This window comes from Candidatus Nitrosopumilus sp., assembly GCF_028278985.1.
Lineage (GTDB): Archaea > Thermoproteota > Nitrososphaeria > Nitrososphaerales > Nitrosopumilaceae > Nitrosopumilus.
The window spans coordinates 57,672-112,426 of record NZ_JANQTA010000001.1 but is presented as its reverse complement, the minus strand read 5'-3'; the positions used below and the strand labels follow the sequence as shown (position 1 = coordinate 112,426).

71 protein-coding genes, 4 tRNA genes and 1 pseudogene (2 of these 76 cut by a window edge) are annotated in these 54,755 nt (G+C 33.0%); 43 read left to right on the top strand and 33 right to left on the bottom strand.

Annotated elements, in window-relative coordinates; genetic code table 11:
- Positions 1-356, top strand: the end of a protein-coding gene (locus tag Q0941_RS00675; protein WP_299290347.1) for a B12-binding domain-containing protein. The gene continues 538 nt to the left of window position 1, outside the view; the window shows 356 of its 894 coding nt (coding positions 539-894); its start codon lies off the left edge, out of view; it ends in the stop codon at positions 354-356.
- A gap of 2 nt (positions 357-358) precedes the next feature.
- On the opposite strand, the gene Q0941_RS00670 is transcribed toward Q0941_RS00675, so the two are convergent.
- Positions 359-433, bottom strand: a tRNA-Ile gene (locus Q0941_RS00670).
- Positions 434-466: 33 nt separating this feature from the next.
- Positions 467-1,021 carry a thioredoxin family protein gene (locus tag Q0941_RS00665; RefSeq protein WP_299290345.1) on the bottom strand — a complete coding sequence of 185 codons (555 nt, stop codon included), beginning with the start codon at positions 1,019-1,021 and terminating at the stop codon, positions 467-469.
- Between the two features lie 80 nt (positions 1,022-1,101).
- Here Q0941_RS00665 and Q0941_RS00660 point away from each other — a divergent pair.
- From Q0941_RS00660 to Q0941_RS00640, 5 genes are all read left to right on the top strand, one after another.
- Positions 1,102-1,175: transfer RNA gene (locus Q0941_RS00660), tRNA-Ala, on the top strand.
- A 301-nt stretch (positions 1,176-1,476) separates the two neighbouring features.
- Positions 1,477-2,544, top strand: a complete 1,068-nt coding sequence (locus Q0941_RS00655; RefSeq protein WP_299290342.1) for a hypothetical protein — start codon at positions 1,477-1,479, stop codon at positions 2,542-2,544.
- A 33-nt stretch (positions 2,545-2,577) separates the two neighbouring features.
- A complete protein-coding gene (locus Q0941_RS00650) occupies positions 2,578-3,042 on the top strand; it encodes a phosphopantetheine adenylyltransferase (RefSeq protein ID WP_299290340.1) in 465 nt (154 codons plus the stop codon).
- Positions 3,043-3,106: 64 nt separating this feature from the next.
- Positions 3,107-3,436, top strand: coding sequence for a hypothetical protein (locus Q0941_RS00645; RefSeq protein ID WP_299290338.1), 330 nt, complete (start codon positions 3,107-3,109; stop codon positions 3,434-3,436).
- Positions 3,437-3,499: 63 nt separating this feature from the next.
- Positions 3,500-4,498 (top strand): CxxC-x17-CxxC domain-containing protein, encoded by a 999-nt coding sequence (locus Q0941_RS00640; RefSeq protein WP_299290336.1) that lies wholly within the window; start codon positions 3,500-3,502, stop codon positions 4,496-4,498.
- Positions 4,499-4,640: 142 nt separating this feature from the next.
- On the opposite strand, the gene Q0941_RS00635 is transcribed toward Q0941_RS00640, so the two are convergent.
- Both Q0941_RS00635 and Q0941_RS00630 read right to left on the bottom strand, forming a co-directional pair.
- Complete coding sequence (locus tag Q0941_RS00635) at positions 4,641-4,928, bottom strand: hypothetical protein (protein ID WP_299290334.1); 288 nt, start codon at positions 4,926-4,928, stop codon at positions 4,641-4,643.
- Positions 4,925-6,037 (bottom strand): tryptophan--tRNA ligase, encoded by a 1,113-nt coding sequence (locus Q0941_RS00630; protein ID WP_299290332.1) that lies wholly within the window; start codon positions 6,035-6,037, stop codon positions 4,925-4,927. The genes Q0941_RS00635 and Q0941_RS00630 overlap by 4 nt, the downstream gene beginning before the upstream one ends.
- Positions 6,038-6,088: 51 nt before the next feature.
- On the opposite strand from Q0941_RS00630, the gene Q0941_RS00625 reads away from it, so the two are divergent.
- Both Q0941_RS00625 and pheT read left to right on the top strand, forming a co-directional pair.
- Positions 6,089-7,477, top strand: coding sequence for a phenylalanine--tRNA ligase subunit alpha (locus tag Q0941_RS00625; RefSeq protein WP_299290330.1), 1,389 nt, complete (start codon positions 6,089-6,091; stop codon positions 7,475-7,477).
- Positions 7,468-9,111, top strand: coding sequence for a phenylalanine--tRNA ligase subunit beta (gene pheT / locus Q0941_RS00620; RefSeq protein WP_299290328.1), 1,644 nt, complete (start codon positions 7,468-7,470; stop codon positions 9,109-9,111). The genes Q0941_RS00625 and pheT overlap by 10 nt, the downstream gene beginning before the upstream one ends.
- Here the strand turns inward: pheT and Q0941_RS00615 are convergent.
- A complete protein-coding gene (locus Q0941_RS00615) occupies positions 9,082-9,342 on the bottom strand; it encodes a hypothetical protein (protein ID WP_299290326.1) in 261 nt (86 codons plus the stop codon). The two genes, pheT and Q0941_RS00615, sit on opposite strands and share 30 nt — an antisense overlap.
- A gap of 307 nt (positions 9,343-9,649) precedes the next feature.
- On the opposite strand from Q0941_RS00615, the gene Q0941_RS00610 reads away from it, so the two are divergent.
- From Q0941_RS00610 to Q0941_RS00600, 3 genes are read left to right on the top strand one after another with little or no spacing between them, the layout of a single operon-like run.
- Positions 9,650-10,069 carry an EVE domain-containing protein gene (locus Q0941_RS00610; RefSeq protein ID WP_299290324.1) on the top strand — a complete coding sequence of 140 codons (420 nt, stop codon included), beginning with the start codon at positions 9,650-9,652 and terminating at the stop codon, positions 10,067-10,069.
- Positions 10,070-10,112: 43 nt separating this feature from the next.
- On the top strand, positions 10,113-10,352 hold the full coding sequence (locus tag Q0941_RS00605; protein WP_014963852.1) for an Lrp/AsnC ligand binding domain-containing protein: 240 nt from the start codon (positions 10,113-10,115) through the stop codon (positions 10,350-10,352).
- Between the two features lie 18 nt (positions 10,353-10,370).
- Positions 10,371-10,943 carry a hypothetical protein gene (locus tag Q0941_RS00600; RefSeq protein WP_299290322.1) on the top strand — a complete coding sequence of 191 codons (573 nt, stop codon included), beginning with the start codon at positions 10,371-10,373 and terminating at the stop codon, positions 10,941-10,943.
- A 5-nt stretch (positions 10,944-10,948) separates the two neighbouring features.
- On the opposite strand, the gene Q0941_RS00595 is transcribed toward Q0941_RS00600, so the two are convergent.
- Positions 10,949-11,581 carry a hypothetical protein gene (locus Q0941_RS00595; protein ID WP_299290300.1) on the bottom strand — a complete coding sequence of 211 codons (633 nt, stop codon included), beginning with the start codon at positions 11,579-11,581 and terminating at the stop codon, positions 10,949-10,951.
- A gap of 154 nt (positions 11,582-11,735) precedes the next feature.
- On the opposite strand from Q0941_RS00595, the gene Q0941_RS00590 reads away from it, so the two are divergent.
- Positions 11,736-14,003, top strand: coding sequence for an aconitate hydratase (locus Q0941_RS00590; protein WP_299290297.1), 2,268 nt, complete (start codon positions 11,736-11,738; stop codon positions 14,001-14,003).
- A gap of 9 nt (positions 14,004-14,012) precedes the next feature.
- On the opposite strand, the gene Q0941_RS00585 is transcribed toward Q0941_RS00590, so the two are convergent.
- A tRNA-Trp gene (locus tag Q0941_RS00585) sits at positions 14,013-14,165 on the bottom strand.
- A gap of 90 nt (positions 14,166-14,255) precedes the next feature.
- Between Q0941_RS00585 and Q0941_RS00580 the strand changes: the two genes are divergently transcribed.
- The 6 genes and pseudogenes from Q0941_RS00580 (at position 14,256) to Q0941_RS00555 (ending at position 18,619) form a co-directional block, all read left to right on the top strand.
- A complete protein-coding gene (locus Q0941_RS00580) occupies positions 14,256-14,789 on the top strand; it encodes a hypothetical protein (protein ID WP_299290295.1) in 534 nt (177 codons plus the stop codon).
- Between the two features lie 30 nt (positions 14,790-14,819).
- Complete coding sequence (gene pdxS / locus Q0941_RS00575) at positions 14,820-15,788, top strand: pyridoxal 5'-phosphate synthase lyase subunit PdxS (RefSeq protein ID WP_299290293.1); 969 nt, start codon at positions 14,820-14,822, stop codon at positions 15,786-15,788.
- Positions 15,785-16,405 (top strand): pyridoxal 5'-phosphate synthase glutaminase subunit PdxT, encoded by a 621-nt coding sequence (pdxT, locus tag Q0941_RS00570; RefSeq protein WP_299290291.1) that lies wholly within the window; start codon positions 15,785-15,787, stop codon positions 16,403-16,405. Before pdxS ends, pdxT begins: the two co-directional genes overlap by 4 nt.
- Positions 16,406-16,458: 53 nt before the next feature.
- Positions 16,459-17,550: a hypothetical protein gene (locus tag Q0941_RS00565; protein ID WP_299290289.1), complete on the top strand. Its 1,092-nt coding sequence runs from the start codon at positions 16,459-16,461 to the stop codon at positions 17,548-17,550.
- A gap of 428 nt (positions 17,551-17,978) precedes the next feature.
- Positions 17,979-18,242, top strand: a pseudogene (locus Q0941_RS00560) (peptidase); the annotation flags it as partial.
- A gap of 83 nt (positions 18,243-18,325) precedes the next feature.
- Entirely contained in the window at positions 18,326-18,619 is a 294-nt protein-coding gene (locus Q0941_RS00555) for a hypothetical protein (RefSeq protein WP_299290287.1), read from the top strand.
- 48 nt (positions 18,620-18,667) lie between these two features.
- Here the strand turns inward: Q0941_RS00555 and Q0941_RS00550 are convergent, their stop codons facing one another.
- The 3 genes from Q0941_RS00550 to Q0941_RS00540 form a co-directional block, all read right to left on the bottom strand.
- Entirely contained in the window at positions 18,668-20,992 is a 2,325-nt protein-coding gene (locus tag Q0941_RS00550) for a valine--tRNA ligase (protein WP_299290285.1), read from the bottom strand.
- A gap of 1 nt (position 20,993) precedes the next feature.
- A complete protein-coding gene (locus Q0941_RS00545) occupies positions 20,994-21,818 on the bottom strand; it encodes a 6-carboxytetrahydropterin synthase (RefSeq protein WP_299290283.1) in 825 nt (274 codons plus the stop codon).
- A 61-nt stretch (positions 21,819-21,879) separates the two neighbouring features.
- The gene (locus tag Q0941_RS00540) at positions 21,880-22,158 is read right to left on the bottom strand and encodes a 4a-hydroxytetrahydrobiopterin dehydratase (RefSeq protein WP_299290282.1); all 279 of its coding nucleotides are present in this window, start codon (positions 22,156-22,158) and stop codon (positions 21,880-21,882) included.
- A 75-nt stretch (positions 22,159-22,233) separates the two neighbouring features.
- Here Q0941_RS00540 and Q0941_RS00535 point away from each other — a divergent pair, with 75 nt between their 5' ends.
- On the top strand, positions 22,234-22,989 hold the full coding sequence (locus Q0941_RS00535) for an asparagine synthase C-terminal domain-containing protein (protein ID WP_367277452.1): 756 nt from the start codon (positions 22,234-22,236) through the stop codon (positions 22,987-22,989).
- 146 nt (positions 22,990-23,135) lie between these two features.
- Positions 23,136-23,876, top strand: coding sequence for an SDR family oxidoreductase (locus tag Q0941_RS00530; protein ID WP_299290278.1), 741 nt, complete (start codon positions 23,136-23,138; stop codon positions 23,874-23,876).
- 2 nt (positions 23,877-23,878) lie between these two features.
- Here Q0941_RS00530 and purB read toward each other — a convergent pair whose 3' ends face one another.
- From purB to Q0941_RS00515, 3 genes are all read right to left on the bottom strand, one after another.
- Positions 23,879-25,240, bottom strand: a complete 1,362-nt coding sequence (gene purB / locus Q0941_RS00525) for an adenylosuccinate lyase (protein ID WP_299290276.1) — start codon at positions 25,238-25,240, stop codon at positions 23,879-23,881.
- An 81-nt stretch (positions 25,241-25,321) separates the two neighbouring features.
- Positions 25,322-25,519: a hypothetical protein gene (locus Q0941_RS00520; protein ID WP_299290274.1), complete on the bottom strand. Its 198-nt coding sequence runs from the start codon at positions 25,517-25,519 to the stop codon at positions 25,322-25,324.
- Between the two features lie 66 nt (positions 25,520-25,585).
- Positions 25,586-25,741, bottom strand: coding sequence for a hypothetical protein (locus Q0941_RS00515; RefSeq protein WP_299290272.1), 156 nt, complete (start codon positions 25,739-25,741; stop codon positions 25,586-25,588).
- 127 nt (positions 25,742-25,868) lie between these two features.
- On the opposite strand from Q0941_RS00515, the gene Q0941_RS00510 reads away from it, so the two are divergent.
- From Q0941_RS00510 to Q0941_RS00500, 3 genes are all read left to right on the top strand, one after another.
- On the top strand, positions 25,869-27,059 hold the full coding sequence (locus Q0941_RS00510) for an RtcB family protein (protein WP_299290270.1): 1,191 nt from the start codon (positions 25,869-25,871) through the stop codon (positions 27,057-27,059).
- Positions 27,060-27,147: 88 nt separating this feature from the next.
- The gene (locus Q0941_RS00505; RefSeq protein ID WP_299290268.1) at positions 27,148-27,558 is read left to right on the top strand and encodes a DNA-binding protein; all 411 of its coding nucleotides are present in this window, start codon (positions 27,148-27,150) and stop codon (positions 27,556-27,558) included.
- A complete protein-coding gene (locus Q0941_RS00500) occupies positions 27,555-27,863 on the top strand; it encodes a hypothetical protein (RefSeq protein ID WP_299290266.1) in 309 nt (102 codons plus the stop codon). Before Q0941_RS00505 ends, Q0941_RS00500 begins: the two co-directional genes overlap by 4 nt.
- On the opposite strand, the gene Q0941_RS00495 is transcribed toward Q0941_RS00500, so the two are convergent.
- The gene (locus tag Q0941_RS00495; RefSeq protein WP_299290264.1) at positions 27,860-28,360 is read right to left on the bottom strand and encodes a 30S ribosomal protein S11; all 501 of its coding nucleotides are present in this window, start codon (positions 28,358-28,360) and stop codon (positions 27,860-27,862) included. The two genes, Q0941_RS00500 and Q0941_RS00495, sit on opposite strands and share 4 nt — an antisense overlap.
- 115 nt (positions 28,361-28,475) lie before the next feature.
- On the opposite strand from Q0941_RS00495, the gene Q0941_RS00490 reads away from it, so the two are divergent.
- Positions 28,476-28,796 (top strand): hypothetical protein, encoded by a 321-nt coding sequence (locus Q0941_RS00490; RefSeq protein WP_299290262.1) that lies wholly within the window; start codon positions 28,476-28,478, stop codon positions 28,794-28,796.
- Here the strand turns inward: Q0941_RS00490 and thiL are convergent, their stop codons facing one another.
- Both thiL and Q0941_RS00480 read right to left on the bottom strand, forming a co-directional pair.
- Positions 28,797-29,741 (bottom strand): thiamine-phosphate kinase, encoded by a 945-nt coding sequence (thiL, locus tag Q0941_RS00485; RefSeq protein WP_299290260.1) that lies wholly within the window; start codon positions 29,739-29,741, stop codon positions 28,797-28,799.
- A complete protein-coding gene (locus Q0941_RS00480) occupies positions 29,725-31,023 on the bottom strand; it encodes a phosphomannomutase (RefSeq protein ID WP_299290258.1) in 1,299 nt (432 codons plus the stop codon). The genes thiL and Q0941_RS00480 overlap by 17 nt, the downstream gene beginning before the upstream one ends.
- A gap of 53 nt (positions 31,024-31,076) precedes the next feature.
- On the opposite strand from Q0941_RS00480, the gene Q0941_RS00475 reads away from it, so the two are divergent.
- Positions 31,077-31,150 (top strand) — tRNA-Thr (locus Q0941_RS00475).
- Positions 31,151-31,353: 203 nt separating this feature from the next.
- Here the strand turns inward: Q0941_RS00475 and Q0941_RS00470 are convergent.
- Positions 31,354-31,539, bottom strand: coding sequence for a hypothetical protein (locus Q0941_RS00470; protein WP_299290256.1), 186 nt, complete (start codon positions 31,537-31,539; stop codon positions 31,354-31,356).
- A gap of 60 nt (positions 31,540-31,599) precedes the next feature.
- Here Q0941_RS00470 and Q0941_RS00465 point away from each other — a divergent pair, with 60 nt between their 5' ends.
- Complete coding sequence (locus tag Q0941_RS00465) at positions 31,600-31,812, top strand: hypothetical protein (RefSeq protein WP_299290254.1); 213 nt, start codon at positions 31,600-31,602, stop codon at positions 31,810-31,812.
- A gap of 5 nt (positions 31,813-31,817) precedes the next feature.
- Here Q0941_RS00465 and Q0941_RS00460 read toward each other — a convergent pair whose 3' ends face one another.
- Positions 31,818-32,078, bottom strand: a complete 261-nt coding sequence (locus Q0941_RS00460; RefSeq protein ID WP_367277451.1) for a winged helix-turn-helix domain-containing protein — start codon at positions 32,076-32,078, stop codon at positions 31,818-31,820.
- Positions 32,079-32,182: 104 nt separating this feature from the next.
- On the opposite strand from Q0941_RS00460, the gene Q0941_RS00455 reads away from it, so the two are divergent.
- The gene (locus Q0941_RS00455) at positions 32,183-32,773 is read left to right on the top strand and encodes a hypothetical protein (RefSeq protein WP_299290250.1); all 591 of its coding nucleotides are present in this window, start codon (positions 32,183-32,185) and stop codon (positions 32,771-32,773) included.
- Here Q0941_RS00455 and Q0941_RS00450 read toward each other — a convergent pair.
- Positions 32,770-32,937: a hypothetical protein gene (locus Q0941_RS00450; protein WP_299290248.1), complete on the bottom strand. Its 168-nt coding sequence runs from the start codon at positions 32,935-32,937 to the stop codon at positions 32,770-32,772. The genes Q0941_RS00455 and Q0941_RS00450 overlap by 4 nt on opposite strands.
- A gap of 157 nt (positions 32,938-33,094) precedes the next feature.
- Positions 33,095-34,846 (bottom strand): AIPR family protein, encoded by a 1,752-nt coding sequence (locus Q0941_RS00445; RefSeq protein WP_299290246.1) that lies wholly within the window; start codon positions 34,844-34,846, stop codon positions 33,095-33,097.
- Positions 34,847-34,919: 73 nt separating this feature from the next.
- Here Q0941_RS00445 and Q0941_RS00440 point away from each other — a divergent pair, with 73 nt between their 5' ends.
- On the top strand, positions 34,920-35,327 hold the full coding sequence (locus Q0941_RS00440; RefSeq protein WP_299290244.1) for a plastocyanin/azurin family copper-binding protein: 408 nt from the start codon (positions 34,920-34,922) through the stop codon (positions 35,325-35,327).
- A gap of 110 nt (positions 35,328-35,437) precedes the next feature.
- Here Q0941_RS00440 and Q0941_RS00435 read toward each other — a convergent pair whose 3' ends face one another.
- On the bottom strand, positions 35,438-35,659 hold the full coding sequence (locus Q0941_RS00435) for a histone family protein (RefSeq protein ID WP_299290242.1): 222 nt from the start codon (positions 35,657-35,659) through the stop codon (positions 35,438-35,440).
- A 95-nt stretch (positions 35,660-35,754) separates the two neighbouring features.
- Between Q0941_RS00435 and Q0941_RS00430 the strand changes: the two genes are divergently transcribed.
- From Q0941_RS00430 to cgi121, 3 genes are read left to right on the top strand one after another with little or no spacing between them, the layout of a single operon-like run.
- Positions 35,755-36,507 (top strand): TatD family hydrolase, encoded by a 753-nt coding sequence (locus Q0941_RS00430; protein ID WP_299290240.1) that lies wholly within the window; start codon positions 35,755-35,757, stop codon positions 36,505-36,507.
- Positions 36,508-36,537: 30 nt separating this feature from the next.
- On the top strand, positions 36,538-36,909 hold the full coding sequence (locus tag Q0941_RS00425; RefSeq protein WP_299290238.1) for a hypothetical protein: 372 nt from the start codon (positions 36,538-36,540) through the stop codon (positions 36,907-36,909).
- A gap of 32 nt (positions 36,910-36,941) precedes the next feature.
- Complete coding sequence (gene cgi121 / locus Q0941_RS00420) at positions 36,942-37,715, top strand: KEOPS complex subunit Cgi121 (protein WP_299290236.1); 774 nt, start codon at positions 36,942-36,944, stop codon at positions 37,713-37,715.
- Here the strand turns inward: cgi121 and Q0941_RS00415 are convergent.
- The 5 genes from Q0941_RS00415 to Q0941_RS00395 all read right to left on the bottom strand — a co-directional run bounded on the left by Q0941_RS00415 (position 37,707) and on the right by Q0941_RS00395 (position 40,295).
- Positions 37,707-38,228: a THUMP domain-containing protein gene (locus tag Q0941_RS00415; protein ID WP_299290234.1), complete on the bottom strand. Its 522-nt coding sequence runs from the start codon at positions 38,226-38,228 to the stop codon at positions 37,707-37,709. The two genes, cgi121 and Q0941_RS00415, sit on opposite strands and share 9 nt — an antisense overlap.
- Positions 38,225-38,821 (bottom strand): L-threonylcarbamoyladenylate synthase, encoded by a 597-nt coding sequence (locus Q0941_RS00410; protein ID WP_299290232.1) that lies wholly within the window; start codon positions 38,819-38,821, stop codon positions 38,225-38,227. Before Q0941_RS00410 ends, Q0941_RS00415 begins: the two co-directional genes overlap by 4 nt.
- 159 nt (positions 38,822-38,980) lie before the next feature.
- Positions 38,981-39,268, bottom strand: a complete 288-nt coding sequence (locus Q0941_RS00405) for a winged helix-turn-helix domain-containing protein (RefSeq protein WP_299290230.1) — start codon at positions 39,266-39,268, stop codon at positions 38,981-38,983.
- 106 nt (positions 39,269-39,374) lie between these two features.
- The gene (locus tag Q0941_RS00400) at positions 39,375-40,025 is read right to left on the bottom strand and encodes a hypothetical protein (protein WP_299290228.1); all 651 of its coding nucleotides are present in this window, start codon (positions 40,023-40,025) and stop codon (positions 39,375-39,377) included.
- A gap of 60 nt (positions 40,026-40,085) precedes the next feature.
- The gene (locus Q0941_RS00395) at positions 40,086-40,295 is read right to left on the bottom strand and encodes a hypothetical protein (protein WP_299290226.1); all 210 of its coding nucleotides are present in this window, start codon (positions 40,293-40,295) and stop codon (positions 40,086-40,088) included.
- A gap of 76 nt (positions 40,296-40,371) precedes the next feature.
- On the opposite strand from Q0941_RS00395, the gene Q0941_RS00390 reads away from it, so the two are divergent.
- A complete protein-coding gene (locus tag Q0941_RS00390) occupies positions 40,372-40,656 on the top strand; it encodes a Fe(2+)-trafficking protein (protein ID WP_299290224.1) in 285 nt (94 codons plus the stop codon).
- On the opposite strand, the gene Q0941_RS00385 is transcribed toward Q0941_RS00390, so the two are convergent.
- Positions 40,653-41,114, bottom strand: coding sequence for a hypothetical protein (locus tag Q0941_RS00385; RefSeq protein WP_299290222.1), 462 nt, complete (start codon positions 41,112-41,114; stop codon positions 40,653-40,655). The genes Q0941_RS00390 and Q0941_RS00385 overlap by 4 nt on opposite strands.
- Before the next feature lie 80 nt (positions 41,115-41,194).
- Here Q0941_RS00385 and Q0941_RS00380 point away from each other — a divergent pair, with 80 nt between their 5' ends.
- The 3 genes from Q0941_RS00380 to pyrF are packed head-to-tail and all read left to right on the top strand — an operon-like array spanning position 41,195 to position 43,650.
- Positions 41,195-42,196, top strand: a complete 1,002-nt coding sequence (locus tag Q0941_RS00380) for an adenylosuccinate synthetase (protein WP_299290220.1) — start codon at positions 41,195-41,197, stop codon at positions 42,194-42,196.
- Between the two features lie 49 nt (positions 42,197-42,245).
- A complete protein-coding gene (locus tag Q0941_RS00375; RefSeq protein WP_299290218.1) occupies positions 42,246-42,929 on the top strand; it encodes a hypothetical protein in 684 nt (227 codons plus the stop codon).
- Positions 42,910-43,650, top strand: coding sequence for an orotidine-5'-phosphate decarboxylase (gene pyrF / locus Q0941_RS00370; protein ID WP_299290216.1), 741 nt, complete (start codon positions 42,910-42,912; stop codon positions 43,648-43,650). Before Q0941_RS00375 ends, pyrF begins: the two co-directional genes overlap by 20 nt.
- Here the strand turns inward: pyrF and Q0941_RS00365 are convergent.
- The 4 genes from Q0941_RS00365 to Q0941_RS00350 form a co-directional block, all read right to left on the bottom strand.
- Positions 43,630-44,049, bottom strand: a complete 420-nt coding sequence (locus Q0941_RS00365) for a bis(5'-nucleosyl)-tetraphosphatase (RefSeq protein ID WP_299290214.1) — start codon at positions 44,047-44,049, stop codon at positions 43,630-43,632. The genes pyrF and Q0941_RS00365 overlap by 21 nt on opposite strands.
- Positions 44,046-44,837, bottom strand: coding sequence for a polyprenyl diphosphate synthase (gene uppS / locus Q0941_RS00360; protein WP_299290212.1), 792 nt, complete (start codon positions 44,835-44,837; stop codon positions 44,046-44,048). Before uppS ends, Q0941_RS00365 begins: the two co-directional genes overlap by 4 nt.
- A 73-nt stretch (positions 44,838-44,910) precedes the next feature.
- Positions 44,911-46,056, bottom strand: a complete 1,146-nt coding sequence (locus tag Q0941_RS00355; protein WP_299290210.1) for a DUF373 family protein — start codon at positions 46,054-46,056, stop codon at positions 44,911-44,913.
- Positions 46,057-46,126: 70 nt separating this feature from the next.
- A complete protein-coding gene (locus Q0941_RS00350; RefSeq protein ID WP_299290208.1) occupies positions 46,127-46,627 on the bottom strand; it encodes a hypothetical protein in 501 nt (166 codons plus the stop codon).
- Between the two features lie 251 nt (positions 46,628-46,878).
- On the opposite strand from Q0941_RS00350, the gene Q0941_RS00345 reads away from it, so the two are divergent.
- The 7 genes from Q0941_RS00345 to Q0941_RS00315 all read left to right on the top strand — a co-directional run bounded on the left by Q0941_RS00345 (position 46,879) and on the right by Q0941_RS00315 (position 52,176).
- Positions 46,879-47,025, top strand: coding sequence for a DUF5679 domain-containing protein (locus Q0941_RS00345; RefSeq protein WP_299290206.1), 147 nt, complete (start codon positions 46,879-46,881; stop codon positions 47,023-47,025).
- Between the two features lie 70 nt (positions 47,026-47,095).
- Positions 47,096-47,518: a translation initiation factor IF-2 gene (locus Q0941_RS00340; protein ID WP_299290204.1), complete on the top strand. Its 423-nt coding sequence runs from the start codon at positions 47,096-47,098 to the stop codon at positions 47,516-47,518.
- The gene (locus tag Q0941_RS00335) at positions 47,518-47,814 is read left to right on the top strand and encodes a DUF424 domain-containing protein (RefSeq protein ID WP_299290202.1); all 297 of its coding nucleotides are present in this window, start codon (positions 47,518-47,520) and stop codon (positions 47,812-47,814) included. Before Q0941_RS00340 ends, Q0941_RS00335 begins: the two co-directional genes overlap by 1 nt.
- 53 nt (positions 47,815-47,867) lie before the next feature.
- The gene (locus tag Q0941_RS00330) at positions 47,868-48,647 is read left to right on the top strand and encodes a serine protein kinase RIO (RefSeq protein WP_299290200.1); all 780 of its coding nucleotides are present in this window, start codon (positions 47,868-47,870) and stop codon (positions 48,645-48,647) included.
- Positions 48,644-49,216, top strand: coding sequence for a pre-rRNA-processing protein PNO1 (locus Q0941_RS00325; protein WP_299290198.1), 573 nt, complete (start codon positions 48,644-48,646; stop codon positions 49,214-49,216). The genes Q0941_RS00330 and Q0941_RS00325 overlap by 4 nt, the downstream gene beginning before the upstream one ends.
- Positions 49,203-51,077 carry a DNA topoisomerase VI subunit B gene (locus tag Q0941_RS00320; protein ID WP_299290196.1) on the top strand — a complete coding sequence of 625 codons (1,875 nt, stop codon included), beginning with the start codon at positions 49,203-49,205 and terminating at the stop codon, positions 51,075-51,077. Before Q0941_RS00325 ends, Q0941_RS00320 begins: the two co-directional genes overlap by 14 nt.
- Positions 51,064-52,176: a DNA topoisomerase IV subunit A gene (locus Q0941_RS00315; protein ID WP_299290194.1), complete on the top strand. Its 1,113-nt coding sequence runs from the start codon at positions 51,064-51,066 to the stop codon at positions 52,174-52,176. The genes Q0941_RS00320 and Q0941_RS00315 overlap by 14 nt, the downstream gene beginning before the upstream one ends.
- Here Q0941_RS00315 and Q0941_RS00310 read toward each other — a convergent pair whose 3' ends face one another.
- Entirely contained in the window at positions 52,177-52,635 is a 459-nt protein-coding gene (locus tag Q0941_RS00310; protein ID WP_299290192.1) for an Hsp20/alpha crystallin family protein, read from the bottom strand.
- Between the two features lie 90 nt (positions 52,636-52,725).
- On the opposite strand from Q0941_RS00310, the gene Q0941_RS00305 reads away from it, so the two are divergent.
- Positions 52,726-54,024, top strand: a complete 1,299-nt coding sequence (locus Q0941_RS00305; protein WP_299290190.1) for an integrase — start codon at positions 52,726-52,728, stop codon at positions 54,022-54,024.
- Between the two features lie 71 nt (positions 54,025-54,095).
- Here Q0941_RS00305 and Q0941_RS00300 read toward each other — a convergent pair whose 3' ends face one another.
- Positions 54,096-54,755, bottom strand: partial view of a hypothetical protein gene (locus Q0941_RS00300; RefSeq protein WP_299290188.1) — the 3' portion only. 417 nt of this gene lie beyond the right edge of the window; only the last 660 of its 1,077 coding nucleotides appear in the window; the start codon falls outside the window, past its right edge — the gene reads right to left on this strand; its stop codon occupies positions 54,096-54,098.

Sequence of the window (54,755 nt, the reverse complement as noted above, 5' to 3'; positions counted from 1 at the left end):
TGATTTCTGAAGCAGCAGCTGCAGCATATCATTCAGAAGGATGGAGAGTTTCTAATCTAGGTGACATGTCTTCAGCAATTGATGTACTCTTTGATTTAGATTTTCAAAAATTGGTAGGAAAAATTTGGAAGCAAAAACCTGGACTTCTCATAGTTGTAGTTTTTTCAGAAACTGATGAAGGGTTAATTTTTTTCACAGATTCAATAAATCCTACCAGAGAAAAATCTGGCAAAAAAATGAAACTAGCTCTATATGGAAAAACATCCAAAAAAACCAAATCTCATTCTGATTTGGTTTCTGAGAAAATTGAAGATATCCTGCAATGGTCTCAATCAACATTTGAAAATATGAAGTAAGATGGGCCCGATGAGATTCGAACTCATGACCTTTCGATTATCAGTCGAACGCTCCAGCCAAGCTGAGCTACGAGCCCACGAAGAAATCTCTAGGCTGAGGTCATTTAAGTTTAATTTTCTTTCCACTTGATAGAGCATCCAATTGATGGGTCAAAGTCTTTTTCAATTTTCTCACCATCTAACAATTTCTGCATATTGTTGATCATTGTCTTTTCTGTGGCCTCATCATCAGGTTTCATAGCATTGTCGATTCTACCATGAAAGACTAGTTGTTTTTGGCTATTGAACAAAAATGGATCTGGGGTACACATGGCACCATATTTTTTTGCAATCTCCTGAGTTTCATCAACTAGATAATCAAAACCAAATCCTTTCTCTTTTGCAGTATCCTTCATTGCATCAAAACTGTCTTCTGGATAGTCAGTTGAATCATTACTGTTGATTCCAACTATTGCAATATCTTTTCCAAATTTTTCATACAACTCGTTTAGTGCGTCTACTTTAGCTTTTACATATGGACAGTGATTACACATGAAAATTACTAAAACTCCTTTGTAGTTTTCATAATCTTTGAGTGAATGTTTCTTATCATCAATTCCTAACAATTCAAAGTCAGGTGCAATATCTCCAGCTTTTAGTTTAACTTGAGATTCTAAAAGTACCATAAGTGGACGTTCATGTTTTCAAATAAAATCCTTGCCTAGAAGACAACAATTAAAATCCACACATAATCCATCATTCACGTGGGCCGGTAGTATAGCCTGGTAGTATACCCGCCTTGCACGCGGGGGGTCACGGATTCAAATTCCGTCCGGTCCACTCTTATGCGATCTATTCTGATATTCGGACTGCTGGATGGATTTAAATAGGATAAGTTTCGGTTTTCTCTTATGGCAAGCGTAGTAGATGGATGGCCTGTATGGATTCCACTCATTGTTGGTTTAGCACCAGGTTTGATATACTGGTTAGCAATTACCGCCAAGAGAAACTAAATTTACAATTTTTATTCTCTTTTTATTATCTTCTATTCATAGTGTAAACTAGGTTAAACGTTGTTACCTTTCTTGTTCACAATATGAATTGTTACAGAAAATTAATCTCCGATATCCATAAAATTCAGATGCAAAAAATTATTCCGATAATATTTCTAGCTGTTTTATTAATTCCAATATCTCAAATTAATGCTCAAGAATATTCTGATAATACTCCAACACTAACTGTTTCATTACAAAATGAAACTCCATTTGTCTATCAGGATTCTGAAGGATATACAGTTGTAGTAGGTGTAGTTGAAAACAACAATGACCTAACTCCAGTTAGTAATGTTCAGGTTCAGGTAAAATTCTATGATGATCTAAATCCACAACCAATTGAGACAGTCACTGAGAATGTCTCCCTTGAAGTAATTCCAGCAAATGGGGTTTCTCCATATTCAATTCGCTCCGCTACAGCAAATCCCTATATCACTCAAGCAGCCGTTTCTTTAGTTGGCTTTGATTCTTCAAATCCAAAAGAAAGTGCCCTGATAATCTATTCTAATGATGTGTCCATGGATACTGAACTCCACTTTACTGGAACCTTGGAAAATGGGGGGGCTCCAATTTCTGACACAAATGTGTATTTGGCAATACACGATGCATTTGATCCTCCAAGAATTCTAAGTGTTGAAACTGTAGAAATTGGTCAAGTTGCATCTAATGATAAAATCACTTTTGAGTTTAATGGAAAAATTGATTCTAGAGCTGTAGGACTCTTTATGGTAGCTGAATCAAATATCTTTAATTCTGATATTGTAGAAGTTACAATTCCACCACCTGAGATAGCATCTATGCTGGGAGCAATTTCTGATGTCTCAATTCAAGACAAACAGGGAACGAAACTCTCTGAACTTCAAGTAGGAGTACCTGTCAACATTAAGAGTAAAACTACTATTCAATTTGCAGCAGATCAAGAAAAAAATGAAACAGCATACACTTACTATGTTCAAATCAAAGAATCTGGAGAAAACCCAACTGTAGAATACATTGGTCAATACGAAGGACGATTTATTGGCACAGGTGATGACTTTCAAACCATAGACTGGATTCCTCAGAAATCAGGATTGTATTATATGGAAACTTTTGTTTGGGATAGAAATAACATTCCCATTTCTGAACAGGGTCCTATTGTTCTCTTTCTTGTAAAATAGTAAGTTTATTTTCATATTCATCATAATATCTCCATGTCTGATTTTTCTCTAGCTGCAATGGGCGGAACATTTGATATTATTCACAGAGGTCATTTGACATTACTTGTAAATGCATTTTCAAGATCTGACAAAGTAATCATTGGTTTAACAAGTGACGAACTGGCAAAAAGAAAGGGAAAATCTCCTCACAATAATTATCAAACAAGATTAGCACATCTACTTGAAACTATCTTTCAAGAATTCCCAAAATCTGATTTTCAAATCAGTAAGTTGGATAATGATTTTGGTCCAGCAGTATTAGAAAAGGAAGTTCAGGCATTAGTTGTTAGCTCAGAGACTAGTAATCAAGGTGAAAAACTCAATGAATTAAGAGCAGAAAAGAATCTACCTCCTGTAGAAATCATTGTAGTTCCAATGCATTTGGCTGAAGATGGTACAAGAATATCTACCACAAGAATAAAAAATTTAGAAATTGACAAAGAAGGAAACTTGTTGTGAATTGACAAGAAGCTTGTCTAACTTTGAGTAATTGTCATAAAACAAAATTGTAGGATTTAGCCTCATGGCAATCATCAATCATATGATGAAACAAATTGATAATGATGTCTCAAATCTAAAACAAGGATTACAACCTGAGAGTCTAGCATTTTGGTATGATAAAATAATTAAAGAAACAATTGAGATGGCACCTCCTTGGTTACAAGATAAAATCAAAGTTCATCAAGATCCTGTTCTTACAATGAAGTTTAATCTGGACATTTCAAAACGTGCTGTAAGATACTTCATGATTGCAGTTGAAAATAATATTGAAGAAATGCCATATTCAACAAAATTATATTTTCTCAAAGTACAAGAAGTAATGTCTACTGAAATGGACAAATCTCTTGTTTGATTTTTCTAGGCACAACTCAAAGCTCTAAGTATCTATAACCATTAATTCTAAACCTGCTATACAATGGAACTATACAAATCAAAATATTCTGATAATAAAAAATCTAGAAAATCAAGACGAGATGATAACGTCTCAAAATCATTTAGAAATTCCAGAAATGATAGATTTTCTAGAGATGGAAAAAGAGAATCTGCAACTGTAACATGTGCTGATTGCGGAACAGAATGTGAAGTTCCATTTGTACCAAAGACTGACAGACCTGTTTATTGTAGTGATTGCTTTAGACAAAACAAACCAGAATCTGATGATTATGAGAAATATTCACACAAAGACAATTCCAGAAATGATAGAGAATCAAGATACTCTAGAGATGATAGACGTTCCAGAAATGATAGATACTCTAGAGATGATAGAGAAAGAGAGTCAGCTACTGTAACATGTGCTGATTGCGGAACCGATTGTGAAGTTCCATTTGTACCAAGACACGATAGACCTGTTTATTGTAGTGATTGCTTTAGACAAAACAAATCAAGAAACTCTGATGATGATAGATTTTCTAGAAATGATAGAGAATCAAGATACTTAAGAAATGATAGAGAATCAAGATACTCTAGAGATGATAGACGTTCCAGAAACGATCGACCTAGAAATGATAGACGAAGTGAAAGAAGATCATCCAGAGATGAACCACGTTCTAAAAATTCTAAAAGTGAGAAATTCCTAAAAAAACAAGAAAGTTTCTACTCCAATGGTTCAGACAAATTCTATGAATCTTTGAAGGAAAAATTATTTGAGATTTTAGGGGGAAAAATTTGCTCTAGTTGTGGATTTAGAGATGAGAGAGCCTTGGGATTTAGTCACAAATATGATGAAAACGCATTTGATGATATTCACCGTGGTGGAGCTGCATCTTCATGGGGTAAATACATCTCTGAACCTAATTTAGCCAGAGATGAACTAAAGGTGCTTTGTTTGAACTGTAATCAAATAAACCAACCTGTTTCCAAACCCAAAAATGAATCTAGACCAAAAAGAAAGAAGAGCAAATATTTTCCTAGATGATCTCTGAAATCAATTTTGAGAATTTATTAACACTTTAATTATAATAATTTTGAAGATAAAACATGAATGGCGACTTTAAGGCATTAGGTCTGACTTTGATTGCTATGGTTGGCATTGTAGCCCTTTATACCGCATTTGCACCTTAGATCTTTTCTTTTTCGATTTCTACACTTTCTTCAATAACCTTAGTAGAAACTAGCTTGTCTTCTTTGTCAATTACTGATTGTATGAAATCTGCAAAATTCTCCACATTTTGCTCATCAGAAAGAAGAATACTATGTGCTGATTTATCTTTCAATGAAATCACCATTTCGTTTTGAATCACATTTAGAATCGATGTGATAAACGTCTCTTTTCCCTCTTTGATGAAAATTAAACTCGCTAGTTTTTGAGCTTCGTATTTGTCGTCACACTTTATTCTAATCTTCATTTATTCTCAAAAAGAAATTCGTCAATTTTGTCTTTAGCTTTTTCTCTATTTTCTTGATGAGTGGCAAGAAAATTATTCATTTTTTCAATCAAAATTGCTTTTAACTCTCCAGAAAGTAGTTTCCCTGATTTGTAATCATCATAGATTGCTTTGAGTTTTTCATCATCAGGTTCAAAAAATATTCTAAGATACTGAAATGACACATCAATGTCCGGATTCCCTCCTAGCTTTCTATGTTGTTCAAGATCTGGCTGACCCCCTGAAAATGCGTATTTGTTAATTTTCTTTTTTACTACATTTGGAGCATCAGTTGTGTAAACAGTTCCATTTTCATCAGATGCTGACATTTTTCCTCCAGGGCCTTCTAAAGCTGGAATCATAATGTTATGGATTAATGCTGGTTTTGGTTTTCCTATTTTTGGAGCAATATCTCTTGTAAGTCTGAAATGAGGATCTTGATCAACTCCTAATGGAATCAAAACTGGTTTGTCTTCAATAAAACAAGGTGCTGATTGTAATGAAGTATAAAATATCATACCGAGATTGGTTTCATTTGTAAATCCAAATGTAGCTTTTGTATTTGAAAAATTTATTTTCTTTGCAACTTGAGCTGCAATAGGATACAAGGTCTGAATATTTCTTGTATTGATTATGATTTTTGTTTTCTTAGGGTCAAATCCTAAAGCGATAAAATCTAAAGCATTTTCAAGTGCAAATTTTTTTGTATCTTCTAAAGTGAGATTTTGTTTTGAAAAGAATTTCTCATCATCAGTTAATTGAAAATACATATTCACATCAAATTTTTCTTGTAACCATTTTGCAAACACCCAAGGAACCAAGTGTCCAATATGAGTGTGACCAGATGGACCTCTACCAGTATAAAGGAAGAATTTGTTTCCTTTTTCATAATCATCTAGAATCCTGCTCATTTCTCTATGTGAGAAGAAAATCCCTCGTCTGAGCATAAAATGGTCCTCGCCTGTGATTTTTGTAATTCTGGCTAGTAATTCAGATGAAATCTTTTCTGTACCAAATTTTTTGATAAGTTTTTCATAATCAATGTCGCCCTCTACATGCCAAGGTGTTACAATAAAGTCGTCAGCTGACATTCAATTTGACTTAGGTTAAGGTTTAAAAAGTCTTTTTCGAACTTTCTGCTGTTGTCACAAGTTTTTCATGATATTGAAAAAAAAATAATTTCATCACTAAAAGAGAATTCTAAACAATCTCCAGAATCATTAGAAAAATCAACTAATTTGTCTCCTGATCAAATTAGGCGAGGAATTGAATGGCTTAAACTCAAAGATTTAGCTATTGTAAATGAATCCAAAACTAGTCTTATCAGTTTAGGAAAAAATGGTCTTGAATCAATTGAAAAAGGATTACCTGAAAGGCAATTACTAAATTCTTTAAAAAATGGTCCAAAAAAATTATCGGATTTACAAAAACAACTTGGTCCAGTATTTGGTCCTGCAATGGGTCTTGCTAGAAAAAATAATTGGGTAAAGGCTGATTCTGATTCGATTTCTCTAAATAATGAACCAGCAGAAATTCCTGCTGAAAAAATTATCAAGCAAATTGGAAAAGAAAAAATTCCTAAAGAAAAAATTGATGCTTCTGAACTTTCTGTTCTTTTGAAGCGACCTGATTTTGTAATTGAAGATATTGTAAAAACTAAAGAAATCACACTTTCTGATTCTGCAAAAACTCTCGAACTATCTGATTCATCTGGAGCAATTGATGTTGAAGCCAAAGTTCCCCAAGTTTTTGTAGCAAGAACTCATCCATTAAAAGACACAATTGATGAAATTCGTGAAATCTTTGTAACACTAGGCTTTTCAGAAATTAATGGAAACATGACCCAGTCTAGTTTCTGGAATTTTGATGCATTGTTTACACCTCAGGATCATCCTGCAAGAGAACTTCAAGACACATTTTACTTGGATGGAATTTCAGCCAAAAAAATAGCTACACCTGAGCAAATTAGAAAAGTTTCAGATTCGCATAAGAAAAACTGGAGATACCAATGGGACATTAATGAGGCACGAAAAATGGTATTGAGGACTCATACCACATGTGTTACAATAAAGCACTTAGCTGAAACAAAACCTGATGAAGCTCGAGTATTTTCTTTAGGTCGTGTATTTAGAAATGAAAAAGTCAGTTACAAACATCTAGTTGAATTTAATCAAATTGAAGGAGTTGTAGTTGGAAAAAATGCTACACTTCGTGATTTAATGGGAATTCAAAGAGAATTCTACAAAAGAATTGGAATAACGAAAATTAAATTCTGGCCAACATTTTTCCCATATACTGAACCATCTTTGCAAACTATGGTGTATAATGAAAGATTAGGAAAATGGGTTGAATTATTTGGAATGGGAATTTTCAGGCCTGAGGTTACAAAGCCTCTTGGAATAACAAAACCAGTTTTAGCTTGGGGTGGAGGAATTGAAAGAATTGCAATGCTAAAGTATGGATTAGATGATGTTCGAGAATTTTACAATAATAATCTTAATTGGTTAAGGAGCGCATCAAAATGCCAGTAGTTGAATTATCTTATTCTCGCCTCCAAAAATTAATTGGAAAATCATCAAAAAAACAAATTTCTGATTCATTACCATTTCTTGGTTTAGATATTGAATCTGAAGACAAAGACTTGGTAAGAATTGAATACAGTCCAAACAGACCTGATTACTCTACTGATTTTGGTATTGCATTGGGAATGCAAGGATTACTTGGAATCAAAACTGGCGCAATCAAATTAAAAATCAAAAAATCAAAACAATATTCTATAAATGTAAAATCTGATGTTGCAAAAATCCGACCTTTTGTGACTGGAATTGTGGCTAAAAATGGCAAAATTGATGATAAAACAATCAAACAACTTATGGCCATGCAAGAAGATCTTCATTTTGGAATTGGAAGAAAAAGAAAAAAATCTTCAATTGGAATTCATGATTTAGACAAGATTTCATTTCCTCTGACATATTCTACAACTAGTAGAAATGACAAATTCATTCCATTAAATTCTGAAAAAGAACTAACAATTACTCAAATTCTAGAATCTACTGATGTTGGAAAAGATTATGGACAAATTTTAGGCAATTCATCTAAAATGCCAATTATTACTGATTCAAAAAATCAAACTGTCTCATTTCCTCCAATAATTAATGCAGCAGTAACAACTGTGACTACAAAAACCAAAAATCTCTTTGTTGAAGTTACAGGAATTAACAAAGCGGATGCTGAAGATATGCTTTCAGTCGTTGCAACAATATTGCAAAGTGCAGGATTTAGTCTGGAAGAAGTAAAAATTTCAGGTTCAAAAAATTCTACTCCAAAATTAGAGTCAAAGAAAATGACTGTTAGTACAACTTTGGTAAATCAAATTTTAGGATTGAATCTGAATTCTTCAAAAATTATCTCTTGTTTGAAAAAATCTAGATTAGATGCATCTCTAAAAGGCAAAGATATTTTGTGTATCATTCCTGCATATCGATTTGATATCTTTGGTCCAATGGATCTTGTGGAAGAAGTTGCATTAGGATATGGAATTCAAAATCTTGAACCTGCATTATCACCATCACAAACAATTGGCCAAACAAATCATGTTTCCCAAAATCTAAAATTTCTGAGTCAGGTGATGGTTGGACTAGGTTATCTTGAAGCACTAAATTCGAGCCTAACAAGTAAACGAGTTTTGTATGAAATGACAAACAGAAATTCTTCTAAAATTATTTCTGTACGTGATTCAAAAAGCCAAGAACATACTATTTTACGAGATTCAATTCTTCCAGGATTACTAGAGAATTTATCAAAAAATATTCACGAATCATATCCTCAAAAAATATTTGAAACAGGTTCCGTTTTTTCAGAAGGAAACCCAATTGATGAAAAAATTAGTTTTTCAGGAATTAGTGCTCATCAAGATGCAAATTTCACTGAAATAAAATCTGTTTTACAGTCTGGACTAAAAACAGGATTTGACCTTGAAATTCAAACAAAAACAACATCTCATCCAACCTTTGAAGATGGAAGATGCGCAAGTGTTCTTGTAAATAATAAAACAATTGGAATTATTGGCGAAATTAATTCTCAAATAATTGAAAATTATAAAATTCGTGTACCTGTTGTAGGATTTGAAATTTCTTTATCTGATTCCATTTTGAAATCTGTTTAGAAAAGACATTCCGATCATACCAATCCCTACTGACAAAATAATCATTCCAATGGTAAATTCAATGATCATTCTTTGATGAATTGACTTATTCTCTACATCTAGCATATAGTATGATTCTTCGTCCAAGCTTTCAAAAAATTGGATTTGTGGATAATCAAAAATTACAATTAAACTCCCAATAATCAATAAAATAATTCCGACAAAAAATAATGTGATATTTTTTATCTCCATTTACTTTCTTTGGTTTCCGGTGATTTAATTTTAATTTCCAAATATGCTCAATTTTTCTCTAAATGGTTTTTAGTAAGAATAATTCCAATATTAAGCGCCCAAGAGCAGCCACGCAGACGGATTAGGATGATGTCGATCGTAATGATACCAATGATTTCTAATTCACCCAGGTGTGGTACATTATGGGCAACCCCGGTTAGAAAACCCAAGGAGGTTTTGGCTAAATTCCAATGATCTTGTGCGAGTCAGAACCGGGGAACATTTACAATTTCAAAAACCATAAAACACCAAAATTTCAAGTGAATTCATGGTAAACTATTGGTTAGCAAAACAAGAACCAAGTGGTCCAAGAGGATATAATTTTGAACAACTAAAAAAAGAAAAGAAAACTGTATGGGATGGTGTACATAACAATTTAGCACTAAAACACATGCGGGAAATGAAACCCAAAGATCTTGTAATTTTCTATCATACTGGTGATGAACGTCAAGCTGTTGGAATTATGGAAGTTTCCTCAAAACCCTATCCAAATCCCAAAGAAGATAATGAGCGTTTTATTGTTGTAGATGTAAAATACAAAAAATCTCTTAAACATCCCGTAACATTGGATGAGATGAAAAAAGAGAAAAAATTCAAAGATTGGGAATTAATTCGAATTTCAAGATTATCTGTAATGCCCGTTCCAAAAACCATCTGGGATGCTATTTTAAAGATGTCTCAAACTTAGAAATAATCGGTTTATTGATATAGTCGATTTTTGTAATGCTGGCATGGCAACAGCTTATGTTTTAATAAACTGTGAACTTGGTTCTGAAGAAGCAATTATTCAGCAACTAAAGGGCTTAGAAGGTGTTAAGGAAGTTCATGGAACTTTTGGTGCATACGATATTTTGGCCAAGATTGAATCTGATACTGTAGAAAAACTTAGAGAAACAATTACTTGGAAAATCAGAAAAATTGAAAAGATTCGTTCAACACTTACCTTGATGGGTATTGAAGGCCAGACATAATCACCCCTTTTTCTTATTATGATTTTACACTTTATTTTTGTCATAAAGGAAGAAGATCGTGGCAAACGACAATCTGAATTTGATTATATCAAAAAAATGGCACAATTTTACAAACATTGGATTAAAGAAAAATTTGGAAAAGATTATGAAATTCAGTGTGATGAATTAATTACAAAACCACGAAGCATTTTACAAAGACTTGACACACATACATTTGTTCGAGATCATGAACAACGTGGTAAAGACATCTACCATTTCTATCTAACTTATTCACGTCCCCTCTGGACAGATTCCCTCTGTGATGGTTATCATGCAGAAAACTTTGGCATGGTTTTTTGGAAAAAACCTAAAGAATCTGATGATGAATTATTTCTTGCAGAAAAAAATTGTACAACAGTTTCTTATGAATTACTCCATGAATTAATGAGACAGTCTGGCAGAAAAAAACATGTTCAAGAAGTTCGTGATGTTTGGACTAAGCATTTCTATGAACAATTAGAATTTGAACAATATGGTGAAGATTTCAAAATTACAGACGGAAAACCAATGTTTCTAACAATGAATACTTCACAATTGAAATTTGAAAAATAATTCTTTTAACACTTTGTAACAGAGTAAATGTTATTTTCAAAGTTTGCAGTTTTGAAATCTAGTTTGTTTTCAGGATCATCTGATCTTCCTTTACTCAAACCTTCAAGTTCAACTAGTGCATCTCCTCTAAAACCCACTGATGAACCATAGATTGCATCAGTTAACATGGTTCCATGATCACCTTTTTTGATATCGTCTACCATGTCATAAAATCTAGTAGTTTCTTTTTTGTTAACTGGATTGCCTGTTGCTTTGTTGTATGCAACAGCAATATACATTCCATTATTTTTAACTGCAACTGGAATTTTGTGATTCTTCCCTGTTGCGCCTGGAATAGTTTCATTTACTAATACTTCGCACTTGTGATACATGCTTGATACATATGCAAAGAATCTGTATTGGGCAAATTTTCCTTTAGCATCTTCTTCACATCCAACAAAGACTTTGTGAAGTAGCTCTAATGCTTCATCATTCATACTTTGTAATCTATCATCAATCCTTCCTCTTTCAAGAAGTTCAGAATTGCATTCTTTTGCAACTAGTTCTAAAATAAAATCAGGTAAATTGTAATTCTTTAATGCTGCAACAAATGCTCCGGCTTGTGACATTCCAAATTTTGGAAATCCCTTATTGACCATTTTTACACCTCATTATACAAAACATGTAACTCCCCAATCCCCAATTCTATACCCGCTTTTGGCTTATAATTGTTAAGAAAATTGATGCCTAAATTGATGATTTTTTTTAATTTTTAATTGTAAATAATAAATTCCGGATAATTTTATGCTTGATGTGGAAATAGAAACTACTCCTAAACTTGTTTCAAATGTTTATGAAAAATTAAAAGATAATATTTCTAAATATCGTGATGTTGTTGGACGTCCACTTACATTAACAGAAAAAATTCTTTCAGGCCATTTACATCAAATGACTGACAAACCATTTGATGGTGGAAAAGATTATGTTTTTCTAAAACCAGATCGTGTTGCATTACAAGATGTAACAGGTCAAATGGTAATGTTACAATTCATGCAAGCTGGTTTGAAACAAACTTCACTTCCTACAACAGTACATTGTGATCATTTGATCAGAGCTGAAGTTCAAGGTGATGTTGACATGAAAGTTTCATTAGATGAAAACAGTGAAGTATTCAAATTCTTACAATCAGCTGCCGCCAAATATGGTTGTGGTTTTTGGAAACCAGGAGCTGGAATTATTCACCAAGTAGTTCTTGAGAATTATGCATTCCCTGGAGGTCTAATGATTGGAACAGATTCACACACACCAAATGCTGGTGGTCTAGGAATGGTTGCAATTGGGGTTGGAGGTCTTGATGCTGCTGAAACTATGGCTGGATTGCCATGGGAATTACTCTATCCAAAAAGAATTGGTGTAAAACTTACAGGAGAGCTAAATGGTTGGACTGCTCCAAAAGATATTATCTTAAAAGTGGCCGAACAATTGACTGTCTCTGGCGGAACTAATTCCATTGTAGAATATTTTGGTCCCGGAACAAAATCAATTAGTTGTACAGGTAAAGCAACAATTACTAACATGGGTGCAGAGATTGGCGCAACATGTTCAGTATTTCCATATGATGAGCGTATGGAGACTTATCTCAAATACACAAATCGTTCAGAAATTGCAGAATTGGCAAATCAGAATAAAGAATTACTTATTGCAGATTCTGATGTTGAAAGTAATCCTGAAAAATATTTTGATAAAGTAATTGAGATCGATCTTTCAACATTAGAACCACATATTGTTGGACCTCATACTCCTGACTTGGCAAGAAGCATCTCTAGTTTAGCTGATGATGTAAAATCAAAAGATTATGTGGATCCAATTTCTGTTGCATTGATTGGAAGTTGTACTAATTCATCTTATGAAGACATGTCAAGAGCTGCAAGTCTTGCTGAACAAGCAAAATCTAAAGGAATTAAAGCAAAAATTCCTCTTTTAGTTACTCCTGGTTCTGAACAAATTAGAGGTACAATTGAACGTGATGGACAAATGGATTCTCTCAAAGATATCGGTGCAACTGTTTTAGCTAATGCATGTGGACCATGTATTGGTCAATGGAATAGACCTGAATTAGATAAAGATGAACAAAATACAATTGTAACAACTTTTAATCGAAATTTTCCTGGAAGAAATGATGGACATAGAACTACTCTAAATTTTATTGGAAGTCCAGAGATGATTATTGCATTAGCTTTGGGAGGAAAACTTTCCTTTAACCCATTAATCGATGAACTTACTGCTGCCGATGGAACAAAATTCAAACTTGAACCACCAAAACCTGCACCAGAAGTTCCTGAAGAAGGATTCATGAGACCTGATGGAATTTTTGTCGCTCCACCAGAGAATTCAGATGATGTTGAAGTTTTAATTGATCAAAATAGCAAACGGTTGCAAAGATTAGAACCATTCCCAATATGGGATGGAAATGATTTTGTTGAAATTCCTATAATGGTAAAAGCCAAAGGAAAATGTACTACTGATCATATTTCACCTGCTGGTGCATGGCTCTCACTTCGTGGTCATCTTGATAATCTTAGTGATAACATGTTACTTGGAGCCGTAAATGCATTCAATGATGAAGTTGGAAAAGGCAAAAACGTATTGAATAATCAACTAGAATCATTTTCACAAATTGCACGTCAATACAAAGAAAAACAAATGCGTTGGGTGATTATTGGAGATAATAATTACGGCGAAGGAAGTAGCAGAGAACATGCTGCAATGACTCCTAGATATCTTGGTTGTGCTGCAGTAATTACAAAAAGTTTAGCAAGAATTCATGAAACAAATCTCAAAAAACAAGGAATCCTTGCATTGACATTTGGCAATCCAGATGATTATGAAAAAATTCTTGAAGATGATAAAATTAGTCTTGTTGGATTAAACGAATTAGAACCTCACAAACAAGTAAAATGTATCATTACTCATAGTGATGGAAATAAAGATGAAATTCTTCTAAATCATTCTTACAATAAATCACAAATTGAATGGTTCAAAGCTGGTTCAGCACTTAATGTTCTAAGAAATAATCAATAGAGGTTAACGTGGGGCCGACCGGAATCGAACCGGCGACCTACGGGTCACTACAGCTCCAAACTTACATCATCCCTGAGTCAGTTTAGCTTAGTTTACCTCTGGAGCCCTTAGCGGTGATCTATTCGTAGACACTGTCGCCCTACCAGGCTAGGCTACGACCCCACGAACAAGTTTGGAATTGACTTGAATTTTAAGTTATTTTTAACCAAGATTTATTTGCGATAAACACGATTTTGTATTAGTTAATCAATTATGGTAAAAACATTTCATCTTGTATTAGGCGCAATTCCAGTAATTATTGCACTTTTAATTTCAGTTCCAATGCTGACAAAAAATGAAATTCCGATTTCAGCTGCAAATTCTTTTGATACTATAGAAATCGAATATACAAAACATCAACTAAAGAAATTATCTTATGGTGTAACTGAAAGAGTTGGAGCAGAAAAAACTGAAATTTTATCAATCAAAAATGATGGCGCATTAAAATATTCTATTACTGAACTGGGATATCTTCAACCCGATAAAAGATCTAAGCTTGATGAATCTCAATTAAATAAAATAAAGGCTATAATCAAAGAAACAGGATTTATGTCAATTCCATCTGAATCATTTCCAGTTCTTGAAGATGTAACAGAATATCAAAAATCAAATGTTAAGGTCACTCTTAATGGAAGAGTAAATCAAATCCATTGGCCTGAACAAAACGCTACTGATGGTTTCATTCCACCAATTATTACAATGGTAGAAACTGAACTTGATCAGATAATGTCTGAAATTAGTGAATAGGTACAAATAGCCTTTAGAGGAAATTAGTTCATGTTACCTCTATCTGGAGAACGCACTGATGCTAAAGGAATCAAATCTGAAAAATTAGAAGAAAGTGATACTATTCGTGGTTCTTCAACTCTAAAACGTGGATTTGCACACATGTTGAAAAACGGAGTTGTAATGGATGTAACAACTGTAGAGCAGGCTCAAATTGCAGAAGAAGCAGGTGCAGTATCTGTTATGGTTTTGGATAAACTTCCATCAGAAGTTAGAAAGGCTGGTGGTGTTGCAAGAACAGCTAGCATTAGAATTATTGAAGATATTATGGATTCCGTTACAATTCCTGTCATGGCAAAATGTAGAATTGGACATGTCAATGAAGCACTTGTTTTACAAGAAACTGATGTTGATATGATTGATGAATCTGAAGTCTTAACCCCTGCTGATGAATTTAGACATATTTGGAAATGGGATTTCACAACTCCGTTTGTAAACGGTGCTCGTTCATTGGCTGAAGCTCTAAGAAGAGTTGAAGAAGGCGCAGCTATGATTAGAACAAAAGGTGAACCTGGAACTGGAAATGTTGCAGAAGCTATTACTCATATTAAAAAAGTCAATGATGAACTTAGAACAATAAAATCAATTTATGATTCTGGAGACAATCAAGAACTTGTTAGAATGGCAAGAGAATTCAAAGTATCTTATGATATTGTAGAACAAACTGCAAAACTTGGTAGATTACCTGTTGTAAATTTTGCAGCAGGTGGAATTGCAACTCCTGCTGATGCAGCTTACCTCATGTCATTAGGATGTGATGGAATTTTTGTAGGATCTGGAATTTTTAATGCTGATGATGCAAAAGAAAGAGCACGAGCAATTGTCTTGGCAACTACATTCTGGAATGAATCTGATAAAGTAAAAGAAGCACAAAAGATGATTGATGAAAGACAATCAATGTTGGGATTAGATGTCAAAACATTAGAATTGAGAATGCAAGATCGTGGTGGTTCTGCATGAGTTTGAATGTTGGAATTTTATCCATTCAGGGAGATGTACAAGAAAATGTCTTGTCAACTCAGACTGCATTAGATGAGCTTGGAATTGATGGAAATGTAATTGATGTAAAGACTCCTGAAGATGTAATGAATTTGGATGGATTAATCCTTCCTGGAGGAGAAAGTACTACAATTGGCCAAATGTCTCTTGTTAATGGTTCTATGAAGATTTTGAAAGAAAAAATCGAAAATGGCATGCCTGTTCTTGGAATTTGTGCTGGAATGATTATGTTATCTAAAACTGCAAATGATCGCGTGGTTGGAAAAACAAATCAACCACTTTTAGATATTTTAGATATTAAATTAGAAAGAAATTCTTTTGGAAGACAACGTGAATCCTTTGAGGCTGATGTTTCAATGGAATCAATAGACATTCCAAACTTTAATGGCATTTTCATTAGAGCTCCATCTGTATCTGATGTAGGCTCTGATGTGGAAGTATTGTCTAAATTTAATGGTCGAATTGTTGCCATAAAGAAGGATAATGTCATTGGTACTGCATTTCATCCAGAATTGACTGAAGACACATCTCTTCACAAATACTTTTTGAACTTGGTCAATTCCTCAAAATCAAACTAAGTTGAGAATTTCTAAGTAATTCTTTTTAACTATAGAACAGTCGAGATTTCAAAATGGACAAAAATGTTGTGTTTATGGGATTATTCGCAGTTTTAATTGGTGGTACCTTTGGTTTTGTTCCATTTAATGAAGTATTTGCACAAAATGATAATCTTTCTGTAAGTAGAGAAGATTCCGAAGCGTACAAAAAACAACAAGAAAGTTCAGAAAAAGAAAAACAAAAAGCTGAAGAAAGAAAGCAAAAACTAGAAGAAAAACAAGAAAAACAAAAACAAAAAGCTGAAGAAAGAAAGCAAAAACTAGAAGAGAAAAAAGAAAAACTCAACGAAGATAGAAAAAAGATTGAAGAAAAATTAGCCAAAAAAATTCAAAAATATGAAGATAAATTAAGAGAACTTAAAGCAAGAACTCAAAATAGAATTTCATCTGATGCTTTAGGAGATGTAGAAAATTTTTCATCTTCAGAGAGTAAATTAGAAGAAAAATTAGCTAAAAAATCTGAAAAAATTCGTGAAAAATTAGAGCAAAAACTAGAGAAGTTAGATACAAGAACTCAAAAAATACTTGAAAAAATTGAACGTGGAAACTATCTAGGTGATAAAATAGGCACGGATACTGTTTCTGAAAACTATCATCTTGCATTTGATTCTGTAGATGCAACTTCAATCGGTGATCAAACTACCACATCATTATCTGGTTCTATGGTTTTTTCAACATTTGATAAAAAAAATTCTAATTTAAAATTAAAACTAGATGAATGCCAAATTACGGTAGACAGTGTTCCGTATAATTGCGGATTTGGAAAAGCTAGAAGCACATCTTCTGATAGTTCTGGTAGTAAAGATTCCTTGGTAATTATTGCATTTTTAGAAGATGACGTGCTTGAAGAGGTACATTCTACTCTCAAATTACTTGTTAATGCAGATATCCCAATTAGTGATATTGATGAATCAACACAAGTTTCAATCCTCTCCCCACAAAGCAAAATTTCACACATGTGGTTCTTAGATGGTTCTGCAACTTTATCAAAAACAATTGTAGATGAACCAACTACTGATGAAATCACTGATGAGATACCTGATGAAATACCTGTAGGAAAAGCAATTTCAATTGAATTAACTGAAACATTGGGCTTGAAGAATTGAAAATGAACCCAAAAAATTATGTTTACATGTTTTTGATTTTTTCAATAATGTTGATTCCTACTACAATTCCAATATCACATGCCGAAATTGGAACAATTTCAGTAGAATCTTTTGATGTTAACTATAATATTGAAAATGGAAATGTTGATTCCATCTTTTTAGATCCTGATTTCATTGAATTATTGATTACCATGGATACAAGTGATGATGGAACAATTGAGATAACTATTCCACGTGATTTACTAGATGCAAAATTTGAATCATCTGATGATATCTTTTTTGTTTTAGTTGATGGCTTTGAAACTGATTATGCAGAAATTGAAACGACTTCATCGTATAGAACAATTGTAATTCCATTTTTTGGTGGTGATTCTGTAATTGACATAATTGGAACTGATGCATTAAATCCGTTCTTGGAACCTGAAATTGAAATTCCTTCATGGATAAAGAATAACGCAGCATGGTGGGCAGATGGTGCCATTGATGATGAAGCCTTTGTTTCAGGTATTCAATATCTAATAAATGAAGGAGTCATGAATATTCCTCAAACTGAATCTGGAGAATCTACTGGACAAGAAATTCCTTCATGGATAAAGAATAACGCAGCATGGTGGGCAGCTGATCAAATTGATGATGAAACATTTGTTTCAGGAATTCAATATTTGATTACAGCTGGAATTTTACAGGTATAGGGAATATCCCCTAACGGTGGTTCAAGCCTTACCAGATTCATTCTTAAGTGAAGTATAACCATCAAAAACAAGTGTGTAAAAAATTGGCTACTCTAGAAGAATTTAACATTGCATGTTCTTCCTCAAATGATGTACACAATATCAAATGGACACAAAAAAATTCTAAATATCTAAATAATTCAAAAAAGAAAAAACCAAAAAATTCTTCTTCTACAAATATTATCTACACCGACAAAATCCCACTAGATAAAACTTCAAAAGTTTTCAAAATAAGCGACTCTGAGAAAACAAAAAAGAGCATTTCTGGTAAAAAATTTCAAACTAGTTCAGACTCAATTTGTAAGATAGAACGGGGATTTAGACGTCCTGGACGTTAAATTTTGAACTTGAAAAGAGTAGCTGAATCCCTGTGGACTAGTCTCAAATTAGGAACAATCTTCAAGATTATGCATTGATTGCAAATCTTTCTTAAACTCTGACAAACTCTCAGGAACTTCAACTGCAATGGAATCCTTTAATGACAATTCTTTTGCCTTTTTCTCATTCCAAACTTTGGAGTTAAACTGTACTACCTCTTCAGTGATTTTTGAATAATCTTCTGTGCTTTCAGCTTCTACCTGTCTTTCTATGTGGATGCTAGTTTCTGAATACAATGTTTGCCATAGATGTTCTGTGATAAATGGAGTAATTGGTGCTAATAGTTTCAACACTGTAGATAGCACTTTATGCAAAGTGTAAATGGCAGCATCTCTTTCCTCTTCAGAAAATCCCTCTCCATAGGCACGTTTTTTGACCATTTCGATGTAATGTGCAGCAAATAAATTCCAAGTAAATTCTCTAATTGCAATTGCTGGGACAAAGAAGTTGTATTCATCATATCCTTTCTTGCAATCTTTAATCAAATTATTTAATTCTGACAAAATCCATTTATCAACTGTAGTTGGTTTTCCTTCTTTGATAACTGGAAAGCTAGACAAGAATCTTGACACATTCCATAACTTGCTCAAGAATTTCTTTGTTGATTCAATTTTTTGTTCATTGCATCTAAAGTCATATCCGTGATTAATTTCACTTGCACTCCAGAATCGGAATGTGTCAGCTCCAAACTTTTCAATTACTGGAAGTGGATCAATTGCATTTCCCTTACTCTTACTCATCTTCATTCCTTTCTCATCAAGACCATATCCCATGATCCAAGCTTCACTCCATGGTTTTTTGCCAGTTAACATATCACATCGTAAAAGTGTGTAATACAACCATGTTCTTACAATATCTTTTGCTTGTGGTCTTATTGATGTTGGATATGTTTTCTCAAAGAATTCTGAATCCTTGCTAAACTTTGTAACAAACAGCGGTGAAACACTAGAGTCCATCCATGTATCAAATGTTCTATCTTCTCCAGTAAATTCACCATTTGCACATTTTGTACATTTTTCAATTGGACACTTTTCTTTCCATGGTTGATAGTATTTTCCTGGTTCAGGAACATGTGGTTCATCGCAACTAGAGCAATACCAAATAGGAATCTCTGTTCCATAGTATCTCCGTCTTGAAATTGGCCAGTCAATAGAAATTGAATCAAGCCAATTCATCAAAATTTGCTTGTGCATAGAGGGGTAAAACGTAATTTCTGAGCCTAATTTCCGCATTTTTTCAACAGAATCTTTCTGTTTGAGATAGTATTCCTCCATCGGAATAATTTCAATTGGAATCTTACTTCTTTCTGAAATTGGAGTTCTGTGAGAAATCTCTTCAATCTTTTCTACGTAACCTTTTGATTCCAAATCTTCGATAATTTTCTCTCTAGCTTGTTTTGGTTTTAGTCCTGAATATTCTCCTGCAACTTCTGTCATCCTTCCATCCAAACCAATTGCTACAATCTCTTCAAGCTCCATTTCTCTAAACAATGCAACGTCATTTTGGTCACCATAACTACAAACCATAACAGCTCCTGAACCAAAGTCTTGCTGAGCTGAATGATGAGTCTTGATTTCAACTTCAGCTCCTGTAATTGGAACAATTACCTTACTTCCAACAAATGGAGCATATCTTTCATCTTCAGGATTTACTATAATCGTACGACATGCACAAAGAAGTTCTGGTCTTGTACTTGCAATGATGATTTCTTTTTCAGTATCTTTTATCTTAAATTTCATATGAACTAGCTTTGTTTGCAAGTCCTGGTATGCAATTTCAGCATCTGCAATTGTTGTTCCTGAAACCCAATCATAGTTGTTAGGTCTTGTAGCTAGAACAATTTTTCCTTCTTTCCATAATTTGATAAATGTAGATTGTGTTAATGCCCGATACTCTTCTGAATCTGTTCTGTAATGGTTCTTTAAGTCACCACTCAAACCGAGATTTGTCATTATTAACACCATCTCTTCTTCTAAATCATCAAGTGCGTCTCTGCACAAATTCAAGAATTCTCCACGGTCTGTCTCTCTCATTCTGATGTTGTGTTTTTTCTCAGTGTAGAACTCTACAGGTAAACCGTTTCTGTCAATTCCAATTGGAAAGTAGACGTTTTTACCCTTCATACGAGCAGTTCTTGCAATCATGTCTATCTGGGAATAGTGAGCCGCAGCTCCAATATGCCAAGGCCTGCCTGATGGATATGGCGGAGGAGTGTCTATGGTGTAATTATCATCAGTTGGAGTGAATTTGTAAATGTCTGAATCCTGCCATTTCTTGAGAACTTGTGCCTCTAAATCTGGATTCCAAGCCTTTTCTGAAATTTTTGGGTCCATTTTACAAATTATCTTTTGAGATGTTTGATATAATGTGAGAGCCTTTGTTGTATCCCTCGTAGATGTAAACTCCTACTGCCTCTACGTTTGCTGGCATTTTTGGTGCAAGTAATTTGATAAGTTCACCTGATAGATTTTCTACTGTTGCCTCTCCTTCTAATAGATAGGTTGTATGCTTTGGAACTTGCAATTCAAACAATCCTTTAGGTCCTTCAAATTTTATTACATAGTGAGAGTCGTCTTCAGAGATCACATACTTTCTGTTAATGAAGAATTTGTGATCAAATGCGGTTAAAACATCTTTGATGATTCTTTTTGCTTCTCCAAAGTCTACAAGTAAATTATCTTTCATTTGTCCAACTAATTCTACCATTACAGATGATGTATGTCCATGTAGGATAGAACACTTCTCAACTAGAGGAAGTATATGTGCATAATCAAAAGCAAATGATCCATCATCTAAAAAGATAGAACCGGTCTGTGGTGTCTTGTCATAAAATACTATATCTTGCAACTCTTTTATCTGTGCAGAATATTTCCCATGTCCAATTGCCATAATTTTTTGTTCAGGAAAGTCTTCTTTGATCTGTCTGTATTTTTCAATCTCCTCTTCATTATCTATTACTTCAATCAATCCCTTCTGTGTTTTGAAATCAACTGCAACTTCTACTCCATTCTTTAATGTAATCTTGTAATTGTATTGATATTCATCCTCAAGAAAATCTAGCATCTGTGCTACTGTCAACTCTGTTCGAGTCTTCATTAGGTTTCCTTTCTTGTCGATATATTTGAAATCCGAATCTAACATTGTAGGATTTGTTGTCATGCAAAGTCACCTGACTGAATCATTATATAAATTCTGTAATGTTTGTGCCTAAAATTTACCCTCAGACTAGAGAATTTAGGATTCTGGCTAGATTGATGTCATTTTTTGTGATGCCACCTGCATCATGAGTCATCAAATCAATAACGAGTCTGTTGTAGACGTTAAACCATTCTGGATGATGATTCATTTTTTCAATCTCCATTGCAGCTCTAGTCATAAACCCAAATGCCTGATTAAAACTCTCAAATTCTATCTCTTTGTGTAGTTTCTCATTTACCACACTCCATCCAGGTAAATTTTTCAATTCTTCTTCAATTTCTTCTTGTGATAGTCTCATCATTTTCAGTATTCTTTGATTCCATTAATAGTTAAAGAGTTTGATTCATTACCCATTGTAGAATTTAGAGGAATAATCATGGATGACAAATATGAAGAATTATTTAATAAAATTAAAACTGCAGTTTCAGAAACAGTTACAAACAAAACAATTGGAATTGCATATTCCGGTGGTGTTGATAGTACACTAATCTCAAAAATTTGCAAAGACATGGGTTATGACATTACTTTACTCACTATAGGATTCTCTGAATCCCATGATATCTTATTTGCAAAAGAAGTCAATGAACAATTGAATTATCCTCATCATGTTTTAGAAATCGAATCTGAAACCTTTCCATCCATATCATCTAATATTCATAATAAAATCAAAACTGATAATCTATCATGGAACGAAAACTGTATTGCATTTTACTATGTATCAAAGCTTGCAAATAGTTTGGGAATTAGTACGGTAGTTACTGCAAACGGAATTGATGAGCTATTTTGTGGATACAATGCCTATAGAGAGGCATTTTCAGGTGGTGACTCTAAAATCAACGAAGTGATGGAGGCAAAACTAGACAATGAATTAAAGATGATGAATGCAGTTAACATGATTGCATCTGAATTCCAAGTACAAATTCTACAACCATTATTGTCTGTAGATTTTATCGAGTATGCAAAAACTGTTCCAATTTCAGAAAAGATTACAGACTCAGAAGATATCTATCGTAAACATATGATACGAAAACTTGCCACTCAAGTTGGCGTTCCAGAAATTTCATGTAATAAAAGAAAAAAAGCACTACAATATGGTTCAAAAATTCACAAGACACTACTGAAAACTAGATGAACCATGTCCATCTAATTTGTGTTTGAAATTTTTTACTTCTATTATGTAAGATTGATTTTTTACGCTCAAAATAATTTTCCAAAAAAAGTCAAGATGTTTACTTACTCTCAAACTATATTTACAGTTAGGATTTAGCACCGGTGAGTTTGATTAAAGATAAGGTTGTAATAATTACAGGGGCCAGTAGTGGAATTGGCTATGCAGCAGCTGAAACTCTTTCTAAGGCAGGTGCAAAAGTAGCTATTGGTGCAAGAAGAACAGATAGGCTAGAAGAACTTGCAAAAAAGATTTCTGATGATGGTGGAGAAGTATTTTATCAAAAATTAGATGTTACACAAAGATCTGAATGTGATAATTTTGCAAAAGCTGTTTTAGAAAAGTGGGGTTCTATTGATATTCTAGTTAACAACGCAGGCCTAATGCCATTAAGTTATTTCAAAAATCTCAAAGTGGATGAGTGGGATAGAATGGTAGATGTCAACCTCAAGGGAGTTTTGTATTGTACTAGTGCCGTAATTACTCATATGAACGAGAAAAAATCTGGCCACATAGTCAATGTTTCCTCTACTGCAGGAAGAATAGTATTTCCAGGAGGAATAGTCTATTGTGCAACAAAACATGCAGTGACTGCATTTAGTGAGGGCCTGAGACAAGAGTTTAGTGTTCGCTCAAATATACGGGTTACAAGTATAGAACCTGGAATCGTGGAAACTGAACTAACAGATACAATTACTGACGAGTCCATTAAGGATTATGTTGAAAATGCAAGAAAGATAGATGGATTACAATCTCAAGATGTTGCAAACGCAATCCTTTACGCAGTCAACGCTCCTCCACATGTCAATGTTAACGAGATTCTAATGAGACCAACTCAACAAGAACACTAAGTCTAAATGAATTTCTTTACTGTTTTCTGAACAGACTTGTTCACATTACTAATGATTGCAGGTGATGCACCAAGATGTTTTTCTGGTGAGAAAATTGCATCAATCTCTTTTTCAGTCAACTTTGATGTGAATGCTTTATCATTTTTGATTGCATCTTTGTAAAACATTCCCTTGTCATTTGCCTCAAATGCAACACGTTGTACATCTCTGTATGCAACAAATCTTGGAACACCTTTCTTGATTAGGGCCTCTAACACAAATTCAGCAAATATTTGTCCCTTTGTGATGTAGAGATTATCAACAATTCTTTTTTCATTTACCAATAGATTTGAAACAATTCTAGTCATAGTTTCTAACATTTCATCCACAAGAATTGATACTGTAGGAATTACAAATCGTTCATTGGCAGAGTTTGATAAATCCCGCTCGTGCCACAATGGAATGTTTTCAAATGATAATGCAACTTGGCTTCGAACTAGTTTAGATAATGATGATACACGTTCACTTTTGATAGGATTTCTTTTTACAGGAACTGCACTACTTCCCATCTGCCCTTTCTTGAATTGTTCTGCAACTTCTCCAATCTCTGTTCTCTGCAAGTTTCTAATCTCTATTGCAATTTTTTCTAAAGTAGCACCAACTAGAGCAAGCTCAAAAACATATTCTGCATATCTTTCCCTTGGAACAACTTGAGTTGTAACTTCTGCTGGGAATAACTTTAATCTCTTTGCAGCTCGTTTCTGAACCTCAAGTGACTTTGCACCCATTAGAGAACCTGTTCCAACCACTCCCAGCGTCTTACAGATTAGGATTCTTTTCTTGATCTCTTCAATTCTCTCAACGTGCTTTGCCAACTCTGCAGCCCAATTTGCAAATTTTAATCCAAATGAAATAATGCTAGCATGTTGTCCATGTGTTCTCCCTACTGCTGGTATCTTTGCATGTTTGACTGCTTTTTTTGCAAGAATAGATGCCATCTTTGCAACTTTGGGCTCAATAATTTGTAATGCGTCACGCATTTGCATTGAATTACTAGTATCAACCAAGTCATTACTTGTCAAGCCATAATGTATCCATGGTCTTGCATTCTTTGAGCATTTTTCACTCAATGATTCAACTAATGCTGCTGTATCATGATCACTTTTTGCTTCTAATTGTTTGATTCGTTTTGCAGTAATCTTTCCTGATGTTGCAACTTTGAAAATTTCTTTACCTATACTTTTTGAAATCATGCCAATTTCACTTTGAGAAATTGCTGCTGCCCCTTCAATCTCCAATTGATAATTGACTTTTTTTTGCTCACTAAAGATCTCCATCATTTCTTTAGTACCATAACGACCATTATCAATGGGTAAAATTGCCAATAACTTCTATGTTTTAGCATCGAAAATAAATCTACTGGTAATTTTACCCAAAATTAGATTATTTCATTTTTTGAATTCAAACTATTGTCGAGTTTTTTTTATTGTTGCTATTTTTTTCTGAGATCTTACTTCTTTGGTTTTTGCTTTTTGTTTGTCTACTTTACCTTCTCTTTTTGTTGGTTTGCCGCTTCTTCTAGCAGCTCTTGATGCTTTAGCCCGCACTTTTTGCTGCTCTTTTTGTTCTTCTAACTCTTTTTTAGTAGGTTTACGTTGTACCATAATTCTAAATTAATTTCATATTAGATAAATGATATTACTATATCCAGATGAAATACTATCTTCAAGCTACCTTTCTATGATTCCTGTATCTTGTAGAACCCATTCTAATGCTTTGAAATAACCTTGTTTGAAATTTTTTTCATCTATTTTCCAATCTGGGTTTGCTCTAAGTTCTGCAAGAAGTTGATTTGCTTTGTGAGTAATTGTTGCTTCATCTAACATATCCTACAATTGTATCTTGGCAATTTTAAATTACTTTTGATTCAATTATGGTTTAAATTGGTACTGACGAAACTCAAACCGGTCAAAATGTCTAATATCCAGGTGATGATTAGTCTTCTATAGGAAGATGGAAAACAAACCACTCAGAGATAAACCTGCAGAATTCAAGCAGTGGGGTACAGGAATGGAAGAAGCCCAACAGCAAATGAAGAATGCCTGTGAACTACCTATCTCAGAATCAGGAGCACTCATGGCAGATGCACATATTGGCTATGGCTTACCAATAGGAGGAGTCTTAGCAACTCGTAATTCCGTAATTCCATATGCTGTAGGTGTCGATATAGCGTGCAGAGTAAAACTATCCGTCTTAGATCTTCCCCCCGAAATGCTTGAAAATGAAAAAGGAATGGAACAGTTAACTAAAGCAATTGAGACAGAAACAAAGTTTGGAGTAGGAGCAAAATTCAAAGTACGACGAGAACATTCTGTCATAGATGAAGACTGGGATGTATCTTCTATCACAAAAAAATTGAAAGGCAAAGCTCACTCACAGTTAGGGACATCAGGTTCAGGTAATCATTTTGTAGAATTTGGACCCATTACAATCAAAGAAAAAAATCTAGGGATAGCCCCAGGAAAATATTTGGCACTCATGTCTCACTCGGGAAGTCGAGGTGTCGGCGCAGCAGTTGCAGACCACTATTCAAAACTAGCAATGAAAATGCACCTTGAGCTTCCAGATCGTTTGAAACATTTAGCTTGGCTTGATCTTGATACTGAAGAAGGAAAAGAATACTGGGATGCAATGGAACTCATGGGAAAATATGCTGCAGCAAATCATGCTTGTATCCATAAACATGTAACAAGCCATTTGGGAGCTGACGTCCTACTTGATATTGAAAACCATCACAACTTTGCTTGGAAAGAAAGACATCATGGTGAAGACCTCGTCGTACATCGAAAAGGTGCAACTCCTGCAGGAAAAGACGTTTTAGGAATCATTCCAGGTTCAATGGCATCCCCTGCTTATGTTGTTAAAGGAAAGGGAAAACCTGAATCTCTTAACTCTGCTGCTCACGGTGCTGGGAGAGTAATGTCAAGAAAAAGGGCACATAGAGAACTTAACTGGGAAGATGCAAAAAAGATCCTCGCAAACAAAGGAGTTACACTTCTATCAGCTGGCTTAGATGAAGTACCAACAGTCTACAAAAACATCGACAAAGTAATGGAAGAACAGCAAGATTTGGTAGATATTCAAGCCCGATTTGATCCAAAACTGGTGAAAATGGCACCTTCTGGCGAACGACCAGAGGATTAATTCTAACTAACCACTCTTTGAAATGAATGGTGAATTAGGCAAGAACGCATATAGCATCAAAATTGATACCCATAGAAGTGACTAAAGGTTGAGCGAAGACGATTCTGAACTAGAAAGGTTAAAGGCAAAACGTCTAGCTGAAATGCAAAAAAATATTTCTTCACAACAAGAAATTGACCAAAAAAAACCTGAAGAAGATAAACCAGTTGAAAATCCTAGAGAATTACTTGTTGCAAAACTAGGCTTTAGAGGACTAGAAGTTTTAGAAAATGCTGAATCTCAATTTCCAAATGAAACAAAATTGATTGTTACAAAATTGTTTGAATTAATCAAAAGTGGAGAAATTGATGAAGAAATAGATGGTGGTAAATTATTAACTCTGTTCCGTTCTGTTGGATTAAATATTAGAATGGCAACAAAAATCAATGTGGAACAAGATGGGAAATTTGTTTCATTAACTGATAAACTAAGCAATCAATCTTCAAGTGATGAACAATGATTATTGAAATTGGAACAAAAAATTATTCTGATGACAGATTAAAAATTAAGATGGCCATGTCTCATATGGAGAGTCTTTTGAGTGCATATAATGGCTATATTCTAAATGATCCTACTGAAAAATTAGGTTGGACCTTTTTTAAAATGGCACTAAAACCTGAATTACAATTTGGAATAGAACAAAAGTTTTCTGACATGATTAACAAATACACATGGAGTAATCCCACTGATAAATTTGCAAAATTTATGACAGATTATTTTAATTCCAAAGGTTGTCAAGTAAAAGTTTCTGTAGTTCCTGACTAGACTCTTCTTCCTCTCTTTCCACCTTTCTTTCTAGTGGTATCATGAGGAATAGGTGTAACATCATCAATTCTTCCAATTTTAAATCCACCTCTTGCTAAAGCTCTAATTGCAGCTTGTGCACCTGGACCTGGAACTCTTGAACCGACTCCACCAACAGCGCGAACTCTGATGTGAAATCCTGTGAAACCTTTTGTTCTTGCAGATTCAACAACTTGATTTGCAGCTTTCATTGCAGCAAATGGTGATGATTCGTATCTATCAGCATTTACATGAATTCCACCAGAACTAATAGCAACAGTTTCTGCACCAGTAAGATCTGTCATGTGGATGATTGTGTTGTTATAACTGCTGAAAATATGAGCAATTCCCCATTTTTCGGGACCCTCTTTTTTAGCCTCTGGTTGAGTTTGTTCTACAGCTTCAGATTCTACTTCTTTAACTGGTGCCTCAGTTTCTTCAACTGGTGCTTCCTCAACTTTAGCTTCGGTTTCAGACATTGACTACTGACTCCTTAAAGGGTTTAAAAAACATTGATTTTTTTCCTTGCTTGAAAATGGTCACTTGAACCAAAAATTGCTGATTCTTCTTATACTCTGAATATTCATTTTCTTTATGGTCTCAATTCTTCCAGTTGCAATAGTGGTTGCAGTTGGGGCTGCATTATTCGGATCTATGGCATTTCAATCCCTACAACCAGCTCAAGAGGTAATTTTATCTCCATTAGAACAAAAATGTCAACAAATAGCCAATGAAGGATACAAAATTCATGCATTGTATCCAAATGCTAACCCAGAAGATTTACCTGAAACAGAAATGAAAAGAATGCTGTATCTAGATGAGCAATGGATGACACAATGTGTTGCTGTTCTTCCATCAGAATCTATATTCAATATTGCAAATAATGTTGAAAGAGATCTTTCTTTAGGTGAATAATTAATTAAAATGACTCCAACCAAGATCAGTTAAGATATTTTTTTCATAATCTTGTTCTAATTGAACACCTTTTCCAGGTGATACTATGCCTATTTCAATAATTGGAGTTCTTAGAGATTTTGCAATTTTTTCAATCTTTGTTTTATCTTTTGGGTTTATCGTAAATACAAATTCGTATTCTTCTCCACCATGAAAAACCAAATCAATCAACTGCTTCTTTGTTTTTACATAGTTTTGAATTTCAGCTTTTATAGGAATTTTTGTAATGTCAAATTTTTTGCCACTTTGATTAGCCATTGTATTTAGAGTAGTAGATAGACCATCACTGGAATCCATTGCAGATGAAAAATATTTGCTAGATTTTAATGCAAATTCTAGCTTTGGATTAGGCTTAAGAAAATAGTTGATTGATTTTGAAATAATTTTATTTTTCCTAGTTTTGCTTAGAAGACTCTTTAGACCAATTGGAGTGTAGCCAAATGGCCCTGTTACAAAAATCAAATCTCCTTGCTTAGAACCTCTTCTTGTGACTATTTTTTTGGATTTACCAAAAATACATACGTTAAACACTATTTCTTTTCCCTGATTCGTATCTCCACCAACAATAGAGAATCCAAATTCCTGTGCGGCTTTTTTGAATCCGTCTGCAATGTCATTTACTGCCTGTTTAGGAATGGATTTAGGCAAATTTACTGATATTATGCCGTATTCAGGTTTGATTCCTTTAGAAGCAAAATCACTAATGCAAGCTACAATGCTTTTTCTTGCAGCGTCTTTTAGTCCCATTTTTTGAGGAATGTCAGTACTCTGTACTAGAGTATCTGTTTTTACAAAAATTTTCTCTTTACCAAATTGAATGGTTTCAACATCTTCTGAAACAAAATTTTTGTTTCCAAATTTTTTTTGAAATATGTTGATTATTGCAGATTCATCTAACTTCTTCATAACTCTCATTCACTAATTTTATTCCATCTTCAACAATTTTTTTACATATATCCAAACTTTTTGATTCTCCAGATACTCTAATGATATCTTCTGTATTTGATTTTCTAATTAACACCCAACTGTCATCATCAATAATCCCTTTTATTCCGTCTAATGTACTTGTTTCAGAAAATTCTTTTTCAAATTTTGATTGCAAGTTTTCAATTACTTTATCATGTAATGTTGAATCAACACTAGTTTTGTCTCTAATCTGTGAATAACTTTCCATGTATCTAAGAATTTCATCAAAGTTTGAACTATCTAACATTGATGCAATCAATCCACTGGTAAGAATTCCTTCTCTGCAATAATTGAATTCAGGTAAAATAAATCCACCACTACTTCCTTCACCTCCAGCCTGAGCATTTGTTTTTAACATCAAATCAATAACATTTGCTTCTCCAACTTTGGATCTTTGAACATTACCACCTTTTTCTTTGATGAATTTTTCTACTGCAATACTAGTATCAATACTAAGAACAAACTTTTTGTAACCTAGTTCCAGAGATTTTGCTACACCTAATCCTAAAGTTACATCTGGAATCTGTTTTTTACCATCTTTAACAACAACTAAGCGATCTCCATCTAAATCAAAAGCAAATCCTAATCTGTTTTTCTTTGAGGCATCACACAAATCTGTTAAATTATCTGTAGTTGGATCGGGTCCTCTTGAACTATTTTGTAATTTTTCATTAATAGTAGTCACTTTACAGCCAATTCTCTTCAATAAAGCTGGAGCAATAGTATCAGCTGCTCCACCACCAATATCTATGACTATTTCTGGTTGATTACTAACATTTCCTAGAATTTTTTCTGCATCATCAATATACGATGATGAAATTTCAAATTCACTTCCAATTGATGATAAAGAATTTTCTTGATGTTCAACTATGTATGGTAATTCTTTTTCATTAATTCCTCTTCCATCAATTATGAATTTCATTCCATTCCATTCAATTGGATTGTGTGATGACGAAATAATTAATCCTGAACCATATTTTCTTGCTTCTCTAAAAACAACTGGTGTTGGTACCATTCCCAAATCAAAAACATCAATCCCATTTTTCATTAATGCAGCTTTTGCTGTTTCTTTGATCATGTTTCCTGAAGGACGTGTATCATTTCCAATGACACATTTTTTTGATTGAATCAATGTTGAAAAATTACTTGCAAATTCTAGTACATCCTTTAGGCGTAAATCTTCTCCAAAGATTCCTCTAATGCCAGAAATTGTTTTCTTCAATCAATCCCACTCGGAAATGCTTTTTATTAACTCTGATGGATTTATCCAATCATGCCTTGGTAGCTCAGCCTGGTAGAGCGAACGCCTCGTAAGCGTTAGGTCGCGGGTTCAGATCCCGTCCGAGGCTTTAATCATAATTTTATTTTTTAGAAAATTTCAGGAGTTTTATTCAATGACAGTTTCAATATCTGTTTCTAATTCTTTTGGTAAACCGTCCCACCATTGTTTACTTTCTTCAGCCATGCTCCCCATTCATTTGCTGAAATTGTCCTTTATAGATCTGTCGGTTGATTAAGATTTGATCAATTCTTGATAATTTATCAATTAATTCTAATCTGCTTTCTCTTCTTGTTTTCTTTTGAATTTTCTATACATGATTATCATTAGTGCTCCGCCAGCACATCCCCAAAATAATGGTGATAATCCAGGTTCAACAGTTGGCTGAAAAGCACCTACAAAACTCAATGACATGATTACAACTAAAAACAACCCTAAAATTTCAAGCTTTTTTGTCATTGTACTGTAAAATCAATTGTAAAATCAAAAAGATATATGGTTTTGTAAATAGTCTTATTCATGGACAAATATCTTATGGTAATCCTAATTTTTATGATGGTTGGAGTCCCAATCTCGTTTATTTCCCCTACAACTGGTGAATTGAGAGAAGATCCTCTTTACTTGTTGTTTTATGCCTCTATTGGTGGAATGTGTTTCATCGTTGTTTATGGATCATACAAAGATAGAGTAGATCGTCAAAAACGAAATGCAAAGCGAAGATCCAGAAAATAATTTTTCTATAATTCTAAACCAAATGATTCTGCAATACTTGAGAACTTTACATAAGAATCCAAATATTGTCTTCCTTTTGAAGTGATTACAAAAGTATTTTTTCCATCAAATTCGATTTTATTGATAAGACCTGCACCAGTCAAGTTTTCCAAGAATTTTGATAATCTTGAATGTGAAAGATTGGCCTTTGTCAAAAGTGATGTAGTTTTGATGCCTTCCTGTCCTGATTGTTCTGTTGCAGTAAGTAAGTCTGCTACAATTTGCATACTTGTACGATAGGAAACCATGTGTAATATCCTATAAAACTCAGATATAAGGGTATTACCACTAATTCAGATCAGATAAATAAGCTCCTGGCTGATTTGTGACCATGTCTTCCCAATCATCAATTCCATGGTTTGATGAGTTTATTGGTGTAGCCTATCGATATTTTGACCTTAGAATGAATGTTGTTCCATTATTTTCTGACCAAAAAGAGTCTCTAAATTTGTGGAGAGATGTTATTCATTGGTGGGTTGATCCATCAATTAAGATACGTTTTGTTGAAACAGGAAATGATTATTGGTTCATCATGGGTGCTGATTCACAAAAACAGGATACCAATATTTCAATGTACAAATTATTACCTAAGTCTGAACACTATGAACGATTCAAGAAAGGTCATGGTGGAGAAGCATATCTTAGATTTGGAGTGTATACTAAACTAACTCTAGAAAATTCTAAAAAAGATACTCTATGCGATTGTGGTCATGAAGCATCTGATCATGATGAAAATGATGGTGATGCATGTTTGTACAACACCTGTGATTGCAAAAAATTTTCTAGTTTCCAAGTAAATTTATTGAAAAGAAAAAAAACAATTACTGATATTAAATTTCTGGATGAAGAAAATGTTAAAGATGATGTTTTAGCATGGAATTGTTTAAACATTAACAAATTTTCTAAAACAGAATCAAGCTAATCAAGATCTTTGTTTACTCTGATGTGTTCCCCTGGATAATAGTCGTGAAGCTGTTTAGAATAGCAATCTCCACATAAGACTCCTTCAATATTCCATTCTCTCATTGGAATAAATCTGGTTGTAGTTTTTTCACCACAAATAGCACATTTGTAACTTGTAACCAAAGTGAATTTGCTTTTTTTACTGGATATAAAAAACATTCTAGAAAAACCATTCCTACAAAAATTATGTTAAATATTACTAGTTTTTACAGAATTTAGGTAGCAGTCTGACCAATGTAAACCTCCTGCAAGATTTTTACGTGGTTGGACTTCTGCCTACTTACAATAAATTACTAGTAAGCTTTCTTAGTGCTAATATCTCATCTTCTTCTTGTCTAATTTTCTTATCAATTACACGAAGCATTGTATCGTTCCAGACATGTTGTGAAAAGAAATTGTGTTTTGTATTTGCCAATTCTATTTCGTCATCAACTACCGTATCCTCAAGAAATTTAGTCACGATGACATCTGTTAGTTTTAAAATTCTAGAATTGAGTTTAAAACTACGAAAAATTGGCTCTAATTTTCTAATATCTCCCTTAAAATCACCCTTTGACTCTAAAACTTTTTTGTGTAGTATTCGAAAATAAACTGCTACAAAAAATAAAGTTGCATATCTTTTGGTTTTATGGCCACCTTGCTTTCCGTACTTTAATGATTTTTTTGCATATTCTTTAACAAGATATGGATATAGTAAAATCCTGTAATCGTCTTTTAGGTTGTCATTAAAAATATCATCATACTTACTTCCTCGTGGCAAAAATTGTGAAGGGGAACTATAAGCCTCTGTAGGTCTTTGTTCAATTCCAGCAACTAGTGATTGAATTGCATCTTTTGCAACAATTACTTTTTTGTGATTGTCTGGAAGATATGCATTGTATGTTGAATCACCTTCATACTCACATTGTTTAGATTTAGTTTTTGTGTCAAACGAACCTGCTTGAATTTCATAAAAATAACCACAATTTCTTAATTGGGATTTAATTGATTTATGAAAGTCCATTAATGAAACTAGATCTTTTCCTCTAACAGAGTTTTGAGAGTTCCTATATTTTGTGATGTTATTTTGTTCTTGTTCATCATCAGCTTTGATAATTGTGACTGTCATGGAACCATCCATGTTTTTGGTACGCTTTGAATGATCTAAAATTGAATTTGATGTTTGTGCACCATTTACAATTTGAGGAGCATGTAATTTGATAAAATTATCACCCAACTCTTCAAAATCACTAACAACAATAGTAATTCCATTGTTATAATAGAAAAATTTCCCTGGATTACTCTGTAAAGTTTCTCTTAATCCTTTGTTGACTGTGGTTTTGAATTGCATCCATTGTCTAATATTTGATTCAAAAACATAATCTCTGTTTTTACTAACAAATTCTGTGAGTTCTCTAAGTTTTAAAATTCCTAAAATAGTGTTATCATGTCTTAACATTCGTTCTAATTTTATTGATGATTTTTTCCCAGCTGCAGGTTTTTTTATTCTATCCCATAATCTCTGAATGATTCTCTCTCCATCAATAATTTCGACTAGATCATCTTCATACTCTACTTTTTGATCTGTTACGTAACAGCATTTAATTTTCAAATTTTTTTCTTTAATTTTAGTAACTAATTGTGCTAATTCTGGTCGCATTTTTGTAACATCTTTTGATAACAGACGTTTTGCATCTTCTTTGAATTTTGCAATCGCTTCAAGGGAATGTGATGTTCCATATTTTGATTGAAACAATCTAATTGTATTATCTGAAAAATCAACAGGCAAATATGCATCAATTCCTAAATCATTAGCGCCATCAACAATTGCATCTGCAGCATCGTCTTCAGTTGCCTCAAAAACTCTAGTTAGTACCCATTGCAAAAAATTATTTCCTTTTTCAACTTCATTTTTAGCACTTTCAGCGTATTCTTTGATACTACCTTGAATATTTTCTGAAAATCCTTCAAGAGGTGGAGATGAATTTTTCTGAATTAATAATGAATGTGAGCCAGGTATGTACTCTAATAAACCATTTCCGTTTTGAGACAATTTACTCTTCTAATATGCTATATATTTAGAGAATTTGGTAATTATGTAATAACTCAACTGGAATGAAAAAATTATGTTAAAAAAAGTATCAATTGCTGGAGTATCAATTACAATTGCTATCGTAGTGTTTGTTGCAGCTTTAAGTTATTCAGAAGATGAGACTGAAATAGAAATTGAACCCATTGTAAATGCAGATGTGATAATGCCTACAAAAGTTTCAAGACCTGGATGTGAAGAAACTGATAGATGCTATATTCCATCTGAAATAACTGTTGAAAAAGGAAGAACTGTTACATGGTTAAATGAAGATTCTGCTTTTCACAGTGTAACTTCTGGTTTCTATGATGCACCAACTGAACTATTTGATAGTGGACATATGGATCCTTTTGAATCATTTTCGTACACTTTTTCAGAATCCGGAGTTTATGATTACTATTGTACTCTTCATCCTTGGATGGAAGCACAAGTAATTGTTGAGTAAGGTGCCCGAGGGAGTCGAACCCCCTTGTATAGGCTTTGCAGGCCCACGCATAACCGTTCTGCCAGAACACCGTTTTGAAAAACACAAAATGAACAATTAAACTCTTTAGATTAGAATTTACTAAATGATTTTGAGGCCAATTTAACATCCTCTCCTTTTACAGTTTTTCTACCTGCATGGGATGATAAATCAACAGCATTTTTTGCAATACTATTTGCTATTTCTTCAATTACTCTCCTTAACTCATCAGCAGATTCATCACTGACTCTTTCAGCCCCTGCTTTTTTCAAAATTCTATACATAGCTGAAAGACCCAATTCTGATGATTTCATAAAATTTCATTTATTTTTTTTCGGAAAAAGATAATGAGTGAAAAAATATCACTAAGGAATCGATTTATACAGACAATCTACAGAATTGTTAAGACATGACATGGTATTTTGATTCTCATATTCATTTGTCTGATCCTCAATATGCCCCAGAAATTGATTATATTTTAAAACAAATGGAAATTCTAAAAATGAAAGCATGTTGTGTTTCAATGGATTATGAAAATTCCTTAGAGACATTAAATTTGGCAAGAACGAGTAATCATGTTTTACCGTTTATTGGCATTCATCCCGAATGTTCAAACGATAATCTTGAATCAGTGATTACTTTAATTGAAGAAAATCATGAAATTATTTCTGGTATTGGTGAAATCGGATTAGATCCTAATTATATTACAAATGATGATTTTAGTAGACAAATCAAAGTGTTTGAAACATTATTGTCTTTAGCTGAAAAATATAAGAAACCAGTGTCAATTCATTCTAGAAAAAGTTTAGATAAAATATTTGAACTAATGACATCGTTTGATACATCACGTTCCTTATTGCATTGGTTTGATGGAAGTAAGAAAAATCTCTCTATAGCAATGGATATGGGATTCTATGTTTCATATGGACCTGTAATGATTTATGCAAATGATAAGCAAACTTTACTCTCAAAAACTGACTTGACAAAAATTTTGGTAGAAACTGATGGCCCAGTTAGATTTTCTAGATGTTTTGAAATGAAATCTGGACAAATTAGCTTCATTCCAAGTGTTATTTTTTGTGCGGCTAAAATTCTTGGAAAATCCTTTGATGAAATGAGTTCAATTCTTGAAAAGAATTCAAAATCGTATTTAGGAATATAGGTATAAAATACCCCAGTTGTTATCCGAAGCGTGGATAGGATAAAACGTCTCTCTTATGAGGTACTTGATGCACACAAATCAAAATTTGGTGAAGATTTCGCTGATAATAAGAAGGCATTAGATCAAATCTCAATTATTCGTTCAAAAGGTTTGAAAAATGAAGTTGCAGGATATATCACTAAATTTATCAAAAAAGAAATACGTGAAGAAAAAGCAAAACAATCACGAGTTTCTGTAACAGAAGTGGAAGAAACCATTGAAGAAGTTCAACAGCCAGAAGTACAAGAAGAAACTGTTTCTGAATCTACTCCAGAAGTTTCCGAAGAAGCACCTGCTGAAACTGTTGTTGAATCAGCAACTGAAACAAACACTGAAGAAAATTCAGAAGAGAAAACTGAATAATTCTTTTAGGTCTTTAAAATTTTTGAATTAAAATGATTACTGTCAAATTTGTTGGGGGAGCTAAAAAATCATTTCAGACAGATCAATTAGAACTTGAGAAATCTGAAATTTCTATTGAATCTTTATTGTTAGAATTAGAAAACTTACAGCCAGAGAATAGTCCTAAACTAGATTCTGAAAATTCGTTAATTGCAATTAACGGTGTTGATTCATCAGCCATTGATGGTAAAAAATCCATAATCAAAAATAATGACATTGTAAGTATTATACCTGTAATTCATGGGGGCTCCTCAAACAAGTTGATTTTTGAATCTCAGAAAAAGTTAGTTCAGGCTTTAGAAATAAAAGGTAGCAAAAAAATTGATATTAAATTTATTGATGAATTACGAAAAAAATATCCAAAATTAAAGATACAAGCAATTTCAAGTAGTTTTATTCTAAATAACTATCATCTTAAACGGATAGTTTCATTGTCGATGAATTCAGAAAAAAATAATGTATTACTGTCTAAAAAATTAGAAACAGATCTATTGATGAGATTTGCTATTACTAAACAAATTTCTGATGCAATAAAAACTGCTGGACTAAAATCTAATAAAAATTTCATTTTGATTTCTATTGGAAACAAAACAATGCTAAATTCTCTATATGCAGATTTATCTGAAAACTTGATTCCACTTTTTTCAAAGAATAATCAAAGTTTTATTAAAAAATATTTTAAAATTAATCAAAAATATGTCAATTCTGTAAATTCAAAAACTCCTCTTGAGGATATTTTGATAGAAAAAGCAGCTGTCTTACTCTGACATACTTCGTTTAGTTTTTTCTATACTTAGAATATCAGATTTTTTCAAAATTGATATTCCTGTTTTATTTCCAAGGATTTCAACTAGGATTATTTTATCAGGATATTCTAATGATACTTTATTTTTGAATTTATTAGCAATTTTTGTAATCAATTCTTGACTAGACATATCTGAATTTCTTTTTTCAATTGAAATTCTATATGTCTCATTTTCATTAATCTGATTGCTTAATTTTGTAATTTCTTCAACAATGTTTTCAATTTTTGATTCTACTTCTATTTGGATTGGAATAATTCTTAGACAATATCTGACACTCCAAGGTTCATCTAGGAATTTTTCTTTAATTTTTCTTACAGTTTCAATTGGTTCTAATTTTGTATCTGCAACTAAAATCCCTGACATATTTGTGATGGTGATTTTTGGTTCAGAATCTCCAAATTCTTCAAAAAAATCCCTTAATTCCTCTTCTGTATCTGGTTCAAGATGTCTTGCACATGTTATTATCAGATTCATATGCTCAGTATCTCCCCTTTACTAATAGCACCTTCTCGAAGAACTTTGATTTCATCATTTGTCACTTCGATTATTGTTGATTCCCCTTTACTCTCAATAACTCCTCCATCCACAAAAATTTCAAAATCTTCTAACCCTGTTGAACAATTTTTTGGATCTGTAAATGATTTTTCTCCTGAAATATTTGCACTGGTTCCAACAAGAAAATCAATTTTTTCTAATAAATTTAAAATACATTCACTATTTGGAATTCTAATTGCAATTTTGTCTTCAATTTCTAATGATTCCTTCAATTTCTGATCATTTACTTTCACTAGCACAGTAAGTGCTCCAGGCCAAAATTTTTCAATAATTTTTTTTGTTTTTTCATCAAATGAAACAATCTCTTCTGCTTTTTCTATTGAATAAACTAGTAAAGGCAAAGGTTTTGCTCTATCTCTGTTTTTGATTTTGTATATTTTATCTACTGATTCTTTTAGATAGGGATTACAACCAATCCCATATACTGTATCAGTTGGATAAACAGCAATACCTCCATTTTTAATAATTTCAGATGCTTTTAGAATTCCTTCATCATTACATTGAACTCTCATAAATTATTCTCATTTTTTTAGATTAATTATCATTGCTTTTTGATAAGTTTTTAAAAGTTGAATATGTTCTAAAAAAAGAATGTCAGCATCAGATTATGAGGATAATGATTTTGAAGATGACTTTGATGATAATTTAGATGAATTTGATGATATTGAAGATTAAATATTTAATCCAAAATTATCTGCAAATTTTGTAAATGTATGATATGCTTGAAGAAATTCTCTTCCAGATTGACTTATTTTGTATCTGTTTGAACCTTGTGAATCAACTTGTTCTAATAATCCTTGAGATACTAGAGTTTTTAGTATTCTAGAAATTCTAGAATGAGAAATGTTTGCTTTTCTAATTAGATAAGTAACTGTTGCACCATCCTCATCTTGCAAATCATCTCTGGTTGTGTATAAAATATCTCCAATAATTTTCATATGAGTCCTATATTCGGCCATTACTCACTATTTTTCTTGTTAATTTCTATGAGAGGGCAATGATATTTTGCAATATACCAAAAAGATAAAAGAAATTGACCCCATCAAAATTTTTAAAAAATTGAGCCTATTTCAGGTCATCAAAGTTATCATCAAATTTTATCTTGGTTAGTGGAACTTTACTAACTGGAATAAACAACAAAATCAAACCTCCAATCTTGATTATTGTAGAAACATGATCTAAAATTGATTCTGGGAAAACAAACGAATACCATCCTAAAAATTCTCCAAATGCTAACAATGCAAGGCCTACTGCTACTGAAATTGCTCCTTTATTCTTATTTTCAAAATATGAAAGCATGGTTTCGATTGCACCATATGCAAGAAGAATAAATGAAACTGATCTAAAGATATGTTCTAACTGTACTGATGAAACAAGAAATAATGGAAAAACTCCAACTGATCTAAAGTATCTTGATTTAGGGAAAAATGACTTTATGCTATGTGAGAAAGCTATGAAAAAGTATCCTACTGTTTGAATTCCAATTCCTAATGTTTGAATCCATCTTTCAATACTTCCAGATTGAATAACAAAATCTTCTAGCATGTATCCTGACCAAATTACAAAAAATCCAACACTTATTGAAAAGAAAGCAATTGTTAATCTAAATAATGTAGGACTACCTGTATTTCGGAAACCAACTAGTGACATTGTTCCAATGATTAATCCTACCAAAAATCCAACCAAATTGAGAATATTCTCAAGTAAAAACTCCAATGATGTTTAGAAATCTCTTAAACTAATTATTTTAATCTGATGAATGATTTTACCATATTGTTAATCCCATTCATCTAATGAACCTGTTTGCTGATTTTTAGTATCCCCTGAATAGTCGCCTAAAATATCTGAATATCTTGATTCATTATGAGCAACAAACTTGACATATTCACCATAACTCATTTCTAAATCACACGAACCACATTTAACCAAAGAAAAATCCATAGCTAATTCTGCATCTTCTTTGCATTTAGGACACTTGATCTTCATGAACAATCATGCTATTGTTAATTATTATTACTTTACATCGATAAAAGATAAAAGTAGTCTTTAACAGGGATTTTTTATGAGTCGCATATGCACTAAATGTAAAGACGAGATTCCTGAATCTGAACAACTTGATATGGTTGCAGCAAAATATCCAGTATGTAACAAGTGCTGGGCAGAATGGAAAGAATATCGAATTATGGTAATGAATGAAATGAGGCTCGATATGTCAATGCCTGATCACAGAAAATTATTGAAAAAGCATGAAAAAATCTTTGCTGGAGTTATGTCTCCTGATGGTGAAGTTATTGATTATTCCAATGAAGATAATCGAAAACCAGATGAACCTCCAGCTGGTGCCTAAAATTTTAAGTGTTTTTTTGCATTATCTGGAATAATTATCATTAACTTTCTTTTTTGATTCTCATCTAAATTATTGATAATTTTCTTGATTGTATTTGAAAGAATTTCTTTTTCATTTTCTTCAAGTGTTATGAATATCTCTAAAATTCCATCCAAATTAAATGCAATTAATTTTTGAGGAGATTGAGATACTTCAACAATATATTCTGAAAATAATCCTTCTCTTTGTTCTTCAGTAAGAGTAGTCAAAATCTTAAGCCAAGTTTTGAATAACTTTGAAAAATTTGGAAATGGAATTGTTGGTCCTGCTTCTAATGCATTATTGATAATTTCTTTTTTTTCAGGTTCAGATAAACCAAAAAACTCTATCATTCTTTTTTTCAAAATTGGATTTCTGAGAAAATCGGGTAGATTTGCTAAATTTACAATAATATTTCCTGCAAAATTTTCTCCAACCATCGATCAGACAGATTCTATGTGGAATATAAAATCATGTTCTAGCACTTTAGCTTTAATAAACGCAAATTTGATTGAGAATTATGACATCAACAGTTGTAGTTGGCGGTTTTTTTGGAGATGAAGGAAAAGGAAAAATCATTTCTTATTTAGCAATTAAAGACAATCCTAAGGTAATTGTACGAGGCGGTGCGGGTCCAAATGCTGGTCATACAATTAGAGACGGCGATAAATTTTACAAAGTTAGAATGTTGCCAAGTGGCTTCTTAAACAAAAATGCCAAGGTTATGATTGGACCCGGTGTTGTAATCAATCCTGATGTACTAAAAAAAGAGATTGAAGATTTTGATGCTTCTGGACGTTCATTTATCGATAAACATTGTGGAATAATCGAAGAATCTCATCTTGTTAGGGATTCCAAAGGGGAATTAAAAGAAAAAATTGGAAGTACTGGTTCTGGAACTGGTCCTGCAAATTCCGACCGAGCTATGAGAGTTTTGAAACTGGCAAAAGATTTTGATTCTCTATCTTCATTGATTGTAGATGTTCCTGAAGAAATCAATTCAGCCTTGGATGCAAATGAAAATGTTCTTGTTGAAGGTACACAAGGTACTTTTCTATCACTTTGGCATGGAACCTATCCTTTTGTTACCTCTAAGGATGTAACTGCTTCAGGAATTTGTGCTGACATTGGATTAGGACCTACTAAAGTTGATGAAGTTATTGTTGTGTTCAAATCTTACGTTACGCGTGTAGGCACGGGACCTTTACAAAATGAATTATCTCTTGAAGAGGCTGAAAAGAAAGGCTGGTCAGAATTTGGAACTGTAACTGGAAGACAAAGACGTGCAGCTGACTTTGATTTTGATTTAGCTAGGCGTGCAATCATGCTTAATGGTGCTACACAAATTTCAATTACAAAACTTGATGTTCTTTTTACTGAATGTGCAGGCAAGACATCTTATGATGAATTATCTGATGAAGCAAAATCCTTTATCAAAAACATTGAAGATAAACTTGACACGCCTGTAACTATCATTGGTACTGGTCCTGCAATCAATGATGTAATTGATAGAAGAAACTAGGCTCCTTTTTTTTGGATAAGTTTAATTTGATAAAGTATTGAACACTTCCGTGGATAAAATTCAAAACTCTTCTGATAAATTACCTCGTTACATTCAAGTAAATTCCACATTAGAATTTTCTAGGCTCGTTTGTGCACTTGAGCGTGCACCAAGAGTTTCATTTTTGCATGATCATGATGGAAAAAAAATTCTTTCAGTTCAAATGGATGTACTAAAAGAAAAACCAATTGTGTATTACACTCCTTTAGAAAATAATGGCCATTACTTGTGTTATGGATTAAAGGCTGGTAAAGAAGAATCTGAAATTGTAAATTCTACTGCTGATTCTAGTAAACTTTATTCTCCAATTGTTAGAATAAAATCACTTCCAAAAACATTGAAACCCGGAAATGGGACTCTTGACAGATATCAACCCATTGAATTAGAAGATATGTTTAGTTTAGCAAAACTCACATGGGGTTTTGATGAGGTGCCATTTCCTCTATTCTTATTCCCACATTCAGAAAAATGGTTACTAGGTGTTTTCATGAATTTTCATGAAGAAGGAACATCCTATTTTTGCCATGTTGTATTAGATAGTGATCCATCAAAACCTTTCCTAAAATTCTCTCTTTCAAATGACTCTGAACCAGTTTTTGTAGAAAATCCATCTGAACATGGCTATTCTTATGTTAAAATTATAAAATTAAAAGAGACCCATCCGTTAGTCGATTATGGTCACCTTCAAAACTAGAATTTCAAAGATCTCAAAAACTAATGGGAAGGTAATTCTTGCAAATGACTATGATTCATCTGTAAAAAATTTAGAATCAAAAACTCTCAAAAATATAGAGCAACTTCATCCTTATCTTTGTGCTATAAAACTAAACTTTCATTTGCTTTTGCCGTTAAGTAGTAAACAAATTTTGAAAATTACAAAAACTGCTCACAAGTATGGTTTACAAACAATCGCTGATATCAAACTCAACGACATTGGAAATACTAATCGTGTAACAACTGAACATTTGTGGAATTTAGGATTTGATGCAGTTATTGCAAATCCGATTATGGGATTAGATAGCCTGAAAAATCTTGTTAAATCTGCTCACAAAAATGACAAAGGTGTAATCACATTATGTCATATGAGTGCCCCTGAGGCTAGATTATCGTATGACATGGAAGTGAAAATGAAGAAAAAGCAGCAACTATACCAATTGTTTTTGAATTGGGCTTTAGAATCTAAAGTTGATGGAATTGTTGTTGGAGCTACATTTCCTAAAATTATTCAATATTGTTCAAAACTTGCTGGAAAAAAATTGAATATCTATTCTCCAGGAGTTGGTACTCAGGGTGGAAATGCTTCAGAGATTATTTCTTCAGGAACTGATTACATGATTGTTGGAAGAACTATTCTGAATGCAAAAAATCCAAAAGAGATTGCAAAAACTCTCCAATTACAAAGTTTGGGTAAGTAACATTTGTGCTTTAGTTAGTACGGTTTTTGCATTATCAAATGTTGTTTTTTCCATTGCTGTATTGTAATCCATCCAAGTATAATCCAAATGCTCATGAGAAATTTTAACATCTGTTGTTTTAGTTTCAGCTAAAAAGAATACTACTTTTTTGTGAACTAATTCTCCTTGAAATTGAAAATTATATTCTATCCATTCCTCAAAATTATCTAAAAATGTAATGTCTGTAATTCCGGTTTCCTCTTTAGCTTCTCTAACAGCTGTTTCATGAGTTGATTCACCTGATTCCATTTTTCCTTTTACAAAATCCCAATGTCCAGAAGGATAATGTAATAACAAAAATTGATTCTTATTATTTTCTTTTCGGAATAATACAATTCCTGCTGATGTTTCTTCTATCATTTACCTAACCTTCTTTTCCTTTCTTGAAATGTTCTAATTGCACGCATCAAATCTATTTTTCTAAATTCTGGCCAAAAGATGTCCATAAAAACTAATTCACTGTATGCACTTTGCCACATCAAAAAACCGCTTAATCTTTTTTCACCTGATGTACGCAATATCATATCTGGTGATGATTGTGGTAGATGAGATGTGTACAAGTTTGATTCAATTTCCTTCTTGCTAATTTCATTTACATCTAAAGATCCTTTTTTGATTTTTTCACCAATTTTTTTAACAGCATCAACTAATTCGTATTGTCCTCCATAGGCTAATGCAATATTTAGAAAATGATTGTTGTAGTCTTTTGTTGCATCATCTAATCTTTGCAAAACTTCTTTTATAGAATCTGGAAGCAATTCAATTCTTCCAATTCCTTTTACGCGCATCTGATTTTTATGAATTCTAGGATCATTGTATAATTTCTCTAATCTTAATCTGATTAATTCATAAAGATAATCTAATTCTTCATCATTTCTATCTAGATTTTCAGCAGATAATGCATAAAGAGTAATAATTTTGATATCAAATTCTTCACACCAATCCAATAGGTTCTCTACTGCATCGGCTCCCTTCCAATGTCCGTCTTTTGGCATTGTAAGATGTCTTTTTGCCCACCTTCTATTTCCATCAAGAATTAATGCTACGTGATTGGGAATGTCTCCATCCCTAATCTCATTTTCAAGCCTTTTTCCGTAGATTTTGTATAATCCTGATAAATGAAAAAAAGTGTCTTTTACTTTGTTCATTTTTGACGCCTTTAGGTAAATACGAGCCTAGAGATATCAGTGTTTTTCAATAATTTAGAAGATTTCAAAAAATTTAATCTGAAACCATCTCTTGATCTCTATTTCTTCTATATTTTTTGAATAGGATAGTTGCTGACACCAAAGTTGCTGCCAATCCACCTAGAAGAGGAGGAATCAATGTAAATGAACTCTCATCATAAATCATGATATTTGTAAATTGTAAAATTGTTGGATACAATGAAGCTAACACAATAATTCTCAAAATATCACTAATTTGTCTTGGAATTCCACCAATCCAATTACTTAGTAATGTTCCAGCAAAAATTGCACCCATTCCTATCCATAAGATTGGCAGAGCTCCTGCTACAAATTGTCCAATGATTACTTGATCAGTTATCTTTGCAACTAATTCTGTTTCTGCTTCAATTAAAGTTGCATCAACAGCACTAATTCCAGCTGGAACTGATGATAGAATCAACAATACTCCTGTTACCATGGTAAACATTCTGATAAAACCCATCGGTGTTGGCTTTGACCAACTTGACCACATTCTATCAACATCAAATGCTCTAATCAAGAATGCACCTCCCAAAATACTAACTAAAATAGCAAAAATTTCTGTTGTGAGATTAAACACACTTGCGACTCCTCCAATTAACAAAAGCATTCCTGGAACACCCAAGAAGAATTTTGAATATCTTGAATCATATGCAACCATTTTCAAATATTTACCAAAAACTGCATACGAATATTCAACACTTCTGCTAACTTTCATTACAACACGTTGAACTGAAACTACTGGAAGAACATTTTGAATAACTGGAATAACACTTTCATCATCTTCTCCATCGGATACAATTACTGCACCATTAGCAGAAAATTTCTCTAAAACTTTTTTTGTTTCAACTAAAATCTTTTCATCAGCTTGAACCCCTCTATCTTTGACTCCTGCAACGGTGACCACCTCTACTTGGTAGCCTTTACTAATCAGATCTTCATATGTTTTGATTGCAGAAAAAATCGAGTTTGAATCTGCATCTTCAGGATCCTCTAGAGCTAATCTTTGGGCTGCTTCAATACATGCATCTCTACCAATAACTGGAGTAACAATTCCGGCCTTTTCACCTACATCATTATCTCTATCAATACAAATTACTAGTAATTTGTTGGCAGTTGAAGCATTGACATCCTTTTCTACCTTGTCAGACCTCTGAGACATTCTATTTTTATCACAAAATTACCTTTTAACGATTTCCAACTAATGTGGTTAGTAAAATTCGGATTTGAGGCTAATTTGGTCTTGAATCATCCGATGATTTTACCAATTCTTGTGACTCATTCTTTAGTTCTTCAATTTTTTGAATTACTTGATTTATTTCATCTTCCGAACTGTCATTTTCAATCATAGAAGCTAAAACTTTGGTTTCTCCTATGTATTCATTGAATTTTTTCATTGCTTCCATATAGCTAATGTAGCTTGTTTGCCATTCTTCAGGTGGTTTAGATGTCACAAATTCACTTATCTGAGCAGTCACCTGTGATGATGTTACATCAGTAACAATATTGTAATCTTCTGGAGAAATTTCTCCATTTCTAAGATTTTGATAATCTATTTCAATTGATTCTTCTAGAACTTCATGAATATTTTTTACTCCATCAAGATAATTTCCATAGTCTGAAACAACAAAGGTTGTTTGATTTTCTACTGGAACAAACCATAATAGAAAACTTCCTCCAGTGATTGCTGCTAAAACAATTGCAGTTATTGCTACTCCTTTTTTTGAAGCCATTTTTGATTTTTAACATGATCTTATTTATAACTGATAATCTTTGAAGAAATCACCTTAGATGATTAAATTCTTAAAAATAATTGTATTTTCAATATTTTACACAAAAATTTTTCTTAAAATTTTAACATTATGTAAAATATTTCCTATTTTTCATTTTTTTACGCCTAAAAAAATTTACCTACATCTAGGCCTATAGTGAAATAATTTTCACAGGCTCTTCCTAAATACCACCAAGTTTGAGAATTTTTAGAATGGTTGAAGCATATTGCGTAAAATGCAGAGCAAAAACGGAGATTAAAGATCCGAAAGAAACTACCCTAAAAAATGGACGTCCAGCTGTAAAAGGCACATGTCCAAAATGTGGAACTAATGTTTTCCGAATAGGAAAAATGACATAATCATTAACAGAAGTCCACACGATTTCTCTTTTTCAAAACCCATATAGGGTCTAGTGTATACTTAGTCGTATTGACAAAAGCAGAATACGAGAATTTACTTAAACGAATTCAGGATAATTTAGGATCTGCCAAAAAAGATTCAAAATCTAGATTTGAACTACCTGTGGTTGATGTAATGTGGGAAGGTCAAAAGACATTCTTACGAAATTTCTCTGAATTTCCTAAAGTTCTGAGAAGGGATCCTGATAAAGTTCTTCAATATCTATCAAAAGAATTTGCAGTTCCAGCTGAAAGATTGGGTGATAAGGCAATGTTTATTGGAAAACGAGCCCCGGATGATTTTACCAGATTATTCCAAATTTATGTAAAAGATTATCTGGAATGTCCTACATGTAAAAGTCCTGATACAAAAATTGAAAAAGAAAAAAGAATTTCATTTTTACTTTGTGAAGCATGTGGTGCAAAATCTACTCTAAAAGGTAAATATGCATAATGCAATTCTCTGCAAGAATTACTGACTACCAAAAAAATGCAATGCTAAATATTTGTGATGCAGAATTATTAGGGAAAAAAATTACTGAAGGAGAATTAAACATGCACATCAGTGAAGGTTACTATGGTGAAAAATTTGTGGATCGTGAAGAAGCAAAAACATTATTGCAAAATTCTTCTATAATTAACATGGTAGGAAAAGATACTGTTTCATTATCCTTAGAACTTGGAATTGGTTCTGAAAATGGTGTTAAAACTATTTCTGATATTCCGTTTTTAATTGTCTTCAAAATGTAATATGACATACAATATTATTTTAAATTATTTTTACTACATGAGGTTTAAAAAAAATGTCTGATGAATTAAGTCGTAAATTAGAATCAAAAATAGATAAAAAATTATCATCTAAATCAAAAAAGAAACAACTAGATGATGGTTTCAAAAAAGGTAAGGTCGTCAATGAAGTTTTAGACAAACCAACTGTAATGACATTATACAAGATGATCAGTGATCATGTTATTTCTTATGTTAATGGGGCAGTCAGTGCTGGAAAAGAATCTGTATTGTTTTGGGGTGTAGCTGAAAATCAAAAAAATGTGGCCTTGAAAATTTATCTGGTAAGTACTTCTAATTTTAAAAAACGAGAGCCTTACATTTTGGGTGATCCTAGATTCTCCAAAGTCAAAAAAGGTACAAAAAATCTTGTCTATCTCTGGGCAAAGAAAGAATTTCGTAATCTTTCACAATGCTTTGAAGTAGGTCTTCCTGTGCCTGAGCCTATTTTAGTCACAAATAATGTCTTGGCAATGAATTTCATTGGAACTGATGGCTCACCATCAAAAACATTACTAGAATCTCAGGTAGATGAAAGTGACTATTTACAATCATTATCATTTCTTCATGAACTTTATCAAAAAGCAAAGTTAGTTCATGGAGATTATTCTGAATATAATATCTTCAAAACAGATAATGGAATAGTAGTTTTTGATTTGGGTTCTGCAGTTGATTTGAGACATCCTAACTCTGAAGAATTTCTTAAAAGAGATATTAGTAACATAACCCGATTCTTCAATAAAAGAGGTATATCTGTAAAAGATCCATCTGTTGTCTATGAGGAAATTACAAAATGAGTTTTGAGAAATTAATTAGAATCCCAAATGATCGAATAGCTGTTCTAATTGGAAAATCTGGTAATGTAAAGTCGAAAATTGAATCATCATGCCATGTTTCTTTAGAAATTGATGGAGATACAGGGGAAGTTTTGATCAAGTCTACTGATTCTGTTGAAAAAATGGAACCATTCAAAGCAATGGAAATTGTTACAGCTATTGGTAGAGGTTTTTCACCTGAAAATGCTATGACTCTCTTAAAAGGAGAAAACGCATTGCATGTAATAGATCTTAGAGAATTTACTGGAAAATCAAATGCTAATGTTGAAAGGATAAAAGGGAGAATTATTGGAGAGGGTGGTAGAGCAAGAAGAAATATGGAAAATCTAAGTGGAACACACATTTCAGTTTATGGTAAAACAGTTTCAATTATTGGTGATGCAAGAAAATTACGACTTGCAGTTGATGCAATATCTTCAATATCAAATGGAAGTATGCATGGTGCAGTTTACAGTAAGTTAGAAGCTGCAAACAGAAAAGAAAAAGAAGATAAAATGAAATTGTGGGAAAATCAAAATGTCTTCGATTAAAGAAAAATTTAATCAAATTTCTCCCAGTGAGTTCTTTTACAGTAATCGTGATTTAGCCGGATTTAGTAATCCTACACGTTCATTATACACAGCAGTTAGAGAATTTGTTGAAAATGCGCTTGACGCATGTGATCAAAAGGGAATTTTACCAGATGTTCATTTAACAATCAAGGCTGTAGATCCAGACAAACCAGACCCAAAACCATACATTTTGACTGTAAAAGATAATGGTCCTGGAGTAGATGCAAAACATGTTCCTCTAGCATTTGGAACTGTACTATATGGTTCAAAATTTGGTCTAAAACAAGCCCGAGGAATGTTTGGACTGGGTGCTACGATGGCAATTCTGTATGGACAAATTACCACCAACAAACCTGTTGTAGTAAAAAGTTGTACTGATGGACAAACCCAAGATCAATTTGAAATTTTGCTAGATATTGAAAAAAATAAACCCGTTATTGTTAAACATACAACCAAAGAAGTTGCAAGAAAGGGATTATCTGTTAGTGTTTGTTTAGAAGGTGATTATTCTAAAGCAGGAAACAAAATCCGTGATTATGTTTATGAAACATCACTGATCACTCCTTATGCATCAATTACTTTTGATGATCCAAAAGGAGAAAAATATTCACATCCTAGATTTGTAAAAGATATTCCACCACCACCAACAATTATTCGTCCTCACCCACATGGAATTGATGTTGAAAGAATAAGAAGAATGATTGTTGAATCTCAATTTGAAATACCAACTATTGATGATCCAATGATAGAAAAAGTTAGAAAAGATTTAGGATTATCAAAACAGAATCTTGCCTTTACCGCAATTATGGCAAAAGCAAAGAAAAAATGGAAAAATCTTTCCAGGCAAGTGCGTGTTGTAATTGCATTGATGTCTTTTCTAAAAATGGATTTTGATAAATTAAACAAAATTAGAATTGAAGACCTTGATGTTCCAAACAAAAAGTTGTATTATTGGGATTTTGGAGATTCACAATCAAAATCAGTAGACATGGATCCTGAAAGTCAATACTATAAACAATTAACAAATACAGTTCAAGGTGAACCGTTAAACACATTTCTCACAAAACGATTTCAGCGAGTAGGTCCAACAACAGCTGTAAAATTTGCTGAATTTGCAGGATTCAAGCCTGAAAAAAGAATGGGGACTATGACTAACCAGGAATTAGTTAATCTGAGCGATTCTCTTCAAAAGTATGAAGATTTTCTTGCACCTGATCCAAGTTGTTTGGCCCCATTAGGCGAGACTCCTCTAGAAAAAGGAATCAAAAAGTTCTTCAATCCTGATTTTGCAGCTGTAGTTCAGCGCCCAGCTTCTGCATATTCTGGTTTCCCATTTGTAGTTGAAATGGGAATTGCTTATGGTGGAGATATCAAATCTGGCGGTCCACATGTGTATAGATATGCAAATAGAATCCCATTACTATACGATGAAGGAAGTGACGTTGTTCTCAAAGTAGTTCGTGATACTGATTGGGGTCGTTACAAAGTAAAAGGAGAACCTCCATTCATCATTGTTTCTCACATTTGTTCCACTAGAATTCCTTACAAAACTGCAGGAAAAGAAAATGTTGCAGATAGACAAGAAATTGAAAGAGAATTACGTTTAGCCTTACAGTATTTATCAAGAAAATTAGCTGCCTACATGTCAAAAAGAGGCCAAGCTGAAATGGCAAAGAAAAGAGCAAATCTTTATGCAAAATACATTCCAATGATCGCAGAATTTTGTACTGAACTTGCAGGAAAGAAGAAAGAACCAAATTATAAGAAAATTTTAGAAGAACAACTTCCAACTGAAAACAAATCTAATGTAGAGGAGGAAAAACCAATTGAAAACAAGTAAATCTAAATCAAAAGCACTTAGCCAAAAGGCAAAAGAAAAACAAAAGAATGTTCTTGAAGCTCTAAAAAGTCATGGTGCAAAAATCTATGATGATTTAGATAATGGCCAATTTCCCAAATTTTCAATTCCAAGTAGATCTGTTGGTAACATAGTTTATGATAAAAAACTTAGACAATACATTCTAGGAAATTCTTCTGCTTTAAGAAGTTCAAAAAATTCTTCTCAACTTAGATCATTTACTCAATTAATGTGGCTAGCATTCTTTGCAAATCGATTAACTCAAGAGAAAAAATCATCTACTTTGAGAGATGTTTATTATTCCTCACAAGCATTCGCAATAGAATTTGATGACCAATCTGAATCTGATAATATTATTGTCGATTTAGAGGCTGTAACCTCACGACCACGAGAGGATTTCCACATTTTCCCTGAAGAAAGAAGTTCAATTTTTGGAGATTTGAATATTGAATATACTATTCCTGGATACGAAGGAAAAACAATGAATCTGTCTAATCATCCTGATGGTTATTCTATTGGCCCAAGTTTGACTACTGCAGAATTAGTTGATACTAGTGCTGAAATTGTAATTGCAATCGAAAAAGGTGGACTCTTTACACGATTTGTTGAAGAACAGATTGATAAAAAATTCAAATCAATAATTATCAATACTGGAGGACAAGCACCACGTTCAACTAGAACTTTGCTTAAAAGATTACATGATGAAATGGGTTTACCAGTAATTATTTTGACTGATGGAGATGTATATGGAGAACATATTGCAATGGTAATCAAATCAGGTTCTGCTAACGCTGCACATCTTAGAGAGTTAACAGTTCCTGATGCAAAATGGGTTGGAGTATGGGCAACTGATATTGAAAAATACAAACTTCCAACAATTCCAATGACTGAATCTGATATCAAGCGCTGTTATGATTTACAAAAAGATCCTAGATATGAATCAGGAATATGGAAAAAAGAATTAGAAGTTTTCCTTAGATTAAAAAGAAAGGCTGAATTGGAAGCATTTGCAAAATATGGTCTTACAAATATTACAGACAAGTATCTTCCACAAAAATTAGAGTTAGCAAAAAGTTTGTAATTATTTTATTCTAAGTGTTAGAACACCATTTCTGTATTTGAAATCGAAAATTTGCATATCGTTTGCCCCTTCAATAGGTACTTCTTTTGAAAAACCAGCAGTACCTCTAATGTAGAGAATTCCGTCAATTAGCCTAACTGCAATTTTATCTTCTGGCCCTGGAACTTCTGCAACAAAAACAAATTCTCCTTCACCTTTAATGAGATCATAAACCCAATTCTTTGTTTCTTGTTCTCTTACTTGTGAATAGATTGGTGCTTGATCTTTAGTCATTTTCTTTAGAACTCTTACCCAATAAAACATGGTAATTGCAGCTGCTCCAATTAGGATAAAACTGACAAACCCTGAATCTGCTCTTTGGGTCATTACGTAAATTATTCCCAAAAATAAAATTACAATAATTGGAATTACAAAATTTAATGATTGTTCATTAGAATATGTTCCTTTATAACTTGCCAAACAGTAAAAATTCGAATTTACCAAATATAAAGTATCTTTGGTTTTGAGACAACCATGTCCTTTATCTGTACTTTAATTGTAAACTAGAGCGTGGAAATACATCCAGATGAAATTGTAAAGACAAAGAACAATCCTCTTGAATTATTCTATTCATCAATCAGAGCAGAAGCCACAAAGAATGACTATGAAAGAAAACTCAAAAAAGTTCTTTGTGAATTTCTGCGTCCTATCCTCAAAGGTGACCCAGAACTTGTAAAAAGACAGGAATCTGAGCCCAAATCCAAGAAAAAAGGAGTAAAACGCAAGTTTTCAGATGCAGACTTTGAGGTAAGAGCCACAGAGTTTGTCAAACGTGCAAAGGAAAATCCTGACTGGGCAGAAGATGTGATGATCAAACTAGGACAAAAGTTCAAGGAACGTGCAAACCTTCCAAAGACTGATCCAAACTATATCAGTCCTGTTTCATTAAAAAATTACTTTGTACCTGTTCAAAAACTTCTAGAAATGAATCGTGTAAACTTATCATGGAAGCGAATTCGTTTGACATTTCCTGAAATTGAAGGAAAAGATGAGACACGTGAATATACTTATGATGAAATTCGAAAGATGATAAATCATTGCAAGGTAATGGATAGAGTTCTTATTTTGCTTGCTGCATCATCTGGAATAAGAGCTGGTGCATTTGTATTTCAATGGAAACATCTGATTCCAATTTATTTTCATGAGGGAAAATATCTTTGGGAAGAACAGGATGTAACAGAATCTGTTTCTCAAAAATCACCAGTTGTTGCTGCTATGATTAGAATTTATGCAAACTCTAGCTCTGAGTATGTTGCCTTTGTCACTCCTGAATGTTGGAATGCAATTCAAGAATACAGACAACAGTGGATACAAGAAATAAGACATGAACCAAAACCAGAAGATCCGTTCTTCAAAAAGAGCGGACCCTTTGTCAGAGAACTCTCTGAAATGGGATTGCGCAAGAGACTGGAAAGAATTCTAAAAGAATCTGGAATACGTTCTCCTTTGCCTACTGGAATGCGCAGGTACAATGTCCCTGCATTTAATGGATTTAGAAGGTTCTTCAACAAAGCAAACAAAAAATCCCTTTCAAGTAACTCTGTTTTAGCCTCACTAATAATGAAAGAAACAATGATGGGCCATGGTGGATTAATTCAGCTTGACAAAAATTATTTCAAATCTCACATTGATGAACTAATCGAGGAATACATCAATGCTGTTCCTAACTTGACTATCTCTCAAGAATTAAGATTAAAGGCTGAAAACAACAAGCTTCGTGAAGAAAAATCTGAACTTGAAAGAATCAAAGATGATAATGCTAAAATTCTAAATTGGATTGCAAGACAAGAAAACAAAAATCAAGACTGACAAATATGCTAAAAATTACCGAATCCTCCCATTACTGTATTTTTGATTTGATATTGTGATCTTATTTTGTTCTAGTAGACTTTTACCCAGTTGCTTTGTGAAGCCATGAATTGTCTGTCTCCATCAAATTTTGCGTGTAAATACACTGTATCATCAGAATCCCAGTTCCAAGAACTACAAATTGAGAGAAAACCATATTCATCAAGTGTATGATGATTACTGTTAGTTGATTTTACATAATTGTTTGAATCAATCGTCCAATAGTAAAGTTCAACATTTTTCTTGATTAGTGGTGTATCGCCATATCGTGAATCAATTTTGATACATACAGTTTCACCTTCTTTGGCATTGTAAACATTGTATCCATTGACTGCAACATGTAAACTGCTTTCGTGTTTGATATTCTTTTTTGGATTTTGCAACTCTTCAAGTGCATCCAGATATGGATAGACAGTCATTACCGGATGCAGATTTCCAGACGGTGTTGTTATGGTAGTCCATAACTCGCTGCAAAAATTCAATGATGAATAGTTTTTTTCACAACTGTTTTTCTTCTTTTGAATATCATGAACCCAATCAATTATCACTTCTTTTGCAAAATTATCTGTAAGTTCATCATAACGAGAGTCATGTATCGCCATAATCTTTTGTTTCAATGCAAAATGTGACAATTCGTGTGATAATGTCCAGATATTTTTTGCCGGTTCTGATAAAAGTGATGATGAGGTTGA

Bases quoted from the DNA above. Each gene is read 5' to 3' on its own strand.
- Q0941_RS00535 (WP_367277452.1), top strand. From the start codon at position 22,234: ATGGATGACAAATATGAAGAATTATTTAATAAAATTAAAACTGCAGTT.
- Q0941_RS00335 (WP_299290202.1), top strand. From the start codon at position 47,518: ATGCAATTCTCTGCAAGAATTACTGACTACCAAAAAAATGCAATGCTA.
- Q0941_RS00540 (WP_299290282.1), bottom strand. From the start codon at position 22,158: ATGATGAGACTATCACAAGAAGAAATTGAAGAAGAATTGAAAAATTTA.
- Q0941_RS00630 (WP_299290332.1), bottom strand. From the start codon at position 6,037: ATGTCAGCTGACGACTTTATTGTAACACCTTGGCATGTAGAGGGCGAC.
- cgi121 (WP_299290236.1), top strand. From the start codon at position 36,942: ATGATTACTGTCAAATTTGTTGGGGGAGCTAAAAAATCATTTCAGACA.
- Q0941_RS00635 (WP_299290334.1), bottom strand. From the start codon at position 4,928: ATGAAGATTAGAATAAAGTGTGACGACAAATACGAAGCTCAAAAACTA.
- Q0941_RS00465 (WP_299290254.1), top strand. From the start codon at position 31,600: ATGGACAAATATCTTATGGTAATCCTAATTTTTATGATGGTTGGAGTC.
- Q0941_RS00600 (WP_299290322.1), top strand. From the start codon at position 10,371: ATGATTTTACACTTTATTTTTGTCATAAAGGAAGAAGATCGTGGCAAA.
- Q0941_RS00350 (WP_299290208.1), bottom strand. From the start codon at position 46,627: ATGGCTTCAAAAAAAGGAGTAGCAATAACTGCAATTGTTTTAGCAGCA.
- Q0941_RS00380 (WP_299290220.1), top strand. From the start codon at position 41,195: ATGACATCAACAGTTGTAGTTGGCGGTTTTTTTGGAGATGAAGGAAAA.
- Q0941_RS00645 (WP_299290338.1), top strand. From the start codon at position 3,107: ATGGCAATCATCAATCATATGATGAAACAAATTGATAATGATGTCTCA.
- Q0941_RS00395 (WP_299290226.1), bottom strand. From the start codon at position 40,295: ATGAAGATCAAGTGTCCTAAATGCAAAGAAGATGCAGAATTAGCTATG.
- Q0941_RS00515 (WP_299290272.1), bottom strand. From the start codon at position 25,741: ATGTTAGATGAAGCAACAATTACTCACAAAGCAAATCAACTTCTTGCA.
- Q0941_RS00640 (WP_299290336.1), top strand. From the start codon at position 3,500: ATGGAACTATACAAATCAAAATATTCTGATAATAAAAAATCTAGAAAA.
- Q0941_RS00665 (WP_299290345.1), bottom strand. From the start codon at position 1,021: ATGGTACTTTTAGAATCTCAAGTTAAACTAAAAGCTGGAGATATTGCA.
- Q0941_RS00470 (WP_299290256.1), bottom strand. From the start codon at position 31,539: ATGACAAAAAAGCTTGAAATTTTAGGGTTGTTTTTAGTTGTAATCATG.
- Q0941_RS00455 (WP_299290250.1), top strand. From the start codon at position 32,183: ATGTCTTCCCAATCATCAATTCCATGGTTTGATGAGTTTATTGGTGTA.
- Q0941_RS00410 (WP_299290232.1), bottom strand. From the start codon at position 38,821: ATGAGAGTTCAATGTAATGATGAAGGAATTCTAAAAGCATCTGAAATT.
- Q0941_RS00325 (WP_299290198.1), top strand. From the start codon at position 48,644: ATGAGTTTTGAGAAATTAATTAGAATCCCAAATGATCGAATAGCTGTT.
- thiL (WP_299290260.1), bottom strand. From the start codon at position 29,741: ATGAAGAAGTTAGATGAATCTGCAATAATCAACATATTTCAAAAAAAA.
- Q0941_RS00415 (WP_299290234.1), bottom strand. From the start codon at position 38,228: ATGAATCTGATAATAACATGTGCAAGACATCTTGAACCAGATACAGAA.
- uppS (WP_299290212.1), bottom strand. From the start codon at position 44,837: ATGAACAAAGTAAAAGACACTTTTTTTCATTTATCAGGATTATACAAA.
- Q0941_RS00565 (WP_299290289.1), top strand. From the start codon at position 16,459: ATGGACAAAAATGTTGTGTTTATGGGATTATTCGCAGTTTTAATTGGT.
- Q0941_RS00610 (WP_299290324.1), top strand. From the start codon at position 9,650: ATGGTAAACTATTGGTTAGCAAAACAAGAACCAAGTGGTCCAAGAGGA.
- Q0941_RS00605 (WP_014963852.1), top strand. From the start codon at position 10,113: ATGGCAACAGCTTATGTTTTAATAAACTGTGAACTTGGTTCTGAAGAA.
- Q0941_RS00365 (WP_299290214.1), bottom strand. From the start codon at position 44,049: ATGATAGAAGAAACATCAGCAGGAATTGTATTATTCCGAAAAGAAAAT.
- Q0941_RS00655 (WP_299290342.1), top strand. From the start codon at position 1,477: ATGCAAAAAATTATTCCGATAATATTTCTAGCTGTTTTATTAATTCCA.
- Q0941_RS00495 (WP_299290264.1), bottom strand. From the start codon at position 28,360: ATGTCTGAAACCGAAGCTAAAGTTGAGGAAGCACCAGTTGAAGAAACT.
- pyrF (WP_299290216.1), top strand. From the start codon at position 42,910: ATGGTCACCTTCAAAACTAGAATTTCAAAGATCTCAAAAACTAATGGG.
- Q0941_RS00545 (WP_299290283.1), bottom strand. From the start codon at position 21,818: ATGACAACAAATCCTACAATGTTAGATTCGGATTTCAAATATATCGAC.
- Q0941_RS00460 (WP_367277451.1), bottom strand. From the start codon at position 32,078: ATGCAAATTGTAGCAGACTTACTTACTGCAACAGAACAATCAGGACAG.
- Q0941_RS00650 (WP_299290340.1), top strand. From the start codon at position 2,578: ATGTCTGATTTTTCTCTAGCTGCAATGGGCGGAACATTTGATATTATT.
- Q0941_RS00440 (WP_299290244.1), top strand. From the start codon at position 34,920: ATGTTAAAAAAAGTATCAATTGCTGGAGTATCAATTACAATTGCTATC.
- Q0941_RS00390 (WP_299290224.1), top strand. From the start codon at position 40,372: ATGAGTCGCATATGCACTAAATGTAAAGACGAGATTCCTGAATCTGAA.
- pdxT (WP_299290291.1), top strand. From the start codon at position 15,785: ATGAGTTTGAATGTTGGAATTTTATCCATTCAGGGAGATGTACAAGAA.
- Q0941_RS00580 (WP_299290295.1), top strand. From the start codon at position 14,256: ATGGTAAAAACATTTCATCTTGTATTAGGCGCAATTCCAGTAATTATT.
- Q0941_RS00595 (WP_299290300.1), bottom strand. From the start codon at position 11,581: ATGGTCAATAAGGGATTTCCAAAATTTGGAATGTCACAAGCCGGAGCA.
- Q0941_RS00320 (WP_299290196.1), top strand. From the start codon at position 49,203: ATGTCTTCGATTAAAGAAAAATTTAATCAAATTTCTCCCAGTGAGTTC.
- Q0941_RS00510 (WP_299290270.1), top strand. From the start codon at position 25,869: ATGGAAAACAAACCACTCAGAGATAAACCTGCAGAATTCAAGCAGTGG.
- Q0941_RS00355 (WP_299290210.1), bottom strand. From the start codon at position 46,056: ATGTCTCAGAGGTCTGACAAGGTAGAAAAGGATGTCAATGCTTCAACT.
- pheT (WP_299290328.1), top strand. From the start codon at position 7,468: ATGCCAGTAGTTGAATTATCTTATTCTCGCCTCCAAAAATTAATTGGA.
- Q0941_RS00345 (WP_299290206.1), top strand. From the start codon at position 46,879: ATGGTTGAAGCATATTGCGTAAAATGCAGAGCAAAAACGGAGATTAAA.
- Q0941_RS00615 (WP_299290326.1), bottom strand. From the start codon at position 9,342: ATGGAGATAAAAAATATCACATTATTTTTTGTCGGAATTATTTTATTG.
- Q0941_RS00520 (WP_299290274.1), bottom strand. From the start codon at position 25,519: ATGGTACAACGTAAACCTACTAAAAAAGAGTTAGAAGAACAAAAAGAG.
- Q0941_RS00490 (WP_299290262.1), top strand. From the start codon at position 28,476: ATGGTCTCAATTCTTCCAGTTGCAATAGTGGTTGCAGTTGGGGCTGCA.
- Q0941_RS00385 (WP_299290222.1), bottom strand. From the start codon at position 41,114: ATGGTTGGAGAAAATTTTGCAGGAAATATTATTGTAAATTTAGCAAAT.
- Q0941_RS00405 (WP_299290230.1), bottom strand. From the start codon at position 39,268: ATGGCCGAATATAGGACTCATATGAAAATTATTGGAGATATTTTATAC.
- Q0941_RS00330 (WP_299290200.1), top strand. From the start codon at position 47,868: ATGTCTGATGAATTAAGTCGTAAATTAGAATCAAAAATAGATAAAAAA.
- Q0941_RS00550 (WP_299290285.1), bottom strand. From the start codon at position 20,992: ATGGACCCAAAAATTTCAGAAAAGGCTTGGAATCCAGATTTAGAGGCA.
- pdxS (WP_299290293.1), top strand. From the start codon at position 14,820: ATGTTACCTCTATCTGGAGAACGCACTGATGCTAAAGGAATCAAATCT.
- Q0941_RS00430 (WP_299290240.1), top strand. From the start codon at position 35,755: ATGACATGGTATTTTGATTCTCATATTCATTTGTCTGATCCTCAATAT.
- Q0941_RS00435 (WP_299290242.1), bottom strand. From the start codon at position 35,659: ATGAAATCATCAGAATTGGGTCTTTCAGCTATGTATAGAATTTTGAAA.
- Q0941_RS00500 (WP_299290266.1), top strand. From the start codon at position 27,555: ATGATTATTGAAATTGGAACAAAAAATTATTCTGATGACAGATTAAAA.